Here is a 54,705-nt window from a genome sequence, read left to right on the forward strand (position 1 = left end):
GCAGCTGGTCGTCGAGCTCGATGGTCTCGTCGTCCCAGGCGCGGGTGGCGTCGAGCGCGTCGCGCAGGTTGAAGTCAGGTGCGTTCGTCATATGCCTCCAAGGGTAGGTCGCGCCGCGCCCCTGTGCGAATGACATAGGCGCGGCCCGGGTCGGCGACCGCCCGTCTCAGGCCCGGTGCCGGCCCTCGGCGGTCCGCCGGACGCCGTCGACCACGGCGAGGTCGATGAACTCGTGGCACGCGGCGCGCACGTCGTGCGGGGTGTCCGCGGCCCCGACCGCCACGACGCGGACGCCCGCGGCGTGCAGCCGGTGGACCAGCGGCAGCGCCGACGTGAGGTCGCCGGCGATGACCACCTCGTCGACGGCGGCGTCGCGCGCGATGTCGACCGCGTCGATCGTCATCGCCACCAGCGCCTGCTCGTCCTGGGAGAAGTGGTGGAACGAGTGCAGTCCCTCGCGCCGCAGCCGACCGACCCAGTCGCCGAGGTCGGCCCGGCCCCAGTCGGCGTAGGCACGGCACACGTTGACCGAGCCCCGCTCCCCCAGCCGGGCCAGCAGCCCGGTCGCGACGTCGGCCGACACCCGGCGCGCGTCGATGAGCAGTGCGACGCGCGAGGCCTGCTCGGGCTCGTCACCGGTCGGGCGCTGCGCGAGCGGCGCGGGTGCGGGCGCAGCCTCCTCGGCCGGGCGGCGTACCCGCTCCTGCTTGCTGCCCGCCGCCATCCAGCGGCGCACGAGCGAGGTGAGCTCGCCCTCCGGGCCGGGCGCGGTCGCGTGGTCCTCCACCGCTCGGCGCGGCTCCACCATGCTGGTCATCGTTGCCCCCCACAGGCTGGATGAGTGCTGTCCTTCCAGCCACCCTCCACCCGCGCCACGGCGCGCGTCGGCCGATTGACCGAAATGAGGACGTTCGGCCTAGACCACGGGGCTCGTGGGGCTCAGGTGATCAGTCGGACATCACTTGGGTGGCATCCGGATGCCGCCGTCGACGCGGATGGTCTCGCCGTTCATGTAGGAGTTGGTCAGGCACTCCACGACCATGCTGGCCAGCTCCTCGGCGCGGCCGAGGCGCTTGGGGAACAGCACGTTCTGGCCGAGGTTGGCCTTGAAGGCGTCGGGGTCGGGGAACGCGTCGTAGATCGGGGTGTCGATGAGACCGGGCGCGATGGTGTTGAGGCGGATGCCGGCGGCGGAGAGGTCGCGCGCGACCGGGAGGGTCATCCCGACGACGCCGCCCTTGGACGCGGAGTAGGACGCCTGGCCGATCTGGCCGTCGAACGCGGCGACGGAGGCGAGGTTAACGATCGCACCGCGCTGGCCGTCGGCGTCGGGCTCGTTGCGGCTCATCACCGTCGCCGCCTGGCGGGTCATGTCGAAGGTGCCGATGAGGTTGATCTCGACGACCTTGCGGAACGCGTCGAGGTCGTGGGCCGACTCCAGCATCCCGTCGCGACCGATGGTGCGCTGGGCCCACCCGATGCCGGCGGAGTTCACGCAGGCGCGCAGCGGCGCGATCTCGCCGGCGGCCTCCACGGCGGCGGCGACCTGGTCGGTCCTGGTGACGTCGACGGCCGCGAAGACACCGCTGATCTCGTCGGCGAGGGCCTCGCCCTTCTCGGCGTTCAGGTCGGCGACGACGACGGTCGCACCCCTCGCGGCGAGGGCGCGGGCGACCGCGGCACCGATGCCGCTGGCGCCGCCGGTGACGATGGCGGAGGATCCGGTGATGTCCATGTCGCCGGATGCTATGCCAGCCGGGTCCGGGCTCCCGCGGCGGCCACGACGGTGCACGGGCGTGCCCTGCCTCGGTCGACGCAGCTCGCCTCAGAGGTCCGTGGTGCCCTCGGCCACCAGCACCGCGGGGCCGGTGAGCAGCACGCGGTCGTCCTCGGTCCACTCCACGTGCAGCGTGCCGCCGGGCACGTCGACGCGGTACGACGTACCGCGGGGTGCGCCGTCCGCGAGCGAGGCGGCGACCGCCACCGCGCAGGCGCCGGTCCCGCACGACCGGGTCTCGCCGGACCCGCGCTCGTGGACGCGCATGGCGACGTGGTGCTCGCCGCGGCGCACGACGAACTCGACGTTGACGCCGTCGGGGTAGACCGAGGAGTCGTGGCCGGGCGGCTCGAGGAGGTGCCCGGCGTCGGCGAGGTCGTCGACGAAGGCCACCGCGTGGGGGTTGCCCATCGAGACGTGCTGCGCCGGCCACGCGCGGTCGCCCACCGACACCTTCGTGTCGCCCCGCACCTCGGGGGCACCCATGTCGGCGGTCAGGTCGCGCCCGTCGCCGTGGGCGCTGCAGTCGAGCACCTTGACGCCGTCGCGGGTCTGGATCCTCATCGGGAAGGCCTCGCCCTGGTGGTCGTGGAGGTAGCGGGCGAAGACCCGGATGCCGTTGCCGCACATCTCGCTGACCGAGCCGTCGGCGTTGCGGTAGTCCATGAACCAGCCCGCCTCGCGACGCACCGCGCGCAGCACGCCGTCGCCGCCCAGCCCGGCCCGGCGGTCGCACAGCGCGCGGACCCGCTCGGCCGGCATCTCCCCGTCGACGTAGCCGTGCAGGGAGCCGTCGGGGTCGGGCAGGACCACGAAGTCGTTCTCGGTGCCGTGGCCCTTGAGGAAGGGATAGCTCACCCGTCCAGTGTGGCAGCCCGGCCGCAGACGCAGCGAACGGCCGCGGGGCGCTGGACCGGAGTCCGCCCCGCGACCGTCCGGCGGCGCGTCAGCGGGGGTCGACCACCTTGGCCGAGCCCTTGCCGCGGCGGCTCGGCTCGGCGACCGCGGTCATCTGCTTCTTCGGCCCGAGCTCGATCGCCGTCGCGGCGCCGATCTCGGCCGCGCTGGTGAAGGCGTCACCCGCCGGCACCAGGGTGTGGCCGAGGGCCGTGAGCGCCGTGCCGTAGGCGCTGATGAACGCGGGCTCGGCGGTGACGCTGGCGGTGTTGCGCTGGGTGGCGCGCGGGGCCGCGATCGCCTCCTCGATGCTCATCCCGAGGTCGATGCGGTTGACGAGCATCTGCAGGACCGTGGTGATGATCGTCGAGCCGCCGGGCGAGCCGAGGGCCAGGAACGGCTTGCCGTCCTTGAGCACGATCGTCGGCGACATGGAGCTGCGCGGGCGCTTGCCGGGCTGGATCCGGTTGGGGTCGGCGGCGTCGTAGACGGTCGAGAAGTCGGTGAGCTCGTTGTTGAGCAGGAAGCCGTGGCCCGGCACGACCATGCCGGAGCCGCCGGTCTGCTCGATGGTGAGGGTGTACTCGACGACGTTGCCGAACTGGTCGGCGACGGTGAGGTTGGTGGTCGAGATGTTCTCGGTGTCGGCGTCCTCGGTGCCCTTGGCGGTGGCGGGCGTGCACACGCCGTCGTAGGACGTCACGTCGCCGGCTGCGACCGGCTTGGTCGCTGCCTTGGTCGGGTCGAGGCGGCACGCGCGCTCGGCGGCGAACCGGTCGTCGAGCAGCCGCTTGACCGGGACGTCGACGAAGGCCGGGTCACCGACGTACTTGCCGCGGTCGGCGAACGCCAGGGCGCTGGCCTCGAGGTAGTGGTGCAGCGCCTGCTCGGGCGTCATCGCCGACAGGTCGTAGCGCTCGAGGATGTTGAGCGCCTCGCCGACGGTGGTGCCGCCGGACGACGACGGCGCCATGCCGTAGACGTCGTGGCCGCGGTAGGTCGTGCGGGTGGCCTTCTGCGAGCGGACCTTGTAGTCGCGCAGGTCGCGGGCGGTGAGCCAGCCGGGCGGCACGGGCAGGTCGGTGTTCTTCGTCGTCCGCGGCTTGCGGACCACCTCCGACATCAGCCGGGCCAGCGCGCCGCGGTAGAAGGCCCGGGTGCCGCGCTGGGCGATGAGGTTGTAGGTCTCGGCGAGGTCGGGGTTGCGGAAGACCGAGCCGACCTTCGGGGCGTCACCCTGGGGCAGGAACAGCTTGCGGCTGTCCTTGAAGGCGGCGAAGCGGACCTCGTTGTCGAGGGTCTGCTGGCGGAACGTCTCGTCGACCTTGAAGCCGCGGCGCGCGACCTTGGTGGCCGGGGCGAGCGCGTCGGCCAGCGACAGGGTGCCCCAGTTGGCCAGCGCCTTGTCCCAGGTCGCCAGCGTGCCGGGGGTGCCGACGCTGGCGCCGCTGGTGACGAGGTCGGGGGTGAACGTGTAGGGCTTGCCGGTCGCGGGGTCGATGAAGGCGTCCTGCGGTATCTTCATCGGCGCGGTCTCGCGGCCGTCGAGCGTGCGGACCTTGCCCGACTTGGCGTTGTAGTAGACGAAGTAGCCGCCACCGCCGATGCCGGCGCTGTAGGGCTCGGTGACGCCGAGGGTCGCGGCCGCGGCGACGGCCGCGTCGACCGCGTTGCCCCCGGCCTTGAGCACCTTGAGGCCGGCCGCGCTGGCCTCGGGGTCGACGGTGCTGATCGCGCCGCCCTTGCCCACGGCCGTGGGGTCCTTGACGGTCGGGCGCTCGAGGGCGCTGCCGGGCTGGGTGGCGGCGGGCGCGGCGGTGGACACGGCCGTCGAGGCGCTGGGCGCGACGAGGAGGCCGGCCGCCAGCGCGAGGCCGCTGGTGGTGGACAGGACGGCGGTGAGCCGACGGGCGTGGCTGTGCATGGGGACCTCCCGAGTGACGAGTCCTCCCACCCTTGCGCCGCGAGGGGCGGTTGTCCACGACCGCCGGGGTGGGTCGGCCGACGCCCTCGTCACCACGCGCCGGCGATCAGCGCACGACGGCGTAGCGACCGCACATGAAGTCACGGTTGCGGGCGATCTCCTCCAGCCGCAGCTCGACGTGGCGCGGCAGCACCGGCGCGCCGCTGCCGAGGGTGACGGGGGCGTACTGGAGCCAGACCTCGTCGAGCAGCCCGGCGTCGTGGAGCTGCCCGACCAGATCGCCGCCGCCGACGACCCAGATGTCCTTGCCCTGCGCGGCCTCGGTCATCTCGGCGTGCACCCGGCGCACGTCGTCGCGGTCGAACCGCACGCTGTCGGGCGCCGCCGGGAAGGTGCGGTGCGTCATCACCCATGTGGGCAGCGGCCCCCACGGCTCCTCGTCGTGGTCGAGGATCCACTGCCAGGTCGTGGCCCCCATGACGCACGCACCCAGCTGCTCGCGGAAGCGGGGATAGGCCATGGGGCCGTCCATGTCGATGTCGCGCGACGTCAGCCAGTCGAGCGAGTGGTCGTCGGTCGCGATGAAGCCGTCGAGCGTGCAGCCGGTGTAGTAGATCGTCGCCATCCCACCACCATGGCACCGCTCACCGACAGCGCGCTCGACCTGCGTCGGCGACCGACGCAGGGCTACTGGACGAGCGCCTGGAGCGCCGGCTCGGCAGCCTCCAGCGGCAGGTGCCCGAGCATGATGAGCTGCGCCATCCCGTGCACCGTGGACCAGAGCGCGGCCGACAGCGCCAACGGGTCGCGGCCCTCGTAGCCCGGCTCCCGCACCAGCTCGCCGACCAGGCCGCCGAGCAGCTCCTCGTTGCGCCGGATGAGCGGCGCCATCTCGGCGCTCGGCTCGTCCGCGGCGCAGTAGTCCGGGTCGAAGACGAGCGAGAAGGCCTGCGGGTGCGAGGCGGCGTAGCGCACGTAGGCCAGTCCGAGCGCCCGCACCCTGGCGACGGTGCCGTCGACCCCGGCGACCGCCTCCTCCTGGGCCGCGAGCAGCGCCGCCATCCCGCGGACGCCGAGCGCCCCGAGCAGCGCGGCCCGGTCGCCGAAGTGGTGGTAGGGCGCGTTGTGGCTCACGCCGGCGCGGCGCGCCACCTCGCGGAGGCTGATCTTCGCCGCCGACGTGGTCTCGAGCAGGTCGAGCGCAGCGTCCTCGAGCGCGGCCTGGAGATTGCCGTGGTGGTAGCCGCCCGCAGATCTTGACATGAGCAACATCCTACTCCAATGTGGACGTTGTCCACATTCTTGACATCGTCCAAATCGATCGGAGCACTCCCATGGCCACCGTCCTCGTCATCGACGCCCACCCCGACCCGTCCTCGCTCACCGCCCAGCTCGCGGCGTCGTACGCCGCCGGGGCCGGCGACACCGCCGTCACGCTGGTGCTGCGCGACCTCGACTTCGACCTCACCCTGCGCACCGGCTACCGCACCCCGCAGGACCTCGAGCCCGACCTCGCGCGCGCCCAGGAGCTCCTCGAGTGGGCCGACCACGTCGCCGTCTTCACGCCGGTGTGGTGGGGCTCGGTGCCCGCGCTGCTCAAGGGGTTCTTCGACCGCACGCTCGAGCGCGGGTGGGCCTTCCGCTACAGGGAGAACGGCATGCCCGAGGGCCTCCTCGCCGGGCGCACCGGTCGGCTCGCGGTCACCTCGGACTCGCCGCGGTGGTACCTCCCGCTCGTCGGCGACACCACCGTCAAGCAGGTCCGCGGCCGGACGATGGAGTTCTGCGGGATCAAGCCGACGAGGCTCACCCGCTACGCCGACGTGCGCAACCGCACCGAGGACCAGCTCGCGACGTGGATCCGCGACGCCGCCGACCTGGGCGCGCTCGACGCGGCCCGTCCCGCCCGACCCGCCGCCGCACGCCCGGAGCTCGCCGCCGCCGGGTGAGCCCCGTTCAGCCGAGCGCCTCGACCGCCTCGACCGCCCCGATCGCCTTCTCCACCCGGTCGGGGTCGTCGTGCGAGACCCACACGATGCGCGGGTCCTTGCGGAACCACGAGTCCTGGCGCCGGGCGAAGCGCCGGGTCGCGGCCTTCGTCTGCTCCACTGCCTCGGCCAGCGTCCGGTCGCCGGCGAGGAACCCCACGACCTCGCGGTAGCCGATCGCCCGCGGGGCGGTGCGGCCCTCGGCCAGCCCGCGCGCCAGCAGGGCCTCGACCTCCTCCACGAAGCCCCCTGCGAACATCTCGTCCACGCGCCGCGCGATCCGCTCGTCGAGCGTGGGCCGGTCGATGTCGACACCGACCTGGACGGTCAACGGGTCGTCGTACTCCAGGCGCGGGAGGCTGGCGGTGTAGGGGCGGCCGGTCAGCGCGACCACCTCCAGCGCGCGGACGACACGGCGGCCGTTGACGGGCTCGATCTGCGCGGCTGCCTCGGGGTCCACGCCGGCCAGCCGCTCGTGCAGCGCCGCGCTCCCGACGCGCTCGAGCTCGACCTCGAGCTCGCGGCGCAACGACTCGTCGGTGCCCGGGAACTCGAACCTGTCGACGATGGCGCGGGTGTAGAGCGCCGAGCCGCCGACCAGGACCGGGGTGGCGTCGCGGCCGCGGATGTCCGTGATCGCCTCGCGCGCCCACGCCTGGAAGAGCGCGACAGTGGCGGGCTCGATCACCTCCAGCACGTCGAGGAGGTGGTGCGGGATGCCGCGGCGCTCGGCCACGGGCAGCTTGGCGGTGCCGATGTCCATGCCGCGGTAGACCTGCATGGCGTCGGTGTTGACGACCTCTCCCCCGAGCCGCTCGGCGAGGTCGAGGCTCAGACCGGTCTTGCCCGACGCCGTGGCCCCGACGAGGGCGACGACCGGACGAGGCATGGGGCCATTGTCCCAGCCCGGCTACGCTCCGAGGAGCCGGAGTGCTCGCCCGTCGGGGTGGGCCGGCGCTCCCCGAGGAGGAACCATGGGTTTCCTGGACAAGGCGAAGGCCAAGCTCACCGAGACGGTCGACCAGCACGGCGACAAGATCGCCCAGGGCATCGACAAGGCCGGCACGATGGTCAACGAGAAGACCGGCGGCAAGCACGCCGACAAGATCGACAAGGCCACCGGCAAGGCCCGAGACGCGCTCGACTCGCTCGACGGCAGGAACGACGACATCCCGCCGGCCGGGCCGACGACCACCACCCCCTGACCGGACCCTAGGTTGGGGCGGTGACCGAACGCTTCACCCTCGTCCCGGCGTCCTACGTCTACCTCCTGCGCGAGCGCGAGGGCGGCACGGAGGTGCTGCTGCAGCTGCGCCAGGGGACGCCCTACATGGACGGGCACTGGGCAGCAGCCGCAGCCGGCCACGTCGAGCGGGGCGAGACGGCGTACGACGCCGCGCGCCGCGAGGCGGTCGAGGAGCTCGGCATCACCGACGTCGACCTCGCGTTCGCCTTCACCATGCAGCGCAGCCAGCACGCGGACGCGATCGACGAGCGGGTCGACTGGTTCTTCACCGCCCGGTCGTGGAGCGGCGAGCCGCGCGTCGTCGAGCCGGAGAAGGCGGCGGAGGTGCGGTGGTGGCCGCTCGACGCGCTGCCGGAGCCGACGGTCCCGCACGAGGCGCACGCCCTGGCCCACCTCTTCTCCGGGGTCGGCTACCTCACCTTCGGGTGGGACGCGACGCCCGCGTGACGCCCGACCCGCCCCACGGGGGTGGCCGCCCGATGGCGACCGTGGGCAGTATCGAACGACAGCACACCCAGGGAGGGAATGGATGAGCAAGGACGAGCTGAGCCCGATGCCGACGCCGTACACGGAGGACCCCCAGCTGGTGCCGGGCGGCGTGGACGCGCTCAAGGACGACCCGGCCGACAACGGGCTGGGCCGCGACCTCGACCCCGACGACAACCCGGCCGTCGACGACGTGCTGCCCGAGGAGGTCGCCGAGCCGGACGACAAGCACCAGGAGCCCGACGGGGACAGCGACGAGGAGCCGGACACCACCGACAAGGCCTCGGCCGAGGACACCCCCGACGCCGGGCAGGAGGCCGAGGACGGGTCGCCGGAGCCGCCGGCCTGAGCGGGGGCTGTCGGCCGGCTGCTCGATCTCTGGAGTCCCCGGATATCCGGGGACTCCCGGCGGATCGCGGAAGATCCGAGCCATCCAGTGACTCGGATCTTCCGCGATCCTCACCTCACGCGACGGCGGCCACGGCGCAGCCCGGCCCGCACGGCCGGGCGCCCGGCCAGCCGGCGTCGCCGAGGATCCGCCCGACCTTGGCCGCCGTGGAGCAGGGGCGGTCGTAGACCTGCCCCCACGTGAGGCGCACGGTCCCCTGCCCGGCGACCGCGGCGTCGAGGTCCCGCTCGAAGTCGCGGTCGCGCTGGTCCGCGGTGTCGTGCCACAGCCGGCCGTCGAGCTCGAAGAGCCGCTCGCCGTAGCGGATGTCGCGGTAGACGATCCCCGTCGCCGTCGCCACCCGGTGCTGCCTCTGCCCCTCGGGCAGCCGGTGCGGTCGTTGGACCAGGACGAGGAAGCCGTGCTCGAGCACCGAGCAGGTGCCGGCGGCGACGTCGCGCAGCACGTCCTCGAGGAAGTAGCGCCGCGGCGCCCGGCTGCGGGTCGCCAGGGCATCGAGCATCTGCACCGCCGTCGTGTGCCGGCTCTGCACGGCTCGCGAGACCGCGGCGATCGCCCCGAACTCACCTCGCGCGGCCAGCGCGACGTCGAGCGCCGCCTCCTCGTAGCGCATCCGGGGCGGGCCGAGGTTCCACCGCACGCGGTCGTCGAGGTGGGACGTGCGGACGACGACGATGCCCGGAGGTGCCACCACCCGACGCTCCGCGGCGATGGCGACGGTGATCGGACCGAGGTCAGCGCCCGGCCGGCCCGGCCCGTCGGCCGCGCGCATGGCCGACTCCCCCGCCAGCGCCGCCCCGACGACGTGGCCGGCCCGGTCTGCCGGCCCGGAGCACGCGAGCACCGCGCCCCAGGCGCGCTCGAGCCAGGCCGGCGGCCCGGTGTGGTCGACGTACACCCCTGGGAGGAGCGTGGCGAGCTCGCGGCGCCTCACCAGCCGGCGTACGTCGTGCGGCTGCAGGCCCGCCTGCAGCGCCTGCGCGCGGGAGATGACGCCGTGCTGGCTCTGCAGGATCTCCGCGATGTGCTCCACACCGTCCACGATCGGTGGCCGGCGGCACGGCCCGCGACCCCTCCGCGGTCATCTGTGGAGGAGCAGATCGCGGAAGGTCCGGGTCAGCCGGTGGCTCGGACCCTCCGCGTTGTTGCGGGAGTCCCCGGATATCCGGGGACTCCAGAGGCAGCGGCAGCCAGAGCCAGCAGAGCCAGCGCCCTCAGAGGTGCTCCCGCGCGATCCGCTCCCCGAGGTCCGCGAGCAGGCGGGCCGGCTCAGCCAGGCACACGGACACGTCGGGCTCGATGTCGGTGAGGGCGTACGCCGCGACGATGCCCGCCGCGTCCAGCTGCTGCCCGGTGAGCAGGTTGCGGCCGCACACGGCGACGACGGGGGCGCCGGCCCGGGCGGCGGCGGACGAGACGCCGACGGGCGCCTTGCCGCGCAGGCTCTGCTCGTCGAGCGAGCCCTCGCCGGTCACTACGAGCCTGCTGCCGGCCACCCGGTCGGCGAAGCCCAGCAGGTCGAGCATCAGCGCGATGCCGGGGCGCAGCTCGGCGCCCAGGACGGCCACGAGGCCGAAGCCGACGCCGCCCGCCGCGCCCGCGCCCGGCTCGTCGCGCCGGTCGGCCCCGGTGGCGGCGGCGACCAGCTCGGCCCAGCGGGCGAGCCGTTCGTCGAGGACGACGACCTGCGCGGGGTCGGCGCCCTTCTGCGGTCCGTAGACCGCGGCAGCGCCGTCCGGGCCGGTGAGCGGGTTGTCGACGTCGCAGGCGGCCACCACCCGCGCCTCGGCCAGGGCCGGGTGCAGCCCGGTGAGGTCGAGGCGGTCCCCGTCCACGGACGCACCGAGGGCGGTCAGCATCGCGACGCCGCCGTCGGTGCTCGCGCTCCCGCCGATGCCGACCACGAGGTCGCGGCACCCGGCGTCGAGGGCGGCCGCGACCACCTGGCCGAGGCCGCGGCTGGAGGCGGTCATCGGCGCGAGCACCCCGCCGGGCAGGCGTACGAGCCCGCACGCGTCGGCCATCTCGACGACCGCGGTCGAGCCGCGGCGCGCGTACGACGTCGCCACCCGCTCGCCGGTCGGTCCGTCAACGACCACCTCGACCCGCTCGAACCCGCTCGCGACGGCCGCGTCGAGCGTGCCGTCGCCCCCGTCCGCCACGGGCAGGGAGTCGAGCACCGCGTCGGGACGCACCCGGCGTACGCCCTCGGCGAGCGCCCGCGCCACCTCGTGGGCGGGCAGGGAGCCCTTGAACTTGTCGGGCGCGAGGAGCACCCGCGGCCCGGTCACGCCCGCCCCGCTCATAACGGCGGCCGTCCGGACGACCCGCGGACCACCAGCTCCGCGCCCACCTGGCGGCGACGCGGCCGGGCCCCGGGGTCCTTCAGCGCGAGCAGGAGGGCCTGCTCGCCCATCTCCGACATCGGCAGGCGGACCGTGGTGAGCGACGGGGCGAGGTCACCGGCGACGGCGACGTCGTCGAAGCCCGTCACCGACACCTGCCCGGGCACGGACACGCCGCGGGCGCGCAGGGCGGAGAGGACGCCGATGGCCATGTCGTCGTTGAGCGCCAGCACGGCGGTGACGCCGGGGTGGGCGCTGAGCACCTCGTCGGCGGCGACCTTGCCGCCGGCTCGGGTGAAGTCGGCCTCCACGACCGGGACGTCGCCGACGTCGAGGCCCGCGGCTGCGAAGGCCTCCTCCACGCCGGAGATCCGGTCGGCGACGGTCGTGAGCTGGCGGGACCCGGCCGCCACGGCGATCCGCCGGTGGCCGAGGTCGAGCAGGTGCTGGGCGACGGACCGGGCGCCCTCGGTGTTGTCGGGCAGGACGGCGTCGACGCCGAGGTGGTGGCGGCCGATCACGGCGACGCGGCCGCCCGAGCGCCGGAACGCCTGCAGCTCGACCTTGGCCGGTGCCTGCAGGGCGGGGTCGACCATCCCCGAGCCCGCGATGATGATCGCGCCGACCCGGTTGGCGATGAGCATCCGGAGCTGGGCGAGCTCGCGCTCGGGGTCGCGACCGGTGTGGCAGATCTGCACGGTGAGGCCCTCGCGAGCGCCCACGCCGAGCACGCCGCTGGCGATCTCGGAGAAGTAGGGGTCGCCGATCTCGTGCACCAGCAGGCCCACCGAGCGGGTGGAGCCGCCGGCCAGGCTGCGCGCGTGGAGGTTGACGACGTAGCCCATCGTCCGGGCGGTCTCGCGGACCCGCTCGGCGACCGGTGCGCTGACCCCGGTGGCCCCGGACAGGCTGCGCGAGGCGGTCGCGATGGAGACCCCGGCCGCCTCCGCCACGTCCTGCAGCCGCGGACTCGTCACCGGCCCCTTCGGCATCCAGCCCTCCTCGCGTCCACTTCCGGACGTTCCCGGATGTGACCCTTGCCACATCCTGCCACTCGTGAATACAGTAGCCGAAAGCGCTTACGAAAGCGCTTACGCATTGGACACGAGGAGTGACATGAAGGTCAAGACCCCCTACCGCACGGCCGGGCTCGCCATCGCCTCCTGCCTCGCGCTGACCGCCTGCATGAGCTCGGGCGCCGACAGCGACTCCGGCGAGGACGGCACCGGTCCGATCAAGATCGGCATCTCGCTCCCGCTCACCGGCGACTTCTCCGAGCCGGGCAAGGGCGTGCAGCGTGGCTACGAGGCGTGGGCCGACTACGTCAACGAGAACGGCGGCCTGCTGGGCCGCGACGTCGAGCTCACCATCCTCGACGACCAGTCCAACGCCGACCGCGTCGCCGCCGACTACGAGAAGCTCATCAACTCCGACGGCGTCGACCTCGTCTTCGGACCGTTCTCCACCCGCCTCGTCGTCCCCGCCGCGCAGGTCGCGCAGGACTACGGCTTCCTCTTCGTCGAGCCGGCCGGCGCCGCCGAGGAGGTCTTCACGCAGGGCTTCGACAACCTCTTCTACGCCGCCCCGGCCATCGCCGACGACCACTACAACTACCTCGCCGACGCGATCGAGGCCATGCCCGAGGACCAGCGGCCCAAGACCGCGGCCTACGCCGCCATGGACGACCCGTTCGCCATGGGCACCGCCTACGGGCTCAAGACCCGCCTCGAGGAGATGGGCGTCGAGACCGTGGTCGACGAGGTCTACCCGCCCAACACCACCGACTTCGGGTCCATCGCGGCCAAGATCGCCGACAGCGACGCCGACGTCGTCGTCGGCGGCACGCAGTACCAGGACGCGGTCAACATGATCGTGGCCCTCCAGCAGCTCGGCTACCAGCCGACGATGGCCGCCTTCTCCACGGCGCCGACGAACCCCGAGTTCCCCGAGGCGATCGGCGAGGAGACCGAGGGCATCCTGTCCCCCACCGGCTACACGCCCGAGGCGGACTTCCCCACCAACAAGGAGTTCGTCGACTTCTACACCGAGCAGAACGGCACCCCGCCGGCCGAGGACGAGGCCAACGCCTGGACCACGGGCCAGGTCGTCGCCGCGGCGGTCGAGGCCGTCGGCTGCGCCGACCCCGACCCGGAGTGCCAGGCCCAGCTCATCGACTGGCTGCGAGAGAACGAGGTCGACACGGTCGTCGGCCCGCTCACGTGGGACGCCGAGGGACGGCCGCAGGGTGCCCACCTGATCCAGCAGTACGTCGACGGCGAGATCCGCATCGTCCTGCCCGAGGAGGCCAAGGAGGCCGACCTCATCGTCGAGAAGCCCGAGTGGTGACGGACCCCGTCCCCTCGACTGCCGTCCCCTCGACTGCCGTCCCCTCGACGACCGACCCCCGACACGTTTCCTACCGTTAGGCGACCTCGATGTCCCTGTTCGTGCAGAGCCTGGTGCTGGGCATCCTGCTGGGTGGGCTCTACGCCCTCCTGGCAGCCGGCCTCACCCTCTACTTCGGCGTGATGCGCGTGGTGATGATCGCCCACTCGGCGTTCCTCATCCTCGCGGCCTACCTCGCCTGGTGGTTCACCGACCAGACCGGTCTCGACCCGCTCCTGTCCCTGCTGGTGACCGTCCCCCTCTTCTTCGGGATGGGCGTCTTCATGCAGCGGGCGCTGATCAGCCGGCTGCGCCCGGCGACGCTGACGATGATGTCGGTGCTGCTCACCTTCTCGATCGCTCTGGTGATCGAGGGCACCCTCGGCTTCGTCTTCAGCGGCACCCAGCGCCGCATCCGCCTGGACTACGGCGGGGCGAACTTCGAGATCGCCGGCGCCAACGTCGCGGTCGTCAAGCTGATCGCCTTCGGCCTCGCGGTCGTCTCGCTGGCGGCGCTGTTCCTGCTGATGAAGAAGACGCAGTTCGGCCAGGCCCTGCGGGCCACCATCCAGCACCCCGAGGCCGCCCGGCTGATCGGGATCAACACCGAGCGGGTCGCCGGCTACGGCTTCGGGCTCGGCCTCGCGACCGCCGCCATCGGCGGCACCGCGCTCGCCCTGGACTCCACGTTCTACCCCTCGCTCCACTGGCACTGGATCGGTCCCCTGATGGCGATCATCGTCGTCGGCGGGCTGGGCAGCATCCCGGGAGCGGCCATCGCCGCGATGGTGCTCGGCATGGGGCAGGCGCTCCTGCAGATCCCGCTCGGGACGACGTGGGCCCAGACGTTCTTCTACATCGCGTTGTTCGCCACCTTGATGGTGCGACCGCAGGGATTCTTCGGAGGTCGTCTTGCCCAGCGCTTCTGACACCACGACGGTGTCCACCCCTGACCAGCAGCCCACTCCGCAGCCCGTGACGGACTCCCGCAGCCGCGGGTCGATGGTCCTCAAGGCCGTCGCGCTGGTCGTGCTCGCCGCCGCCGTGCTGTCCTTCCCGTCGATGGCGGCCAACCCGTTCATCCTCTCGGTGGGCGTGGTGATCATGAGCTACGCCGTGCTCGCCACCTCGTGGAACTTCGTCGGCGGCTTCACCGGCTACATCTCGCTCGGCCACGCGGCGTACTCCGGCCTCGGGGCCTACGCCACCGGGCTGCTGATCATCCACACCGACGTCAACCCGTGGATCGGCATGCTGCTCGCCGGCCTGCTCGTCGCCGCCATGGCCGTGCCCATCGGCATCGCCAGCCTCCGCGTCCGCGGTGCGTCCTTCGTGATCGTCTCGATCGCGCTGGTGCTGATCCTGCTGCTCGTCTTCCAGTCGTGGGGCTCCTTCACCGGCGGCTCCAACGGCCTGCGCGTGCCGCGTCCGTTCGGCCCCGAGGTGCTCCGTCCCGAGCAGCACGAGCGCTTCTTCTACCTCCACGCCGCCCTGCTCGCGGTGGCGCTGCTGGTGTGGTGGCTCATCGACCGCTCCCGCTTCGGCATGGGCCTCAAGGCGATCCGCGAGGACGAGGACAAGGCGCAGGCCCTCGGCGTGCCGACCTTCACCTACAAGCTCATCGCGTTCGTCGTCTCGGCGTTCTTCACCGCGCTCGGTGGCGGGATGTACGCCCTGTGGTTCGGCTTCCTCGACCCGATCTTCCAGTTCTCGATCCTGGTCGGCTCCTACATGGTGCTGATGAGCCTGCTCGGCGGCATCCGCAGCCTGTTCGGCCCGTTCCTCGGCGCGGTGATCGTGGGATACGCCGTCGAGTACTTCAAGAACCAGTACGGCGACAGCCAGTTCCACCTCGTCGCCATGGGCATCCTCCTCGGCCTGGTCGTGCTCTTCATGCCCGACGGCATCATCCCGGCGGCCACCAGCCTCGTCGACCGCTTCCGGCCGCAGCGCACCTCGATCCGCGAGGTCAGCGCCGCCGACCTCGCCGAGCAGCGGCGTACGTCGGACCCGGTGGCGGCGCGAGCCGACCAGCAGTCCCGGACCGACGACGGCACCGACGTGCCCGACGCGACCGCGGGGACCGGCACCGGAGCAGCCACCGACACCGACAGCCCCACCGTCACGGAAGGAGCCCGCCGATGACCGCCACCAGCGAGGCCACCGGCCCGGCCGCCGCCACCCCGACGACGCCCAACCTGGCGACCGTCGACCTCAAGAAGTCCTTCGGCGGCGTGCACGCGGTCGACGGCGCGAGCGTGACCTTCCACCACGGCAAGGTCAACGCGCTCATCGGGCCCAACGGCTCGGGCAAGACGACGTTCTTCAACTGCGTCACCGGGATGATCAAGCCCGACTCCGGCTCGGTGAGCTACCTCGGCTCCGACATCACCGGCAAGGCGCCGCACCGGATCGCGCGGGCCGGCATCGGGCGCAGCTTCCAGCTGTGCCGGGTCTTCCCCCGGATGACGGTGATGGAGAACATGCTCGTCGCCGTCCGGTCGACGTCGCTGCGCCGTCAGCTCGCGTCGTCCCGCGACCCCGAGGAGCTCGACCGCGCCCGCGGCCTGCTGGCCCGGGTGGGCATCGAGCACCTCGAGCACTCCCTGGCCCGTGACATCTCCTACGGCCAGCAGAAGCTGCTCGAGCTCGCCGGCGTGCTGATGGGCGACCCCGACACGATCATGCTCGACGAGCCCGCCGGCGGCGTGAACCCGGCGCTCATCGACCGGATCGCCAACCTGGTCCGCTCGCTCAACGCCGAGGGCAAGACGTTCATCGTCGTCGAGCACAACATGGAGCTGGTGATGAGCCTCTCCGACCACGTCGTGGTCTTCGACCGCGGCCGCCCGATCTGCGAGGGCACCCCGACGGTCGTGCAGAGCGACCCCCGAGTCCTGGAGGCCTACCTTGGCATCTGAACCGGCCCACCGAGCAGCACCTGCCGACGCCCCCGGCGCCCCGGAGCAGGAGTACCTCCTCGAGCTCACCGACATCGAGGCCGGCTACGGCCGCGCCGCGCTCGTCCTGCGCGGCCTCACCGTGAAGGTCCCGCCGGCCACGGTCGTGTGCCTCGTCGGACCCAACGGCGCCGGCAAGTCCACGGTCCTCAAGGTCGCGAGCGGCATGCTCACCCCGCGCTCCGGCACGATCAAGGTCGCCGGCAAGGACGTCACGAAGAACTCGCCGCAGCAGATGCTGACCGCCGGGCTCTCCCACGTCCTGCAGGGGCACAGCGTCTTCAAGGAGATGACGGTCGAGGAGAACGTCCGCCTCGGCGCCTACTCGGTCAAGGACAAGAGCGAGGTCGCCGACCGCATCGACTTCGTCAAGTCGCTCTTCCCGGTGGTCGCCGACCGCTGGAACGCCCTCGCCGGGGCGCTGTCCGGCGGCCAGCAGAAGCAGGTCGAGTTCGCCCGCTCGCTGATGGTGAGCCCGCGGGTCGTGCTGCTCGACGAGCCGTCGATGGGGCTGGACCCCAAGGCCACGGGCACCGTCTTCGAGCAGGTCGTGCGGATGCGCGACGCCGGCACCGCGGTGCTCCTCGTGGAGCAGAACGCGCGCCGGGCGCTGGAGACCGCCGACCTCGGCTGCGTGCTCGACCTGGGCCGGGTGCACATCTCCGGCCCGGCCGACGAGCTGCTGCGCGACCCGCAGCTGGCCGCGCTCTACCTGGGTGGCCGTCCTGCGGCCGCGCCCACCACCTGACCAGCACCACCGACCAGTCGACCGCACGACGTGAGGACCCGCCATGCCTGACCGCACCTCCGACCCGACCTACCGCATCCTCATGAACGGCGTCACCGGCCGCATGGGCTACCGCCAGCACCTGCTGCGCTCGATCCTCGCCATCCGCGACGACGGCGGCATCGCGCTGCCGGACGGCACCCGCCTGCAGGTCGAGCCGGTCCTGCTCGGCCGCAACGCCGACAAGCTGGCCCGGCTCGCCGACCAGCACCAGATCACCGACTGGTCGACCGACCTCGACACCGCGCTGGCCGAGGACCCGGCCCCGATCTACTTCGACTCGCAGGTCACCAGCGAGCGCAAGAAGGCCATCCTCAAGGCCGCCGCCGCCGGCAAGCACGTCTTCACCGAGAAGCCGATCGCCGAGACCGTCGCCGAGGGCCAGGAGCTCGTCGACGCCGCCGAGCGCCACGGCATCATCAACGGGGTCGTGCACGACAAGCTCTACCTGCCCGGCCTGATGAAGCTCAAGCGGTTGGTCGACTCCGGCTACTTCGGCCGGATCCTCTCGGTCCGCGGCGAGTTCGGCTACTGGGTCTTCGAGGGCGACTACCTCCCCGCCCAGCGGCCCAGCTGGAACTACCGCGCCCAGGACGGCGGCGGGATGGTCCTCGACATGTTCTGCCACTGGAACTACGTGCTGGAGAACCTCTTCGGAGCCGTCGAGGCCGTCACCGCCAAGGCGGTCACCCACATCCCCGAGCGGTGGGACGAGAACGGCGAGCGCTACGACGCCACGGCCGACGACGCGGCGTACGCCATCTTCGAGCTGGCCGGCGGCATCATCGCCCAGGTCAACTCGTCGTGGGCCGTGCGCGTCGAGCGCAAGGAGCTCGTGGAGTTCCAGGTCGACGGCACCCATGGCTCGGCGGTCGCCGGGCTGTTCAACTGCCGCATCCAGCCGCGCGAGTCGACCCCGATGCCGGTGTGGAACCCCGACCTGCCCACCACGGAGGACTTCCGCGGCCAGTGGCGCGAGATCCCCGACAACCAGGTGTTCCGCAACGGGTTCCGGGCGCAGTGGGAGCAGTTCCTGCTCGACGTGCACGCGGGTCGGCCGCACGCCTACGACTTCTCCGCCGGCGTGCGCGGGCTCGAGCTCGTCGACGCCGGCCTGACGTCGTCGGCCGAGGGCCGGCGGGTGGCGCTGCGATGAGCCCTGCGAGCGTCGACGTCCCGCTCGCCGACGGCGGGTGGCACACCGTCACCCTCAGCGAGCCGCGTCAGTGGAAGGACCACCCGGGCCCCTACGCCGAGCGCGTCGCGTTCGCGGCCGCCCACGTCGTCGCCGACCCGCGCGGCGAGAACGTCCCGGGCGCCGCCGCGGTCGTCGACTGGGACTCCACCCTGGCCTTCCGCCGCGAGCTGTTCCGCTACGGCTTCGGCGTCGCCGAGGCGATGGACACCGCACAGCGCAACATGGGGCTGGACTGGCGCGCGGTGCAGGAGCTCGTGCGCCGCAGCGCCGAGCAGGCCCGCGAGTACGACGCGCGGATCGCCTCGGGCGCCGGCACCGACCACGTCGGCGCGGTCACCACGGTCGACGAGGTGCGGGCGGCGTACGCCGAGCAGGTCGAGTTCGTCCAGTCGACCGGCTCCCAGGTCATCCTCATGGCCTCGCGCCAGCTGGCCGCCGTGGCAGCAGGTCCCGACGACTACCTGTCGGTCTACGCCGAGCTGCTCGAGCAGGTCCGCGAGCCAGTGGTCCTGCACTGGCTGGGCGAGGCGTTCGACCCGCAGCTGCGGGGCTACTGGGGCTCGGCCGACGTCGAGGCGGCCACCGCGACGTTCCTCGACCTGGTCCGCGCCCACGCGGACAAGGTCGACGGCGTCAAGGTGTCGCTGCTCTCGGCGGACCACGAGACGGGCCTGCGCGCCGCGCTACCCGCGGGCGTCCGGCTCTACACCGGCGACGACTTCAACTACCCCGAGCTCATCCGCGGCGACGGCACCCACCACTCCGACGCGCTGCTCGGCGCCTTCGCCGCGATCGCCCCCGCCGCGTCGGCGGCGCTGACGGCGCTCGACGACGGCGACCTGGCGACGTACGACGCCGAGATGGCGCCGACGCTGCCGCTCTCACGGCACGTCTTCGAGGCCCCCACCTACTACTACAAGACGGGGATCGCGTTCCTGTCGTGGCTCTGCGGGCACCAGCCCGGGTTCACCATGGTGGGCGGCCTGCAGTCGGCACGCAGCGCGGTGCACCTAGGCCGGCTGTTCACGCTGGCCGACGAGGCGCGGCTGCTGCCGGACCCGGAGCTGGCGGCGCACCGGATGCGCGTGTGGCTCGAGGGCGCGGGGCTGGCGCGATGACGACGGACGAGGCGGTCGGCCAGCGGATCGACGCGGCGCTCGACGTCCCGTCGGGCTCGCCCGCCCGCGTGGACACGCCCCGCCCGGGCGACCCGCGCCTGGCCCGGCTCTCCCTGAACCAGAAGACGGTGGACGGCTGGAGCCTGCGCGAGGCGGTCGACGGCTGCGTCGCCGCCGGGCTCCCGGCGATCGGCACCTGGCGCGAGCCGGTCGCCGAGGTCGGCGTCGAGACGGCAGGGCGCTGGATCCGCGACGCCGGCCTGCGGGTGTCGTCGGTGTGCCGGGGCGGCTTCTTCACCGGGGCCGGCGACCTGTCACGCTCCGAGCGCCACGACGACAACCGCCGCGCGCTGGACGAGGCGGCCACCCTCGGCGCGCCCTGCCTGGTGCTGGTGCCCGGTGGGCTGCCGGCCGGCGACCGCGACCTGCGTGCCGCGCGCGACCGCGCGGCGGCCGCGGTCGAGGCGCTGGTGCCGCACGCCCTCGAGGTCGGCGTCCGGCTGGCGATCGAGCCGATGCACCCGATCTTCGCCGCCGACCGCGGCGTCGTCTCGACGCTGGCACAGGCGCTCGACATCGCCGAGCCGCTGCCCGCCGAGGCCGTCGGCGTCGTGGTCGACACCTTCCACGTGTGGTGGGAGCCCGGCGTGGAGGACCAGATCGCCCGCGCGGGCGGGCGCATCGCGTCCTACCAGGTCTGCGAGTGGATCACCCCGCTGCCGCCGGACGCCCTCCTGTCACGCGGGATGATGGGCGACGGACACATCGACTTCGCGCACCTCACCTCCCTCGTCACGGCCGCCGGCTACAGCGGCGACGTCGAGGTCGAGATCTTCAACGCCGACGTGTGGGCCGCCCCCGGCCGCGACGTCGTCGAGACGCTCGCGCGTCGCTACGTCGAGCTCGTGGAGCCGCACCTGTAGGCACCGCCCGCACGTCCCCTGCACTCACTCGGAACAGGAAAGGGAGCACATGCACATGCGAAGAAGCACCACCGCCCTGCTCGCGGGCGCGCTCGCCCTCTGGCCGGCCACGGCCTCGGCCGCGCCCGACGACGACCCCGGCGGGCCGGCGTACCACCACGTCACCGCCCCGGCCACGCCCCAGCACTGGGACCCGCTGACCGACGAGCTCTGGGACTACCGGGGCAACCAGCTGGTCCTCACCCGTGCGGGCACCAACCCCAACGACGGCGCCCGGCGGCCGTTCGAGTACGCCATTGTCACCAAGGGTCCCGAGCTCGCCGACGTGAGCATCACCGCCGAGGTGCGCCTCGACGAGTCGGTCACGGTCAGCAACCGCGACGTCGTGGTGATCTGGAACTACCAAGGCCCCAAGCGCTTCTACTACGCGCACTTCTCGCAGGACAACACGATCTATCCCCACAACGGGATCTTCGTCGTGGACAACGCCGACCGCCGCCGCATCGACGACCAGTGGACCGGCTCCGTGGGCGCACCGCCCGCGGTGACCGACGCCGACTGGCACGACGTACGCGTCGACTACTCCGCGACGACCGGCGCGATCGCCGTCTTCGTCGACGGCGCCGACGAGCCGCTCATGACCGCCACCGACCGCACCTTCAGCGGTGGTCGCGTCGGCTTCGGCTCGTTCGACAACTTCGGCCGCACCCGCCACTTCCGCGCGGTCGGCACGGCAGCGAGCAGCGCCACGCCGTGACCGCCCCCTGATCCCCGTCGGTCCCCGGTCTGATCCCGGGGACCGACGAGGGCTGCCACGGTCCCGGCCAAGGAAGCCGCGGCAGCAGTTGTCTCCAACCACCTCAACAGTAGGGACACCCCATGCGAAGCACCCGCTGGCGGGTCGTCGTGTCGACGCTCGCCGTCGCCGCCGCGACCCTGGCACCACTCACCGCACCGTCCACGTCGACCGCGACCGGTGGCGGCGCACCCGCGATCCCGCCCGACCCCTCCCCCTCGACGCTCGGCCTCGTGCTCGAGGAGTACGCCCAGCTGCCGGCGTCGACCCCCAACGGCCCGTGGACCGACGTCCGCATCGGCACCCGGCACAACCGGATCAACCACATCGGCGAGCTGCCCGACGGCTCGGGCCGGCTCTACGTCCCCGACCTCAACGGCAACCTCTACTTCCTCGAGGACCGCCAGCCCTCGGTCTACCTCGACGTCAAGGCGCGGTTCCCCGAGTTCCTCGCCTGGCGCGGCCTCGGCTCCGGCTTCGGCTTCGTGGCCTTCCACCCGGAGTTCGCCGAGAACGGGAAGTTCTACACGACGCACACCGAGAACCCGACGGCTCCCGGCGCACAGACCTACCCGGGCCAGCCGCTCCGCTCCAACGGCGTGCAGAGCGTCGTCACCGAGTGGACCGCGACCGACCCGTCGGCGGACACCTTCGCCGGCACCAGCCGCGAGCTCTTCCGCTACCGGTTCGCCGGCCAGATCCACGCCATCCAGCAGATCGACTTCAACCCCACCGCCGAGCCCGGTGACGACGACTACGGCCTGCTCTACCTCGCCGTCGGCGACGGCGGCTACGGCGTGGAGACCGACATCCCGCAGCAGCTCGGCGACCCGTCCGGCAAGATCCTGCGCATCGACCCCGCCGGCACCGACGCGCCCAACGGCGCGTACGGCATCCCCGACACCAACCCCTGGGTCGGCGAGCCGGGAGCGCTCGGCGAGATCTGGGCGATCGGCATGCGCGACCCCCACCGCTTCAGCTGGGACGCGGAGGGCAAGCACGACATGTTCGTCGGCCACATCGGCCAGCGCGCCATCGAGGCCGTCTACGAGGTCGACGCCGGCGACGACTTCGGCTGGCCCGACGTCGAGTCCCGCCTCGACTACCAGAACGACACGCAGTGCCGTCTCGACCCGATGACCGCCGAGCAGGCCGCCAAGGGCTACGACTTCCCGGTCGCGTCCTACGCGCACGAGACGCCGGCCAACTGGAGCTGCAACGCCGACTCCGGCCACGCCATCTCCGGCGGGCACGTCCACCGCGGCGACCTGCACAGCCTCAAGGGCAAGTACGTCTTCGGCGACCTGGTCAAGGGCGAGGTCTACTACGCCACCGCCAGCGAGCTGCGCGACGAGTCCGACCGCGAGGCGACGGTCCACGAGCTCCAGCTCTACGACACCTCGGGCACCCGCATGCGGATGTCGGACTTCGTCGGCGACGGCCGCGTCGACCTCCGCTTCGGCACCGACTCCGACCGCAGCCTCTACCTGCTGGCCAAGGCCAACGGGAAGATCTGGAAGGTGGTCGACACCCGGCGCGCGCCGGTCGAGAAGGACGTCGAGCCCGCCCTCGCCGACGACCTCGTGGCGTCGTACGACTTCGAGCACCCCTTCGCCGCCGACGACTCCTACGAGCAGGACCAGGGCCCGAGCCGGACGCTGATCCGCCTCGTGAACGGTCGCGACCAGATGCGCGTCAACGACGGGGCCTACCCGGGCTCCAACAACGCGCTGCAGCTGCACAGCGCCGCGGAGTCGCCCACGGGCGCCCCGTGGAAGGCCGGCATCTACGAGGCCGACGCCGACGGCATGGCCTCGCTGTCCCGCTTCGCCGGCGCCGAGGGCATCACCGTCATGGGCTGGTTCAAGATGGACGGCACCAACCCCACGCCCGGCTACAACGCCATTGGCCTCGCCGGGATCCTCTCCGGCAACTCCGACGGGCACGGTGTGCGCGCGCTGCTCGAGCTGATCCAGGTCAACGGCGAGCTCAAGCTCGTCGCGCTGGGACGCCGCCTCGACACCGGCGCGTCGCAGACCTTCGCGGCCTCGGCGCCGTGGCAGCAGCTGCTGCCCGACGGTGAGTGGGTCCACCTCGCGGCGACGTTCGACTACGCCAGGGGCAGGATGGCGCTCTACCGCAACGGGCGCGCGGTCGACGGGTTCTACACCAACCCCAACGACCCGTGGGCCGTCGACGGGACGGGCACCTCGCCCACCAACCCGCGCGGCATCAAGATCGGTGGCTCGTTCCCGCAGGACGGCACCGAGCGCAACCCCTGCAACTGCCGAATGGACGGCCTGATGTTCCTCGACGACGCGGCCTCCGCGTCCGAGGTGGCCCGGCAGTACCGCCGCCTGCTCCGCTGACGCGGAGCCGGCTCGCACGACCGAGGGCCCCGACCACCTGCTGGTGGTCGGGGTCTTCGGGGTCTTCGGGGTCTTCGGGGTGTGGGGGCGGGGGGCGGGCGGGCGACGGCGGGGCGGGCGGCCGGCAGGCGGCGTACGGGCGACGGCGTACGAGCGACGGCGTACGGCTGCCCCGGAGGAGCGCGGAAGATCGAAATCACGTGGTGGCTCGGATCTTCCGCGTTGTCACGGGAGTCACCGGATATCCGGTGACTCCAGACGGTCCGGGGCTCGGCCTGGCCCGCCAAGGCCTCGCCAGCCGTCGCGGCGGTGCTTTGCACCCGAGTTCCGTACTGAGAGGTGGAGATCTCTACCTGTAGGCACGGCGGTCACCGGATATCCGGGGACTCCAGCCACCGCCACCCCGTGGGCGAGGGCCCGACCCCCACCCTCACCCGCAGGCAGGAGCGGGAGGCAGGGGCGCGGGTACGCCGATCGCCGGCATCCCGAGCCCCACAGAGGCCGGGGCGGCGGGCGGGGCGGACGTACGCCGCTCCCAGGCGTCGCCGGCGCGCGTGCGGCGTACGGACCGGACCGGGCCGTCGGCGACGAGGTGGTGGGGCGCGGCGTAGGTGACGTCGACGCTCACCATGTCACCGGGACGCACGGAGTCGGCGTCGACCTCGGAGAAGTCGGCGGCGAAGTGCACCAACCGGTTGTCGCGGGCACGGCCCGAGAGGCGGTGGGTCGCGGCGTCCTTGCGGCCCTCGCCCTCGGCGACCATCAGCTCGAGCGTCCGGCCGACGAGGCGCTTGCTCTCCGCCCACGCGATCTCGTCGACGACCTCGACGAGGCGCAGGTAGCGGTCCTTGACGACGTCCGGGGGCACCCGGTCCTCGAGGACCGCGGCGGGGGTGCCGGGGCGCTTGGAGTACTGGAAGGTGAAGGCGGCGGAGAAGCGGGCCGCGCGGACGACGTCGAGGGTGGCCTGGAAGTCCTCCTCGGTCTCGCCGGGGAACCCCACGATGATGTCGGTGGTGATCGCGGCGTCGGGGATGGCGGCGCGGACGCGCTCGATGATGCCGAGGTACTTCGAGCGGCGGTAGGACCGGCGCATGTCGCGCAGCACCTTGTCCGAGCCCGACTGCAGCGGCATGTGCAGCGACGGCATCACGTTGGGCGTCTCGGCCATCGCCTCGATGACGTCGTCGGTGAACTCAGCCGGGTGCGGGGAGGTGAAGCGCACCCGCTCCAGGCCCTCGACCGACCCGCAGGCGCGCAGCAGCTTGGAGAACGCCTGGCGGTCGCCGAACTCGACGCCGTAGGCGTTGACGTTCTGGCCGAGCAGGGTGATCTCGGTGACGCCCTCGGCGACCAGCGCCTCGACCTCGGCGAGGATCTCGCCGGGGCGGCGGTCCTTCTCCTTGCCGCGCAGCGCGGGGACGATGCAGAACGTGCAGGTGTTGTTGCACCCGACGGAGATCGACACCCAGGCGGCGTACGCCGACTCGCGCTTGGTCGGCAGCGTCGAGGGGAACACCGACAGCGACTCCAGGATCTCGACCTGGGCCTCCTCCTGCACGCGCGCGCGCTCGAGCAGGACCGGCAGCGAGCCGATGTTGTGGGTGCCGAAGACGACGTCGACCCACGGGGCCTTCGTCGTGATCGTCTCGCGGTCCTTCTGCGCCAGGCAGCCGCCGACGGCGATCTGCATGCCGGGCGTCACCGCCTTGACCGACGCCAGCTGGCCGAGGTTGCCGTAGAGCTTGTTGTCGGCGTTCTCCCGCACCGCGCACGTGTTGAAGACGACCACGTCGGCCTGCTGGTCGGTGCCCGCGCGGACGTAGCCCGCGTCCTCCAGCAGCCCGCTCAGCCGCTCGGAGTCGTGGACGTTCATCTGGCAGCCGTGCGTCTTCACCTGGTAGGTGCGCTTGGAGGCCTCGGTGGCGGTGCTCATGACGGGTCAAGGGTACGGCGGCGGGCCGGGGCCGCCCGAATCGCACGCCCGGCCTCCACGTCGCTGGAGGTCCGGGCTCAGCCTCGCGGGCCACCTCGGACAAACCTCCCCCTAGCCCGTCCGGGCCATTTCTGTGGACCGATCGAGTGGTTCACCGCCGCAGCCGATGTTCTTGCCACGCGACTGCTCCAAGATCGCCCACGTCATCCACAAATCGGTAACACTGGGGTTCCTCCGCTCGACTCGGCATCGCGGGAGCCAGCTCAGTCACGGAGGGGAAGTCATGCAGATCGGCAGCGCACTTGATCGTTCCAAGTCCGTCCGCACCCTCGGCCGGGGGTTGTCCGCGCTGATTGTTACCGTCCTATTCCTCGGCCTCGTGCCGGCCACCGCTCAGGCCACCACCCAGGCCACCACTCAGGCCACCGCCCAGGGCGCGGCCCAGGCCAAGCGGGCGGGCACCGTCCGCGGCACCCTCGCGTCCCTCCCGCCGATCGTGCAGCCCGGCGCCTCCGCCGCGGCCCCGCAGGACACCGGCAGCCTGATCGCCACCTTCGCACCGCCCCACCCCGGCGGCAGGGTCACGCTCGAGCGGAAGACCTCCCGTGGCTGGAAGGTCGAGGCCACCGCCGTCGAGGACGCCTGGGGCTCCGCGGCCTTCTCCCCCCGCCGCGGCACCTACCGCGCCCGCACCACCTCCTCGGGCCGCACGTGGACCACCGGCACGGTCACCACCGACCGGTGGACCCCCGAGTTCGAGGACACGTTCTCGGGCGCCTCGCTCGACTCCTCGGTGTGGAACGACCAGCGTCGCGAGCACGAGAGCGTCTACGCCCCGCGCACCTGCGCCCGCGTCGACGCCGCGGCCCGCCGGGTGCAGGGCGGCGTGCTCCACCTCGGTGTCGCCGATGATCCCGCCCGGGCCGGCATGCCGTGCCCGTACACGAGCAACGGCGTGGCCGGCACCAGCCGCTACCTGCTCAACAGCCAGGTCGCCACCGAGCACACCCGCTCGTTCCGCCACGGCATCGTCGCCGCCCGCATCAAGCCGCAGCGCGCGAAGGGGATGCACTCCGGCTTCTGGCTCCTCCCCAGCGGCACGACGTACGTCGACGGCGCACCCGCGCAGGGCACCGAGATCGACGTGATGGAGTTCTTCGGCGAGAACGGCCGCGGCACCGAGGCCATCGGCTCGCACGTCCACTACTACGAGGCCAACTGGGAGAAGGTCAGCCTCGGCGACTACTTCCCCAGCACGCGTCGCTCGCTCGGCAAGGGCCGCAGCTGGTGGGACGAGTTCCACGTCTTCTCGGTCGAGTGGACCGATCGCGAGTACGTCTTCCGCATCGACGGCCGCGAGTACTACCGCGAGGCCAAGGCCGTCTCCCAGGTCCCGCAGTACCTGGTCCTGTCCAACCTCACCTCCGACTACGAGCTCGACGAGCTCACCGCCGACGAGCTGGGCGACACCGCCCAGGTCGACTGGGTCCGCGTCTTCGACGCCACCTCGCATGAGGCGTCCAAGGTGTCGGTGGGCCGCACGGCTCACTGAGCCGGGTGCGGCCGGGCGCCTAGGCTCCAGCCCATGCCTCGCCTGCACGCGCTGGAGCTGCTGCCCGACGACGCCGGCCACGACGTCGTACGCCGCGACTGGCAGGCGCTGCGCGACGCCGGGCTGCCCTCGCAGCTCGACCACCGCGGTGCGACCAACAGCCCGCACGTGACGGTGGTGGCCGCGCCGGTGCTGCGGGCAGAGGACCAGCAGGAGGCGTACGACCTCCTCGGCCCGCTGCTCCCGACGGGGGCACGGGCGGCGGGGATCGCCCTGCTCGGCGGCAGGCGGGTGACGCTCGTGCGGCTGGTCGAGGTGCCGGACACCGTCGCGCGAGCCGTGCTCGAGCTGCGCGCACGGGTCGCCGACGTGCAGCACCCGGGATGGCTGCCCCACGTCACCCTGGCCCGCCGGATGGACCGCTCCGACGTGTCGCGCGCCCTCGAGGTGCTGGGCCACGACGACGTGGTGATCACCCTCACGACGCTGCGCCGGTGGGACCCGGACGCCGGAATCGTCACCACTTCGTGATGGCCCGTCCGGGCCGGGCCGCATGGCCCGAACGGTCCACCTGTGGATAGGTTGCGCCTATGACCGCGCAGGAAACGGCCCCCGTCAGCGCCGGCAGGGGCGAGCCGCTCGTCGTGCTCGACGGTGTGCAGAAGCACTTCGGACAGCTCCACGCACTCAAGGACATCGAGCTCACCGTGAAGCGGGGCGAGGTCGTCGTCGTCATCGGGCCGTCCGGCTCGGGCAAGTCGACGCTGTGCCGCACCATCAACCGGCTCGAGACCGTCGACGAGGGCACCATCACCCTCGACGGCAAGCCGCTACCGCAGGAGGGCAAGGCGCTCGCCGCCCTGCGTGCCGAGGTCGGCATGGTCTTCCAGAGCTTCAACCTGTTCGCCCACAAGACGATCCTCGAGAACGTCACCCTCGGCCCCATCAAGGTCCGGGGCATCAAGAAGGACGAGGCCGAGCGGAAGGCCCGCGAGCTGCTGGACCGGGTCGGCGTCGGGCACCAGGCCGAGAAGTACCCCGCCCAGCTCTCCGGCGGCCAGCAGCAGCGCGTCGCGATCGCCCGCGCGCTGGCGATGGACCCCAAGGTGATGCTCTTCGACGAGCCCACCTCGGCGCTCGACCCGGAGATGATCAAGGAGGTCCTCGACGTCATGGTCGACCTCGCGCAGCAGGGCATGACGATGGTCGTGGTGACCCACGAGATGGGCTTCGCCCGCACCGCGGCCGACCGCGTGGTCTTCATGGCCGACGGCGCCATCGTCGAGGAGGGCACCCCCGAGGAGTTCTTCACCAACCCGCGCTCGGACCGCGCCAAGGACTTCCTCGGCAAGATCCTCAAGCACTAGAGCCGTCCGAGACACGATTCCCGCACCACAGACAAGGGAGATGCAGATGCGATTCATCCGAACCAAGGCCGTCGTCGCGACGGCCGGACTGGCGCTCGCGCTGGCGGCCTGCGGCGACGCCGGTGATGACGGCGGCGAGGCCCCCGAGGTCGAGGTCGCCGACAACGCCGCCGACGAGTTCGACGACGGCACGGCGATGAAGGAGTTCGCCGAGTCCGGCGAGATCACCATCGGCGTCAAGTACGACCAGCCCGGCATCGGGTTCAAGGGCGCGACCGACGACATGCCGGTGGGCTTCGACCCCGAGATCGGCAAGATCCTCGCGGCCGACCTCGGCATCGCGCCGGAGGACATCACGTGGAAGGAGACGATCTCCGACAACCGCGAGCCGTTCCTCCAGGAGGGCGAGGTCGACCTCGTCATCGCCTCCTACTCGATCACCGACGAGCGTCGCCAGGTCGTCGGCCAGGCCGGCCCCTACTACGTCACGGGCCAGCAGCTCCTCGTCGCCGCGGACAGTGACATCGAGTCCCTCGAGGACGTCGCCGGCACCGAGGTCTGCTCCGTGACCGGCTCGACCTCGCTGGAGAACATCAAGGCCGAGGGCGCGAAGCCCCGCGGGTTCGACACCTACTCCGAGTGCGTCGACCAGGTGCTCAGCGGCACGGTGGACGCCATGACGACCGACGGCGCGATCCTGCTCGGCTACGCCGCCGAGAACCCCGACGAGCTCAAGGTCGTCGTAGAGCCGTTCTCCGAGGAGCGCTACGGCGTCGGCTACAGCCTCGACAAGCCGGAGATGTGCGAGTGGATCGTCGACACGCTGACCGAGGCGCAGGAGGAGGGCACCTGGGACGACGCCTTCGCGGCCACCCTGGGGCAGTCGGGCGTGGAGACGCCCGAGCCCCCGGCCATGGACGAGTGCCCGGCCGCCTGACCTCGCTCCACCACCCCACCTGATCGGGACGCCGGCGGGCCCTTCGGCCCGCCGGCTTCTCGCAGAGAGGAGTCCTCCGCCCATGGATGCGGTGTTCTCGAGCTTCGACGAGTACCTCGCGGCGTTCGGCCTGACGATCGGGCTGTTCGTCGTCTCCGGCATCGCCTCACTGGTGTGGGGGACGATCCTCGCCGTCCTCCGGGTCGGCCCCGTCTCGGTCCTCAACAAGGCGGCAGCCGTCTACGTCGCCCTGTTCCGCAACACGCCCCTGCTGATGATCTTCATCTTCGTCTTCATCGCGATGCCGGTGCTGGGCTACAACTTCAAGTTCGTCGAGGGCTTCGAGATCGCCGGCTGGAACGTCTCCGCCTTCTTCTTCCGCGCCTGCCTGGCGCTGACCCTCTACACCTCGGCCTTCGTCTGCGAGGCGATGCGGTCGGGCGTCAACGCCGTACCCCTCGGCCAGGCCGAGGCCGGCCGCGCGATCGGGTTCACCTTCGCGCAGTCGATGTCCCTCGTCATCCTGCCCCAGGCGGCGCGGGCCGTGATCCCGCCGATGACCAGCGTGCTGATCGCCCTGGCCAAGAACACCTCGGTGGCGGCGGCCTTCGGCCTCGCCGAGGCCACGGCCACGATGCGCGGCTTCACCAACGACAACGCCGACCAGCGGATCGGCATCTTCCTCGCGTTCGCGATCGGCTACATCGTCGTCGTCGAGGTCATCTCGCTGTCGTCCTACCTCGTCGAGCGCAAGGTCAAGGTGGCGCGATGAGCGCATCGGTCCTCTTCGACGCTCCGGGCCCCCGGACGATCGCCCGGCACCGCGTCTACTCCGTCGTCAGCGTCGTGGCGCTGCTCGCGCTGGTCGCCCTCGCCTTGTGGAAGCTCTACGACGCGGGCCAGCTGGAGTACGAGCTCTGGGAGCCCTTCGTCACGCCCGACTACGTCGAGTACCTGCTCGTCGACGGCCTCCTCGAGACGCTCAAGATGGCGTTCTTCTCGATCATCTTCGCCGTCGTCTTCGGCCTGGTGTTCGGCGTGGCCAAGCTGTCCGACCGCGCCTGGGTGCGGTGGCCGGCCTGGCTCGTCGTGGAGTTCTTCCGTGCCGTGCCCGTCCTGCTGCTGATGGTGTTCGCGTTCTTCCTGCTCGCCATCGGCAACGGACCGCTGTCGTCGTTCTGGTGCGTCGTCATCGCCCTGACCCTCTACAACGGCTCCGTGCTGGCGGAGGTGTTCCGCGCCGGCGTCAACGCCGTGCCGCGCGGCCAGGCCGAGGCGGCGTACGCCATCGGCATGCGGAAGTCGCAGGTGATGAACGCCGTGCTCCTCCCGCAGGCGGTCAAGATCATGCTGCCGGCGATCATCAGCCAGATGGTGGTGGCGCTGAAGGACACCAGCCTCGGCTACTACATCCTCGCGCCGGGCCTCACGGCGGTGGCCAAGCCGATCTACCTCGAGTTCAACAACCAGGTGCCGGCCGCCATTGTGATCACGTCGCTCTACGTCGTCGTCAACCTGATCCTCACCTGGATCGCCACGCTCGTGCAGAAGCGGCTGGTGGGTGAGAAGAGCCCGCTCGAGCTGAGCCGGGTCGGCAACCTGCAGGGCGGCGACAACACGGCCTAGGAGGTCCGCGGCGCGTCGCTACGCTCCGCGCTTCTCGGTCACCCACAGCCGGATGGTGCCCTCGATGACGACCGTGCCGTCGGCGCGCACGCCGCGCACGCGGACGGGGAGGTCGTACCCGTCGCAGACCTCGGCGGTCCACTGCTCTGGGTCCGTCTCGGCGATGCAGGTGACGTCGGAGTCGGCCTTGGCGGTGTAGGACACCTCCATCCCCTTCGGGATCCACCGGCGCTCGCGCGGGATGCTCGCCTCGGCCATGGCGCCCATGGCGGCCTCGAGGCCGTTGCACAGGGCGATCGCGTGGAGGGTGCCGATGTGGTTGTGCACGCGGCGCCGCTTGCGGATCACCAGCTCGGCGCGGTGCGGCTCGAGCACGGTGAACCGCGGCCGGATCGAGGCGAAGTAGGGGGCCTTCTGGCTGAAGGCGAGCGAGAAGAGCCGGTCGCCCAGGGGCAGCGCGGAGGTCTTCTTCCAGAGGTCGAGGACGGCAGGCATGGCGTCACATTACCAGTCGGTAACTTCGGCGATCAGGACGTCGCCGCCAGCACCTCGACCCGGTTGCCGTGGGCGTCGGAGGTGTGCAGGCGCACGTGCCCCGGGAAGGAGTCGCGCTGGCTCTCGTCCACCCCGAACCCGAGGCCGCGCAGCCGGTCGGCCACCTCGTCGAGGTCCGCGACCACGAACGCCGGGTGCGCCTTGCGCGCCGGGGTGAAGGGCTCCTCGACACCCACGTGCAGCTCGGCGGTGACGGCGCCGGCGTCGTCGTACGCCCTGAACCAGCAGCCGCCGCGCGCCGCCAGGTCGGCCGGCTTGTCCACCTCCGTCATCCCGAGGCCCTCGGCCCAGAAGCGGCGGGCGTCGTCCTCGCCCCCGGCCGGGCAGGCGACCTGCACGTGGTGCAGGCGCATCAGACCCCGACCGCCGTGGTCGTCGCGGGCTTGCGCGCCACCACGAAGATGCGCCGGAACGGCAGGACGACGCGTCCGGACGCGTCGGCGGGGTAGGCCTCGCGCAGCAGCGCACGGAACTCCTCCTCGAAGAGCGGGCGCAGGTCGTCGGGCAGCGCCTGGAGGGTCGGCCGCGCGCCGGTGCCGGACACCCACGTGAACACCGGGTCGGGCCCGGTCAGGACGTGGAGGTACGTCGTCTCCCACGCGTCGACCTCGCAGCCGAGGTCGAGGAGCAGGCGGGCGTAGTCGTGCGAGCTGTGGCTGGTCGGCACGCGGGCGCCGCGGACGTGCTCGGCGTACGGCGCCTGGCCGGCGAGGTCGGTGCGGATCGTGTGGCTCGGCTCGTCGAAGTTGCCGGGGACCTGGAAGGCGAACCAGCCGCCGGGCGCGACCCGGTCGACCAGCCCGGGCAGCAGCTCGAAGTGCTCGGGCACCCACTGCAGCGTCGCGTTGGAGACGAGGACGTCGACGGGCGCCCGCAGCGCCGCGGGGTCCGGCCGCGCCCAGTCGCGCAGGTCGCCGACCTCCCAGGTGACGCCCTCGACCTCGCGCGCCGCGGCGATCATCTCGGGACTGCTGTCGATGCCGACGACCGACGCACCCGACCACCGGTCGGCCAGCAGGGCGGTGAGGTTGCCGGGCCCGCAGCCGAGGTCGACCACCACGTGCGGCGTCTCGGCGGGGACCCGCGCGAGCAGGTCGACGAACGGCCGGCCGCGCTCGTCGGCGTAGGCCAGGTAGCGGTCGGGGTCCCAGCTGTCGCTCATGTCGGCTCCTTCGCTGCAGGGGGTGTGCCAGTGCTCCGGGGGGTAGTCCAGTGGGCTTCGGCTGCGGATCGGTCCCCCGAGCCACCAATTCTCACTGGACTACCCCCACGAGTGTCTTGACGTCGAGATACACCTCACCCTCCGGGACATCTCTCTCGATGTCAAGATTCTCGACCGATCTGGCAGGATGGCGCCATGCGCGACGAGGTGGACGACCTGGTCGAGGCCTGGGGCCGCGAACGCGGGGACCTCGACCTCGCGCCCGTCGAGGTGTTCTCGCGCATCAGCCGCCTGGCCCGCCACCTCGACCTCGCTCGGCGCGACGCCTTCACGGCCCACGGCATCGAGTCGTGGGAGTTCGACGTGCTGGCCGCCCTCCGTCGGGCCGGGGAGCCCTACGAGCTCTCCCCCGGCCGGCTCCTGCGCGAGACGCTCGTGACCAGCGGCACCATGACCAACCGCGTCGACCGGCTCACCGGGCGTGGGCTCGTCGAGCGGCTGCCCGACCCGCACGACCGGCGCGGCGTGCTGGTCCGGCTCACCGCGGAGGGCAAGGCCGCGGTCGACGGCGCCTTCGAGGCACTGCTGGCCGCCGAGGCCGACCTGCTCGCCGACCTGCCCGACAAGGAGCGCACCAGGCTGGCCGCCCTCCTGCGCTCGCTGCTCGCGCCGTTCAGCTGACCCGCGCGCCATCCGGTTCCGGTCGTCAGCGCCCGCCGGGCCGCACCAGCCCGTGGTCGAACGCCCACACCACGGCCGCGGCCCGGTCGCGGAGGTCGAGCTTGGCGAAGACGTGGCCGATGTGGGTCTTCACGGTGCCCTCCCCCAGCACGAGCCGCTCGGCGATCTCGGTGTTGCTCAGGCCCGCGCCGACCAGCGCGAGCACCTCGCGCTCGCGCGGGGTCAGCACGTCCGCCTCGGGAGCGGGCGCGGCCGCGGGAGCGCCGTCGCGGTAGGCCCGCAGCACGCGGGCGGTCACGGCCGGGTCGAGCCAGGCGCCTCCCCCGGCGACCTCCCGCACGGCGCGCTGCAGGTCCTCGGCGGGCACCCCCTTGAGCAGGAAGCCCGCCGCACCGGCCCGGAGCGCCCCGGCCAGCACCTCCTCGTCCTCGAACGTCGTCAGGACCAGCACCGGCGGCGCACCCGGCTCCTCCCGCAGCCGCCGGGTGGCGGTGACGCCGTCCACGCCGGGCATCCGCACGTCCATCAGCACGACGTCGGGGCGGGTCGTGGCGACGGCCTCGACGACGCCGGCGCCGTCGGTCAGCTCGCCGACGATCTCGAAGCCGAACCGCGACCGCAGGATGCCGCGCAGCCCCGTCCGGATCAGCTCCTGGTCGTCCACGAGCAGCACGCGCACGACGTCGCTCATCCGGGCAGCACCGCCTCGACGCGCCAGCCGGTGCCGGCAGGCCCGGCCGCGAGCCGGCCGCCCACCGCCTCGGCGCGCTCGCGCATGCTCGCCAGCCCCACCCCGTCCGGCGTACGCCGCCCCGGCGGGCCGTCGCTGTCGACCGTCAGCCGCGTGGCGTCGCCCTCGACGCGGAGCTCGACCTCGGTCCGGGCGCCGGGCGCGTGGCGCACCGCGTTGGTGAGTGCCTCCTGCGCGATGCGGTAGGTCGCCAGCGAGGCGGTCGCGTGCAGGGCACCCGGGTCGCCGACCACCCGCAGCGACACCGGCGCGCCGGCTCGGCGGTAGGACTCGACGAGCTCCGAGAGGTCACCGGCACCGGGCAGCGGCGCGGCGTCGGCGGGTCCCGAGCGCATGAGGCCGACGGACGCGCGTACCTCCTCGAGGCTCCGGCGGGCCAGCCGCTCGGCCTCCTCCAGGGACGCCCGGGCCTCCGCCGGCTCCTCGTCCATGGCGAGCCGGGCGCTGCTGACGTGCAGCAGCGAGACGGTCAGGGCGTGCCCGATGACGTCGTGCATCTCGGCCGCGATCCGGTTGCGCTCCTCGGCACGGGTACGGTCCGCCAGCCCGGCCTGTGCCTCGCGCAGCTGGTCGAGCAGCACCCGCTGCCGACGCGCGAAGATGCAGGCGACGGCGGTGAAGGCCGTGCCTGCGATCCACGCCCCCCACCCCGACTCGTCGCTGTAGACGAGCCACTGGCCGACGAAGCCGAGCATCAGCACACCGCCGAAGGTCAGCGCGATCGCGGCCGGGGCGGCGAACGCGCACCAGCCCACCAGGACGCAGATGGTGAACCAGCCGAGGTTGGCGGGATGGTCGTGGCACACGACGGCCACGCCGGCGGCCGCCACCGAGAGGCCCAGGGCGAGCGTCCAGCCGCTCGCCGCGCGGACGGCCAGCGCGACCGTGACCAGGATGGCCACGGTCGCTCCGGCGAGCGCGACGGCGGGACGCTGCGAGCTCAGGATGGCGCCGATGACGACGAGCACCGTGACGACCAGCGGCGCCGCTCGCCGCGCCGCCTCGTCCATCACGGGCGGGCCCCGACGTGCGTCATGGCGTCGACCCTACGGTCACAGCGCCGTACGTCGCGCGGCGAGCGCCGTGGTGACCAGGGCGAGCCCCACCACGACGGCGAGCGTGCCGGTCGCGTTGCCGAGGCCGAGCCACGGCTGGCGGATCGCCTCGTTGGCCAGGGCCAGCGGCAGCCAGTCCGACAGCGAGCGCAGCGCCGGGCTCATCACCGCCGGCGGCGGACCGCCCACGCCGAGCAGGAAGGAGGGGAAGAACAGCAGCAGGCCGATCGCCTGCGCGGCGCGGGCCGAGGGCAGCAGGGTCCCGAGCAGCACGCCGAGGCTGACGAAGGCCACCGACCCGGCCAGCACCCCGAGCGCCGCCCGCACCGGCTGCTCGACGTCCGGCACGCCGTACACGGGTGCCGCGACGGCCAGCAGCAGCGCGCCGGCGACGGCGATCGCGACGAGCCCGACGACGAGCTGGGCCAGCGCGAAGGACCACCGGGGGAAGCCAGAGGCGGCCAGGCGGCGCAGCACGCCGCGCTCGCGGTAGGAGGCGATGTGGACCGGCAGCATGATGAGCCCGGTCGCGCCGATGACGACGGTGAGGTACGACGCGACGTACCAGTGCGACGGGTTGACCGGGAAGGCGTCGTCGGGCTCGGTGCCGAACGAGCCGCCGATGATCAGCATCGTCACCACCGGGAAGACGAGCACGAAGGTGAGGGTCATCGGGTCGCGCAGCAGGAGCCGGAGCTCCGCGGTCACCAGGCGCCGGGTCGCCGAGCGGTGCCGGCGGGCCGGTGCGGCAGCGGCGGCGGGCGGGGCGTCGTGGGCAAGGGTGGGCGTGGACATCAGGCGGCTCCGGTGAGGTCGTGGGGTGCATCGAGGCGGGCATCGACGGGGGGATCGACGGGGGCATCGAGGAGGGCGAGCAGGGCGGTCTCGAGGTCGGGGACCTCGACCCGCAGGTCGTCGGGGACCCGGCCCCGGCCGAGCAGCCACGCCCCGGTGTGGGCGATCACGGCCCGGTCGCCGTGCACGGTGACCTGGTCGCCGTGGCGCGCAACGGCCGTGACGCCGGGGAGCGCCCGCAGCGTCGCCATCGCGTCGGCGGCCGTGCCGGCGGGCAGCGCGAACCGCACCGTGGCCCAGCTCGCGTGCCGCGCCACCAGCTCGGCGGGCGTGCCGGCGTCGAGGACCTGGCCCGCACGCATGGCGACGACGCGCTCGCACAGCTCCTCGGCCTCGTCGAGCTCGTGGGTCACCAGCAGCACCGTGGTGCCCGCGTCGCGCAGCTGCGACACGGCGCTCCAGACCTCCCGGCGGGCGGCCGGGTCGAGACCCTGGGTCAGCTCGTCGAGGATGAGGAGCCGCGGCTGGTTGAGCAGGGCCAGCACGAGGAAGAGTCGCTGTCGCTCGCCGCCGCTCATGGTGCCGAAGGCGTAGCGGCGGCGGTGGCCGAGGCCGAACCGCTCGAGGAGGGCGTCGCCGTCGCGTGCGCGACGGCCGGAGAACAGCTCGACGGCCTCGGCGACGCGCAGGCGGTCGGGAAGCCCGGAGCTCTGCAGCTGGCTGCCGATCAGCGGGCGCAGCGTGCCGGCGTCCCGGACCGGGTCGAGCCCGAGCACCCGGATGGTGCCGCCGTCGGGGCGGCGCAGGCCCTGGATGCACTCGACGGCCGTGGTCTTGCCGGCGCCGTTGGCGCCGATCAGCCCGACCACCTCGCCGGGGCGGACGTCGAGGTCGAGGTGGTCGACGACGACCCGGCCGTCGTAGGACTTGGTGAGGCCGCGCACGGCGACCACGGGATCGGTGGAGGTCATGCCCCCATGCTTCGCGTCCCGCCGCCCGGACGCATCGGCCCACGGACAGATCTGCGTCTCTGCCCGGGGGTGGAGACGGACCGGCGTCGGCCCCTACTCGACGACCTCGGAGGCCTCGAGCCACTCCAGCTCGAGCTCCTCCTTCTCCGCCGCCAGCTCGGAGAGCTGACCGCCGACACGCGCCAGCAGGTCGTAGTCGGTGAGGTTGGCCTCCATCTCGGCCTGCAGCTCCGCCTCGCGTACGGCGATCCGCTCGAGCTGCTTCTCCACCCGCGCCAGGATCTTGCGGGCGGCGCGGTCCTCCGCGCTGCCGGGACGCGCCTTGCCCGGGGGTGGCGGCACATCGCCCGTGGAGGCGCTCGGCGACGACGAGGTGCCGCCACCACCCGCGTCGGCGGCGGCCTGCATCGCGGACCGCCGCTCGAGGTACTCGTCCACCCCGCGCGGGAGCATCGAGACCTGCCCGTCGCCGAGCAGGGCCCACACCGAGTCGGTGACCCGCTCGAGGAAGTAGCGGTCGTGGGAGACCACGACGAGCGTGCCGGGCCACGAGTCGAGGAAGTCCTCGAGGACGTTGAGCGTGTCGATGTCGAGGTCGTTGGTCGGCTCGTCGAGCAGCAGCACGTTGGGCTCGGTGAGCAGCAGCTTGAGCAGCTGGAAGCGGCGGCGCTCGCCACCGGACAGGTCACCGAGCCGCGCGGTCAACCGGTCGCCGGTGAACCCGAAGCGCTCGAGCATCGACGTCGCGGTGAGCTCCTGCCCGTCGAGCGTCTTCGTCACCCGCCGGATCGACTCCACGGTCGGCAGCACCCGGGCCTCGGGGTCGATCTCGTCGAGCGCCTGGGTCAGGTACTGCATCGCGATGGTGCGGCCGTGCTTCACGCGACCGACGTCGGGCGGCAGCGCACCCGAGATCAACGAGAGGAGCGAGGTCTTGCCGGCGCCGTTGATGCCGACGATGCCGACCCGGTCACCGGGACCGATGCGCCACGTGGCGTGCTCGAGCAGCACCTTCTCCCCGCGCGCGAGGTCGACGTCCTCGATGTCGACGACGTCCTTGCCGAGCCGCTGGCTCGCGAAGCGCTGGAGCTCCATCCGGTCGCGCGGAGGAGGTACGTCGTCGATGAGGGCGTTGGCCGCGTCGATGCGGAACTTCGGCTTCGACGTACGCGCCGGCGGGCCGCGCCGCAGCCAGGCGAGCTCCTTGCGGGCCAGGTTCATCCGCCGGGTCTCGGACGCGGCGGCCTGGCGCTGGCGCTCGGCCTTGGCCAGCACGTACGCCGCGTAGCCGCCCTCGTAGGAGTCGACCGCGCCGTCGTGGACCTCCCACGTGGTCTGGCAGACCTCGTCGAGGAACCACCGGTCGTGGGTGACGACGATCAGCGCGCTGGGCAGGCTGACGAGGTGCGAGGCGAGCCACGCGACGGCCTCGACGTCGAGGTGGTTGGTCGGCTCGTCGAGCACGACCAGGTCGTGGCGGGACAGCAGCAGGGCGGCCAGGGCGCACCGGCGGCGCTCACCGCCCGACAGCCCGACGACCTCCCGGTCGAGGGCGACGCCGGCGAGCAGCTCCTCGACCACCTGCCGGGTGGTCGTGTCGGCCGCCCACTCGTGGTCGGCGCGACCGCCCAGCACCGCCTCGCGGACGGTGTGGGTGTCGACGAGCTCGTCGCCCTGGTGGAGGTAGCCGATCTCGACGCCGCGCGTACGCGAGACCCGACCCGAGTCGGGCTCCTCGAGCCCGGTCATCACCTCGAGGAGCGTGGTCTTGCCGTCACCGTTGCGGCCGACGACGCCGACCCGCTCCCCCACCGAGATGCCGAGCGAGACGTTGTCGAGGAGGGGCCGGACGCCGTAGGACTTCGAGACCCGCTCGAGGTTGATGAGGTTCGCCATGTCGGGGCGATCCTCTCAGGCGAACCCCCGGCGGGCCGCACCGGCGACGCCGTCAGTCGGCGGCGGGACCCACCGGACCGGCGGGCGGCGCCGCGGCCAGGCTCGCCGTCGAGCCGTTGGTGCCGGAGTACTTCTTGATGAGCGACTCCACGTCGAGCCCGGTGGTGGTCTTGAGCAGCTCCATCGTCTGGACCAGGTTGGTGGTCACCTGCTTGGGCAGCTCGCCGGCCCCGTCGGAGGAGATCACGGTCAGCTTGTCGATCTGGCCCATCGGGCGGGCCAGCTCGGCGGCCACCTTGGGCATGACCTCGATCAGCATCTGCAGCACGGCGGCCTCGTTGTAGCCGGCGAAGGCGGCTGCCTTCTTGTCCATGGCCTCCGCCTCGGCCTGCCCGGCGGCCAGGATCGCGGCGCCCTGGGCCTCACCCTCGGCGCGGAGGGCGTCGGCCTCGGCGACACGGCGGGCCTTCTCGGCCTCACCGCGCTTGGCGCCCTCGATGGCCTCCGCCTCGGCGAGGGCGGACCGGCGGGACTTCTCGCCCTCACCGGTGAGCCGCGCCTTCTCGGCCTCGGCCTCCGCGTTGGCGATGGACGCGGCCTTGCGGGCCTCGGCCTCGAGGATCGCCGAGCTGCGGCGACCCTGGGCCTCGGTCTCGACGCGGTAGCGCTCGGCGTCGGCCGGCTTGCGGACCTCGGTGTCGAGCTGGCGCTCCTTGAGGGCGGCCTGGCGCACGGCGACCTTCTCCTGCTCGAGGAGGATGGCCTGGTCGCGGTCGGCCTGGGCGAGCGGTCCGGCGGCGGCCGCCTGCGCGTTGGCGGCGTCGGTCTCGGCCTTGATCTCGGCGCTCTTGAGCGCAAGCGCCCGCTGGGTGACGGCGATCTCCTGCTCGGCGGCGATGCGGGCCTGCTCGGCGGCCTGGCGGGCGTTGGCCTCGGCGATCGACGCGAGCTGGTTGAGCTTGGCGGCCTCGGGGCGGCCGAGGTCGGCGAGGTAGGAGCCGTCGTCGGTGATGTCCTGGATCTGGAACGTGTCGAGCACGAGGCCCTGGCCGGTCAGCGAGGACTCGGACTCCTCGGCGACGCGCTGGGCGAAGGCCGCGCGGTCGCGGATGATCTGCTCGACCGACATGGAGCCGACGATGGAGCGCAGCGCACCGGCGAGGACCTCCTGCGTGAAGGTCTCGATGTCGGCCTGCTGGCTGAGGAAGCGCTGCCCGGCCGCGCGGATCGAGTCCTCGTTGCCGCCCACCTTGACCAGCGCGACGCCGTCGAGGTTGAGCTTGATGCCCTGGCCCGAGACGGCGCCGCGGATCTGCACCGAGATCCGCCGCGAGGACAGGTCGAGCGTGGCCAGCCGCTGCACGAACGGGATGACGAACACGCCGCCGCCCATGACGACCTTCTGGCCGGACAGGTCGGTGGAGATCTCGCCGGTCTCCGGGTTGCGCACCTCGCCCTTGCCCTTGCGTCCGGTGATGATGAACGCCTCGTTGGGCCCGGCCACCTTGTAGCGCGTCGTCACCAGCAGCGCGAGCAGCGCCAGGAGGACGACGAGGCCGATCACGGCGGTGACGATCGGGGACAGTCCGAACATGTGCGGTGCTCCTTGGGGGCGCAGTGGGTGGGGCGGCTGGGGCGGGTCAGGGCAGGAAGAGCGGTTCGACCTGCACGGCCGTGGGCGAGATGACCTGGGTGACGCTGATCTGGGTGCCGGCGGGCACGGCGGTGCTCGAGCGGGCGTTGAGGCGGGTGATGTGGCCGCCGACGCTGATCGAGACGACACCGAAGCCGCCGTCGGGGATCGCGCTGACGACCGAGCCGATCTTCTCGACCATGTCGGAGGTGCGGACGGTGTCGGTCTCGCCGCTGCCGTGCAGGAACCTCGACGCCTTCGTCGCGGCCACGGCGAGCAGCACGCCCAGCACGACGCCGACGACCACGGCGAGCGACGCGGAGCCGGTGACCTCGAGCGCGATGGCGCCGCCGAAGCCGAGGGCGCCGAGGAAGCCGGCGAGCGCCTCGGTCGAGAAGAACCCGGCGCCCAGGCCCTCCAGCGCACCGTCGAGGACGTCACCGACGAGGAGCGCGACGAGCAGCAGCACGACGCCGAGCGCGCCGACCACCAGGAACACGGTCACGTTGCCTCCCCCCGGTCACTGCGACGTGAGTGTCGCGGACAACATAGCGGCATGCTTCCCCGTTGACCGGAGTTCATGCCAACCGGGCTCCGATCACTCGACGAGGTGGGCGCCGGCGACCGGTCCGGTGGCCGTCAGCACGACCTCGTGGCCCGCACCCGACAGGCCTGCGGCCGTGGCGCGGGCCCCGTCAGCGGAGTCGCAGAGGAAGACCACCGTGGGCCCCGAGCCACTGACCATCCCGCGCAGCGCACCCTCCGCCTCGCCGAGGGCGATGAGGTCGCCGAGCTCGGGGCGCAGGTCGATCGCCGGCTCCTGCAGGTCGTTGTGCAGCGCCCGGGCGAGCCGCAGCGGCTCGCCCGTCGCGAGCGCGGCGAGCACCGGCTCGGCCGAGGCCGGTACGACGGGCGCGTCCGGCCGGAGCCGGTCGAAGTGCGCGTAGACGGCCGGCGTGGACAGCCCCTCGGTCGTCGGCACCGCCACCCACCACCAGGAGTGCAGGTCCTCGACCGGCGTCACCTGCTCGCCGCGTCCCGTCCCGCGCGCCGTACCGCCGACCAGCGAGAAGGGGATGTCGCTGCCGAGCTCGGCGGCCAGTGCGAGCAGGTCGTCGTCGGAGGTGCGCAGGTCACGGAGCCGGTCGTACGCCACGAGCGCAGCCGCGGCGTCGGCGGAGCCGCCAGCCATCCCGCCGGCGACGGGGATGTCCTTGCGCACCTCGAACGCGCCGGTCGCGGGGACTCCGGCGTGCCCGGCGAGCAGCCGGGCCGCCCGGAGCACGATGTTGTCGGGGCCGTCCGGCACGGCGGCCGGGTCGATGTGGGCGGCCACGTGGGTCGTGACACCGAGGTCGTCCGCCGCGGTCAGGGTGAGGTCGTCGTGGATGCCGATCGCCTGGTAGACCGTGTCGAGCGGGTGGAACCCGTCCTTCCGGGCGCGGCCGACCCCGAGGTGGAGGTTGATCTTCGCGGCCGCCCGGACCGTGATGCTCACGCGACGCCCACGGCGGAGAGCCCCTCGGCGATGCGCGCGAAGTCGCCGACATCGAGCACCTCGCCCCGCGCCGTGGGGTCGACGCCGGCGATCCCGAGCGCAGCGGTGGCCGCCTCCGCCGAGCCGGCGAGGCCGCGCAGGGCGGCGCGGACCTGCTTGCGCCGCTGCGCGAACGCCGCGTCGACGACGGCGAAGACCTGTTCGCGCGTCGCGGTCGTCACCGGCGGCTCCCGGCGGGTCCAGGCGACCAGGCCGGAGTCGACGTTGGGCGCCGGCCAGAACACGTTGCGCCCGATCGCGCCGGCACGGCGTACGTCGGCGAACCACGCCGCCTTCACGCTCGGCACGCCGTAGGTCTTCGACCCGGGACCGGCGGCGAGCCGGTCGGCGACCTCGGCCTGCACCATGACGAGCCCGCGCTCGAGGGACGGCAGCAGGGTGAGCAGGTGGATCAGCACCGGCACCGACACGTTGTAGGGCAGGTTGGCCACCAGCGCGGTGGGCGGCGGGCCGGGCACCGACTCGACCCGCATGGCGTCGGCCAGCACGACCTCGAAGCGGTCGGCCTGCGCCGGGGCGTACGACGCGATGGTGGCCGGCAGCCGCTCGGCGAGCAGCGGGTCGACCTCGATGGCGATCACGCGCCGGGCCACCTCGAGCAGCGCCAGTGTCAGCGAGCCGAGGCCGGGGCCGACCTCGACGACGACGTCGTCGCCGGTGATGCCCGACTCACGGACGATCCGGCGCACCGTGTTGGCGTCGATCACGAAGTTCTGCCCGCGCTGCTTGGTGGGCCGCAGGTCGAGCTCGGCGGCGAGGTTGCGCACCTCGGCCGGCCCGAGGAGCCTCGGGCCAGCCGGGTCGGTCGTCATGGCTGAACCCTAGGGGCTGGGGCGTGCCGGCAGGACCGTCGGCTCAGCGGGGCAGGCCGAGCTTGGCCGAGCAGCCAGGCCACGATCCGTAGCCGCCGGTCGCGTCGCGCAGTCGCGTCGCCACGGCGATCTGGGTCTCGCGGGAGGCCTGGTGGGGGTAGCCCGTGCCGCCGTAGGCACGCCAGGTGCCGAGGCTGAACTGGAGGCCGCCGTAGTAGCCGTTGCCGGTGTTGATGGCCCAGTTGCCGCCCGACTCGCACCGCGCGAGGGCGTCCCACACCGTGTCGCCGCCGGCAAAGTTCGAGCTCGGCTCCTCCGGCTCCTCCTTGGTGCCGATGGCGACGATCGTCGGGACGGCCTTGACCTTGAGGTCGGCGCGGACGACCTTGCGGGCGACGAGGTCGCCGTTGACCCAGCGCAGCCGGTAGGTGACGGAGCGGACGCCGTCGCGGCCCTCGCGGACGACCTCCTCCTCGCCCTCGAGCATCGAGGCGTCCTCGCGCTCGATGACCGGTGCGTCGAGGACCTCGCGGCCCACCTTCTTCGTGGCGATGCGGATGTCGGTGACGACGACCTTGTCGCCGTCGGCGACCTCGGTGCCGAGCGAGGGGGTGACCTTGTCGTGCCGGTCGAGGTCGTAGCGCATGGACTCCAGCACCTCGCCGACGGTCAGCGCGGTGACCTTGCGCTGGCGCAGCTGCTTGCCGCCGAGCTTGAGGCGCACGACCTTGGGGGTGACGACGGCGAGCGAGAGCCCGCTGCGACCGATGGACGAGCTGCGGCTGGCGGAGAGGTCGGCGCCCTCGAAGCGGCGGCCGATCTCGCCGAGCGCGGTGGCCACGTCGGTGCTGTTGACCCAGTAGGTCCGGGACTCACCGTCCACGGAGAGCTCGACCGGGCGCCCGAACTGCACGGCGATCGCCGAGCCGTCGCGGACGGCCTCGTCGACCGCCGGGGCGACCAGGTCCTTGTCGGTGACCTCGATGCCCTCGGCGGCGAGCACGTCACCGACGGTGTCGCCGAAGGCGCTCACCTCGAGGGTGCGCCCGTCGAGGCTGAGGGTCACGTCCTTGCTGAGGGCCGAGTAGCCGACCGTCGTGCCGACGACGGCTGCGGCGACGACCGCCACGAGGGTCGCCAGGACGGTCCTGGACCTGCTGAGCTGCGCGAGACGAGAGCGCACGATTCTCCGAACGTCGTTCTTCCCGGGCCTCGGTGGCAGCACGCCCCCACCTGGGCGTGTGCGGCAGCCGGGTGGCGCCGTACGACGTGCGAGCGGGGGTCTCGCAGGACCGGCCCGATCCGGTCCTCGTGCTGCCGGACATCAGTCCCGATCCCGGCCAACAATCACAAGACGATAACGACCGGACCCCCTGACGCAAACTCGAACGGCGAAAATCGGGCGAGATCCGGGTCACCCGGGCGGGCGCAGGAGGGGCGCTCGTCCGTCACCAGGAGCCGCCGAAGGCGGCCTCGGTGTTGGTGTCGATCGCCCGGCAAAGCTCCTCCAGGTCGGCGTGCAGCACCTCGGCCATGGCCCGCACGGTGTGCGGCACGAGGTAGGACGCGTTGGGCCGCCCCCGCCACGGCGTCGGCGTCAGGAAGGGGGCGTCGGTCTCCACGAGCACCCGGTCGCGCGGGGTGACGGCGAGGGCGTTGCGCAGCGGTGCGGCGTTCTTGAAGGTGACGGTGCCGGCGAAGCTGAGGTGGGCGCCCCGGTCCAGGCACCGGCGCGCGAACGCGTCGTCGCCGGAGAAGCAGTGCATCACCCAGCGCTCCGGGGCGCCCTCCTCGTCGAGGAGGCGCAGCACGTCGTCGTGGGCGTCGCGGTCGTGGATCACCAGCGTCTTGCCGAGCCGCTTGGCGAGGTCGATGTGGCGGCGGAAGCTCTCCTCCTGTGCGGCCCGGCCGTCCTCGCCGGTGCGGAAGTGGTCGAGGCCCGTCTCGCCGATGGCGCGCACCTTGTCGTGCGCCGTGGCGAGCCGCTCGATCTCCTCGAGCGCCGCGTCGAGGTCGCCGGTCGCGGCCAGTCGGGGCGCCTCGTTGGGGTGCAGCGCGACGCCGGCGACGAGCGCGTCGTGCTCGGCCGCCGCGGCGACCGCCCACCGCGCGCCCGGCAGGTCGCAGCCGATCTGCACGATCCGGGGCACGCCGACGGCGGTCGCGGCGGCGAGGGCGTCCTCGACGCCGAGCCAGTCGCCGTCGGCGATGTCGAGGTGGCAGTGGTTGTCGACGACCGGGTGCGGCAGCGGCTCGGGCGCCGGCGGGCGCTCCCGGTCGCGGCGGGCGCCCGATCCCTCCTCGGTGGCGGCGCGGCTGCGCGTCGGGCCCCCGGGCTCGGCCGGGTCAGCGGTGGACAACGTCGTAGACCTCTCGCTTGGGGAGCCCGGCGCGCTTGGCGACCTCGGCGATGGCCTCCTTGCGGGTGGAGCCGGCGGCCTCGAGGTCGGCGACCGCGGCGCGCAGCGAGCCGGGGTCGCCCGCCACGGCCGGCGCTCCGCTCGATCCCCCGACCACGACGGTCACCTCGCCGCGCACGCCGTCGGCGGCCCAGCTGACGAGGTCGCCGAGCGGACCCCGCCGGACCTCCTCGTGGGTCTTGGTGAGCTCGCGGCACACCGCGGCGGCGCGGTCGTCGCCGAACGCCTCCGCCATCGCGGCGAGCGCGGCCTCGGTGCGGTGCGGCGCCTCGAAGAACACCATGGTCCGCTCCTCAGTAGCCAGTGCGGCGAGGCGGCGACCGCGCTCGCCGGCCTTGCGCGGCAGGAAGCCCTCGAAGCAGAACCGGTCGACCGGGAGGCCGCTGACGGCGAGGGCGGTGAGGACCGCGCTCGGGCCGGGGACCGCGGTCACGCGGACGTCGTGCTCGACCGCGGCGGCCACCAGCCGGTAGCCCGGGTCCGAGACGCTCGGCATGCCGGCGTCGGTGACGAGCACGACGCGGTCGCCGGCGAGCAGCGCGTCGAGCAGCGCCGGGGTGCGGGCCTGCTCGTTGCCCTCGAAGTAGGACACGACGCGCCCCGACAGCGTGATGTCGAGGTCGGTGCACAGGCGCTTGAGGCGGCGGGTGTCCTCGGCCGCGACGACGTCGGCGCCGGACAGCTCGGCGGCCAGCCGGGGCGGCGCGTCGCCGACCTGCCCGATCGGGGTGCCCGCGAGGACCAGGACGCCAGCCATGGGTCGATCATCGCAGGCGGACGACGAACCTCCACGTGGCGGTCGACCGGTTGCCGGCCCGGTCGTGGGCCACCAGCCGCAGGACGTGGCGCCCGGGGGCCAGCGCCCTCGCCGGCCGCCACCGCACCACGTGCCGCGCGGCGTCGTACGCCAGTCCGGCGACGGGTCGGCCGTCGAGCCGCAGCACGAGGTCGCGCCGACGCAGCTGCGACTCCCGGTCCAGGACCCGCACCCGGACGGTCGGCCGCGCGGAGCGGACCGTGCCGCGCGGGGTGGGCCGGGTGATGCGGGGGCCGGCCGCGTCGACGACCGGTGGGGTGGGCCCAGCCGGCGGGACCGGCGGGACCGGCGGGGTGGCGACGGGCGGGACGGGCGGCGTCACCGTCGGGGGCACGTCACCGGCCACGACGACCTGCACGCTGTCGCTCACCGACCCGTGCCCGGAGTGGGCGCCGGAGCCGTGGCCCACCGTCACGGTGGCCGTGTAGGTGCCGGGAGCCGCGTAGGTGTGGTCGGGGTCCGCACCGGTGCCCGTGGTGCCGTCTCCGAAGCTCCAGCTGTAGGTGAGGTCGGCGGTGCCGGGTGCGAGGTCCGCGCACCCGATGCGCCGCGCCGCGTTGTCGGGGTCGTGCACGACGAGCGACACCGCCGACGGCCCCGCGCGCAGCGACTTGGTGACCTCCACCAGGCCGCTCGCGCCCGCCGCGTCGGAGGTGAAGAGGGGCCAGATCTCGTTGGGCTCGGCGAACGGCTGGTCGGTGTCGAAGCGGAAGTGCGCGCCCCCGAGCTCGTCGGCGCAGGCCCGCTCGTGCACGTGCACCGCCGCGTGCCGGGCGCCCGGCTTGGTGCCGCTGACCTGCAGCGACGTGTGGGTCCTCCCCCGGCTCCGCACCATGACGGTCTCCCCGGTCAGCGCGGGGTAGGCCTCGAGACCTACCGAGTACGCGTGCAGGGCGCCGCGGGTGGTCACCTGCGTCGAGAAGGCCACCGCGAGCGGCGCGGCTCCCCGGGCCGGGGCGGCGAGGGCGTCGATCGTCGGCAGCGCACCGTCGCCCGGCGGCGGCTCGGGGTCGGTCGGGCCGCCCTCGCCGGTGACCGTGATCGGGAACGCCTCGACCCGCAGGCCACCTCGCCCGTCGCTCACGCGGAGGCGGGCGACGTACTGGCCCGGGGTGCGGTACTCGAACATCGCGTGGTCGGTGTGGGCCACCGGACCACCCGCGCCGAAGTCCCACGAGACGGTGGGGACGTCGCCGTCGGGGTCGGCTGCGTTCGCGGTCGCGTGCACGACCAGCGGTGCCTCCCCCGAGGTCGGCGAGACGACCGGGGCCGCCGTCGGCGACGCGTTGTCGCCGGCGGGCACCACGATCACCAGCCCGGACATCGACGAGCCGTGCATCGAGCAGATGTAGCGGTAGGTCCCGGGGTCGGTGAAGGTGCGACGCACCGGCTGCCCGCCGGGGTCGCGGTACTCCGCGAGGGGCTGGCTCCAGGAGGTCTCGGTCGTGCTCGCAGGAGGCTGCGAGGTGAGGTCGTGGCCCTGGGTGGCGCGGTCGAACTGCCACTCGACGGTGTCGCCGACCGCGATGGTGACGACCGACGTAGCGGTGTCGGCGGACTCCCAGCGGTTGAGGGTGCCGTCGTTGGGAAGCGGGTCGACCGCGTCCACCACCCACGTACGCCCGACGTCCGCCGACGTGCCCGCAGCCGTGACGAGGGCGGTGGAGGACGACGCGACGACGACCCCGGCCAGACCCGCCGACACCAGCGCCAGGGCGGCCAGGACCGCGCGCAGCGCGTGGCCCGGGCGGACGGCTGACCTGGCGGTGCGTGGCATGAGGACCTCCCGAGACGGTGCGCGATGTCGAACGCGGTTCGCACTCCTGAACCGGGATGAGTCTCCGAGGTGACCAGCGCCACGTCAAGGGGCCACGCTCCGGCGTGGACAGCTCGGCCCGCGCGCGGACGCGGTGGGCCGGGCGCCTCTGGCTAGAGTTCGAGTCGTGATGCCGAGCGCCGCCGAGCGGAACCGTCCGCGCTGGCGGTCCGAGGACCCGCTGCTCGGCTGGGTCGCCGCCATCTGCCTGGCGACCCTGGCGTTCTTCCTGCGTCGCTGGCACCTCGGCGTCCCGCACCAGTTCTCCTTCGACGAGACCTACTACGCCAAGGACGCCTGGTCGCTGCTCCGCTTCGGCTACGTCCGCACCTACGTCGAGGACGCCGACAAGACGATCCTCAACGGCAGCCCGATGGGACTGTGGGAGGACGGGCCCTCGATGGTCGTCCACCCCGAGGTCGGCAAGTGGCTCATCGCCGGGGGCATCAAGGCGTTCGGGATGGACCCGTCGGGGTGGCGCATGGCGTCGGCGGTCGTGGGCGCCCTGATGGTGCTCCTCATGTGCCGCTTCGTGCGGCGGGTGACGGGCTCCACCGTGCTGGGCCTCGTCGCCGGGCTGCTGCTGTCGATCGACGGCCTGCAGCTGGTGCTGTCCCGCCTGGCCCTGCTCGACATCTTCCTGGCCTTCTTCATCCTGTGCGGCGTGCACTGCGTGGTCGCCGACCGCCAGTGGCTGCGCGACCGGCTGGCGGCCGGCACGTCGCGTGGGTGGTGGCGGCCGTGGCTGCTCGCCGGCGGGGTCGCCTTCGGCCTCGCGTGCGGCACCAAGTGGTCGGCGGCCTATGCGCTCGCCGTCTTCGGCCTCCTGGCGTGGCTGTGGAGCGCTGGCGCGCGTCGCGCGTTCGGCGAGCGACGACCGCTGCTCCGCTCGGTGTTCCTCGACGGGGTCCCCGCCTTCCTCGCCCTCGTCGGCGTGGCACTGGCGACCTACGTCGCCTCCTGGACCGGCTGGCTCATGAACGCCGACGCCTACGAGCAGGCGCTCAGCAACACGCAGTACACGTCGTACGGCGGCGGCCAGGCGTGGCCGACGGCCGGCGAGCCGGACGCCGAGGGCCTCGGCGAGGTCACCCAGTCGCTCCGGTCGCTGTGGTCCTACCACCAGGACGTCTACACCTTCCACAGCCACTTCCTCGACGACTCCACCCACGTCTACGCGTCGAGGCCGTCGACGTGGCTCGTCATGGGGCGACCGGTCGGGGTCGACGCCCAGACCGACATCCAGCCCGGGTCCCAGGGGTGCGACGCACCGAGTGGCTCCAGCTGCATCCGGCAGGTCCTGCTCCTCGGCAACCCGGTGATCTGGTGGGGCGGCTGCCTGGCGATGGTCGCCTCGCTCCTGCTGTGGATCGGCGCCCGCGACTGGCGCCACGGCGTCGCCGTCATGGGCCTGGCGAGCACCTGGCTGCCCTGGTTCCTCTACGACGACCGGCCGATCTTCTTCTTCTACGCCATCACCTGCCTGCCGTTCCTCGTGCTGTCGGTCGCCCTGGCGATGGGCCACCTGATCGGCCGCTCGGACGTGCCCACCCCCCGCCGCACCTTCGGCGTGGTGGTCGCCGGGAGCTACACCGTGCTGGCTCTCATCGCCTTCGCCTGGTTCTGGCCCGTGTGGACCGACGTCCTGCTGACCAAGCCGGAGTGGGACGCCCGGATCTGGTTCCGGCGCTGGATCTGACGCCGGCAGCACCGGCCGTCCCGGGCGGCGGGGACCCACCGGGCCAGACCACCTAGTGCACCGCGAGCGCGATTTCCGAGTTTTCGTCAAGGTGGGCCGGAATTTTGCCGACGCCCATGGCCCTCCGGCCGGCGGGGGCGCACCATGGACAAACCCGAGCAGCTCGGGAGCGACGCCGGGAGGGGGCCGCGATGGAGTCCACGATCATCCACATCTGTCTGGAGACCGAGGGAGCACCGACCCGCGGCGTCGACCGCGAGGTCGGCGAGCGCTGGGTCTGCGCGTGCGGCGACCACTTCGTCTACCGCGAGGGCTTCAACCGCTCCGGCCACGCCAGCCTCGACTGGTGGCCCGCACCGGCCGTCCCGCGACCGCGCCGCAGCGTCGTGCGCGGCCTGCTCTTCGGTCCCCGCAAGGGCTGAGCCCAGCCCGGCCCAGGGTCACCAGGCGCCGGGGAACCGGTCCGACCCGGCGATGGCCAGCAGGGTGACGATCGCGGCCACGCCGGTCGCGATCAGCAGCGCGTACCCGAGGTGGCGCCGTCCCGGCACGACGAGCAGGACCAGCCCGGCGGCCACGACGAGGGCCGGCAGCAGCCAGACCGGGACGACGAGCCCCACGACGCCCGCGACCACGGCGAGCGCCACGCCGCCGGCAGCCGCCGGGCCCAGCGGCACGGGCCGAGGCCCGCGCGGGAGGCCGACCTCGGTGACCGGTCCGCCCTCGGCGAGCTGGTCGGGTGCGAGCGCGCGCAGCAGCAGGACGACCGTCGCGGGGTCGGCGACCACGACGACGTCGCGGAAGCGGTCCGCCACCGCATGGCGCCGGACGACGGCGTCGAGCCGGTGCCCGCGGTCGGCGTCGGGATAGCTCACCGGCGCCAGCACGACCTCGGGCACCGGAGCGCGGCCGAGTCCCTGCACCACCCGCTTCGCCTCGGCCGTCGGCGCCGTCAGCACCACGGCCGTCGAGCCCAGCCCGGCGCGCACCCGGTCGACGTCAGCAGTGCTCGCCCGCGTGCTGACCACGACGATGCGCTGGAAGTCGGCCACGACCCGACCGTAGCGCCGGGACGCGCGCGCCTCGACGCCGGTGGCCCCACGCGTACGACGACGGCGACGGGGTACGGGGCCACCGTCGACCGCGCCGGGGGAGGGCCCCACTCGACCCCGCCGGTCAAGCAGCCGGCCGGCGGGGTCCCCCCGGGCTCACCCCCACGAGCGCCGGCGTCCCTTCCTGCGGGTGGGCGGGCTTCATGTGCCCCGATGGCGCGGGTACCTGCGGAGGAATCCTCCTCCCGCGAAAGTTGATCCCGATGGCGAACGACATCAGCGCCGGCCTGCTCATGGTCTTCGGCGTGCTGGCCGGGCTGGCGGCCCTGCTGGTCCTCCTGACCGCGATCGACCCGCAGAACAAGGCACGGCAGGCGCCCTCCCACCGGGGGCAGCGCACCCGCACCCGCCCCTGACCATCGGCCCGGTCGCCGGCTCACCCCGGCAGGTATGGACGGGGGACCGCGGCGGGGGCACGATGGAGGTCCCCGCTACACCTCGGATGCGCGAGCCGGCACACCCCCTGCCACGGCCGCGCGGGGCCCGGCCGGCACCGTCCCCCACATGCGCCGGCCGGGTCCACCGGACCCGAGGCGGTCGCCGAGCGGGAACGGGACCGGCGGACGAGCCCGCGCCTTCATCCCAAAGTCGGGCATCGGACCACCTGCCGTCGGGTACGGCGCGGCAGGCCACCGGGTTCGGCAACAGGTGCCCGGAGGCCCAGGCCCGGGTGCTCAAGAAGCGGGCACCTGGGCCGCCCCCTCCACGCCTCCCGCCGGGCGTCTCCCCGCTCCAGGTGGTTCCTCGCGTTCGCCGGACAGGACGCCCGTCAGCCCGTAGGCTCTGCAGCGCAGGTGCCCAGGGTGCCCGCGAACGACCTGGCCCATCGGTGCGTCATCGCTGACCGTGGGGCGGTCACCCCCACATTGGGGCACCCGGTCAGGGGTACGGCACGCCATGAAGCCCATCCCCGAGACGCTCGAGGCCCTCGCCGAGCTGGACGCCCTCCACGACGACGGCACCCTCCTCGTGGGCCTCTGCCGCGCCACGGCGTCCGCCCAGCGCCTCGCGCCCGGTCTCGTCGGCGCCAGCGTCGCCTCCCGGGAGCACGGGCTCACCTTCACCCTCGTCGCGACCGACGACGAGATCGCCGCACTGGACGGCGTGCAATACCTCAGCAGCGGGCCGTGCGTCGACGTCGCCGACGCGGGCGAGGGGATCGCCACGACCTCCGAGGACCTCTTCAGCGAGCCGCGGTGGCGCTCCTTCGCCCAGGCCACGGCAGCGGCCGGAGTGCACAGCACGCTCACGTTCCCGATCATGGGAGGCGCAGGCCGCCTGACCGGGACCGTGAACCTCTACGGCAGCTCCGAGCACACCTTCGACGGCAAGCACGCCCGCCTCGCCGAGGTCTTCCGCGCGTGGGCACCGGGCGCGGTCACCAACGCCGACCTCGCTTTCTCCACCCGCCTCGTCGCCGAGCAGGCGCCGGCGCTGATGCGCGAGGAGGCGCTGGTCGAGACGGCCACCGGGATCCTCGCCGCCCACCGCCGGGTCTCGGTCGAGGTCGCGCGCGAGCAGCTCGAGGACTCGGCCACCCGGGCCGGCGTCCAGGTGGGCCGGCTCGCGCGGGTCATCATCGAGATCCACCACGACGACTGAGTCGCCCGGCCCGGGCAGCCCCTGAGCGCCCCCGAGCTGCTGGCGGGGCCGCGACGCAACACGCCCCTCGACCGGAGTCCCGGCGAGGGGCGTTGCCTTGCGTGGTGGAGCTGAGGGGATTCGAACCCCTGACCTTCTCATTGCGAACGAGACGCGCTACCAACTGCGCCACAGCCCCATGCGCCTCACGGCGCGACGCCAAGATACACGAGCCCTCGGGGGCTCACCGAATCGGCTCAGGCACCGCTCGCGCGGCGGGTCCCGTCGGCCTCGCGGGCCGCCCGGGCGGACTGCTCGGCCGAGCGCGCCAGGGCCGAGTCCTCGTCGTTGTGGCCGCTGGACCACACGCCGGTGGAGTCGAGGTCGATGGTCGAGACCGTACGCCGCTGGGCGACCGGCTTGCCGACGTAGGTCGGCAGCGTGGTGGGCACCATGTCCCAGCCGCCGACCACCTGGATCTCGCCGGTGGTCACCGCCGGGGACTCGGCTGCCGGGGTCTGCGCCGCCGGGGCCGGGACCTCCGACGGGCCCGCCTCGGCGGGCCGCGCGGGGGCGTCGGGCGTACGCGGCTGCGACGGGGTCGCCGGCAGCTCGCCGGTGACGTCGACGTCGTCCCCGGGCTCCTCGTCGACGCGCGGCCGGCCGACCTCGATGGCGGACTCGGTGTCGCGCCGGTGGCGCTCTGCCCGGACGGAGACGCGGCACGCCACCAGCCAGGCGACCAGGAGGGCGACCGGGGCGGCGACCCAGGGCCAGGCGACCACCGAGGCGGCGGCGAGGGCGATGACGACGAGGTTGACCAGGACGACCAGTCCCAGCACGGTGCGGCGCCGCCTGGCGGCGCGGCGCGCGGAGGCGCGCGTGACGGGCGAGGGCGTGCGGGCGACGGAGACGGTCGTGTCGACCGAGCGGGTCACGGAGGTGGTCACGGACGCGGCGACCACAGTGTCGGGCGCCACCCGGGCCTTGGTCTCGACCTGGGGGCGCGAGCCCGCGCGGGTGGGGGTGACCACGAGGCGGGCGTTGCGCCGGTCGACGGGCTCACGGCGCGCGAGGACCCGCATGGTGTGGGAGAACTTCTCGACCGACCGGCTGCGCACGACCTCGTCGTGGTGCTTGAGGGCCTTGGGGATCAGGTAGACGGCCCACGCCACGGCAAGGGCGACGAAGATGAGAGCGCTCAGGTCCACGCCCGAAGCGTAGGAGCGCGGGGCACGACCGGGACGGATGTCAAGTGGTGTGTCGCAGAACTACTGGTGTGACTGGTGTGTCGGGAGCCGGGCCAGCACACCCTCCGGTGCCTCCTCGGCCGTGACCGCGAAGATCCGGTGGTCGCGCCAGGCGCCGTCGATGTGCAGGAAGCGGGGTGCGTAGCCGACCTGCTCCAGGCCGAGCTTCTCGACCACCCGCAGCGAGCTGGTGTTCTCCGGGCGGACGCAGACCTCGAGGCGGTGCAGGCCGACCGGCCCGAGGCAGTGGTCGATGACCATCGCGACGGCGCGGGGCGCCACGCCCCGACCCGCGACCTCGGCGGACACCCAGTAGCCGATCGACCCCCACTGGGCCGAGCCGCGGGCGACGTTGCTCACCGTCACCTGGCCGGCGAACGCGCCGTCGACCTCGATGACGAACGGCAGGCACTGCCCGCGCCGGGCCTGGTGGAGCAGCGAGCGGGTGACGATCTTGTACGACGACGGGCGCGGGGCCGCGCCGGGCGGGACCGTCGCGTCCCACGGCCGCAGCCAGTCGTGGTTGCGGGCGCGGACGTCGCGCCACTCGTCGGCGTCGGCCCTGCGCAGCGACCGGACCACGACGCCCTGCGACTGGAGACGGGCGGGCCAGCCGGGAGCCGCGCTCAGTGGTCGCTCCCGACGACCTGCTCGACCGCATGGGCCAGCACGGGCTCCAGCACGCCCAGCGCGTCCTTGACGCCGCCGCGCGAGCCCGGCAGGTTGACCACGAGGCAGTCGCCCGCGATGCCGGCGAGGCCGCGCGAGAGCATCGCCGTGGGGACGCCCTTCGCGAGCCCGGCGGCCCGGACGGCCTCCGCGATGCCCGGCACCTGGCGGTCGAGCAGCGGCGCGGTGGCCTCGGGGGTGCGGTCGGTGGGGGTGAGGCCGGTGCCGCCGGTGGTGAGCACGACCCGGGCGCCGTCGGCGACGGCGGCGGAGATCGCGTCGCGCACCGGGTCGCCGTCGGGGACCACGGCCGGATCGTCGCACTGGAAGCCCTGCCCGCGGAGCCAGTCGGCGATCAGGGGTCCGGTCTCGTCGGCGTAGACGCCGGCAGCGGCTCGGTTGGACGCGACGACGACGCAGGCGCGCAGGCTCACCGGGACCAGTCC

General features: G+C 73.1%; 58 protein-coding genes and 1 tRNA gene (2 of these 59 only partly in view). 25 read left to right on the forward strand and 34 right to left on the reverse strand.

Going from position 1 to position 54,705, the window contains the following annotated elements; all coding sequences use genetic code 11:
• The 7 genes from hflX to SHK17_RS17570 form a co-directional block, all read right to left on the reverse strand.
• Positions 1-91, reverse strand: partial view of a GTPase HflX gene (gene hflX, locus SHK17_RS17540; protein WP_322423137.1) — the 5' portion only. The gene continues 1,436 nt to the left of window position 1, outside the view; only the first 91 of its 1,527 coding nucleotides appear in the window; its start codon is at positions 89-91; the stop codon falls past the left edge of the window.
• A gap of 75 nt (positions 92-166) precedes the next feature.
• On the reverse strand, positions 167-817 hold the full coding sequence (locus tag SHK17_RS17545) for an NYN domain-containing protein (RefSeq protein WP_322920164.1): 651 nt from the start codon (positions 815-817) through the stop codon (positions 167-169).
• Positions 818-958: 141 nt separating this feature from the next.
• Positions 959-1,735 carry an SDR family oxidoreductase gene (locus SHK17_RS17550; protein ID WP_172266559.1) on the reverse strand — a complete coding sequence of 259 codons (777 nt, stop codon included), beginning with the start codon at positions 1,733-1,735 and terminating at the stop codon, positions 959-961.
• A gap of 90 nt (positions 1,736-1,825) precedes the next feature.
• Positions 1,826-2,635, reverse strand: a complete 810-nt coding sequence (gene dapF, locus SHK17_RS17555; protein ID WP_322920165.1) for a diaminopimelate epimerase — start codon at positions 2,633-2,635, stop codon at positions 1,826-1,828.
• 88 nt (positions 2,636-2,723) lie between these two features.
• Positions 2,724-4,598: a gamma-glutamyltransferase gene (gene ggt, locus SHK17_RS17560; RefSeq protein WP_322920166.1), complete on the reverse strand. Its 1,875-nt coding sequence runs from the start codon at positions 4,596-4,598 to the stop codon at positions 2,724-2,726.
• 106 nt (positions 4,599-4,704) lie between these two features.
• Complete coding sequence (locus SHK17_RS17565; protein WP_322423142.1) at positions 4,705-5,223, reverse strand: dihydrofolate reductase family protein; 519 nt, start codon at positions 5,221-5,223, stop codon at positions 4,705-4,707.
• Between the two features lie 62 nt (positions 5,224-5,285).
• A complete protein-coding gene (locus SHK17_RS17570) occupies positions 5,286-5,861 on the reverse strand; it encodes a TetR/AcrR family transcriptional regulator (RefSeq protein WP_322423143.1) in 576 nt (191 codons plus the stop codon).
• 71 nt (positions 5,862-5,932) lie between these two features.
• Here SHK17_RS17570 and SHK17_RS17575 point away from each other — a divergent pair, with 71 nt between their 5' ends.
• Positions 5,933-6,547 (forward strand): NAD(P)H-dependent oxidoreductase, encoded by a 615-nt coding sequence (locus tag SHK17_RS17575; protein ID WP_322920167.1) that lies wholly within the window; start codon positions 5,933-5,935, stop codon positions 6,545-6,547.
• A gap of 7 nt (positions 6,548-6,554) precedes the next feature.
• On the opposite strand, the gene miaA is transcribed toward SHK17_RS17575, so the two are convergent.
• Positions 6,555-7,475, reverse strand: coding sequence for a tRNA (adenosine(37)-N6)-dimethylallyltransferase MiaA (miaA, locus tag SHK17_RS17580; RefSeq protein ID WP_322920168.1), 921 nt, complete (start codon positions 7,473-7,475; stop codon positions 6,555-6,557).
• 85 nt (positions 7,476-7,560) lie between these two features.
• Here miaA and SHK17_RS17585 point away from each other — a divergent pair, with 85 nt between their 5' ends.
• The 3 genes from SHK17_RS17585 (at position 7,561) to SHK17_RS17595 (ending at position 8,667) form a co-directional block, all read left to right on the forward strand.
• Positions 7,561-7,791 carry an antitoxin gene (locus SHK17_RS17585; protein WP_322920169.1) on the forward strand — a complete coding sequence of 77 codons (231 nt, stop codon included), beginning with the start codon at positions 7,561-7,563 and terminating at the stop codon, positions 7,789-7,791.
• Between the two features lie 20 nt (positions 7,792-7,811).
• On the forward strand, positions 7,812-8,279 hold the full coding sequence (locus SHK17_RS17590) for an NUDIX hydrolase (RefSeq protein ID WP_322920170.1): 468 nt from the start codon (positions 7,812-7,814) through the stop codon (positions 8,277-8,279).
• A gap of 82 nt (positions 8,280-8,361) precedes the next feature.
• Complete coding sequence (locus tag SHK17_RS17595) at positions 8,362-8,667, forward strand: hypothetical protein (protein WP_322920171.1); 306 nt, start codon at positions 8,362-8,364, stop codon at positions 8,665-8,667.
• A gap of 115 nt (positions 8,668-8,782) precedes the next feature.
• Here the strand turns inward: SHK17_RS17595 and SHK17_RS17600 are convergent, their stop codons facing one another.
• The 3 genes from SHK17_RS17600 to SHK17_RS17610 all read right to left on the reverse strand — a co-directional run bounded on the left by SHK17_RS17600 (position 8,783) and on the right by SHK17_RS17610 (position 12,064).
• Complete coding sequence (locus SHK17_RS17600; RefSeq protein ID WP_322920172.1) at positions 8,783-9,760, reverse strand: type IV toxin-antitoxin system AbiEi family antitoxin domain-containing protein; 978 nt, start codon at positions 9,758-9,760, stop codon at positions 8,783-8,785.
• Positions 9,761-9,941: 181 nt separating this feature from the next.
• Entirely contained in the window at positions 9,942-11,018 is a 1,077-nt protein-coding gene (locus tag SHK17_RS17605) for a glycerate kinase (protein WP_322920173.1), read from the reverse strand.
• Positions 11,019-11,029: 11 nt separating this feature from the next.
• On the reverse strand, positions 11,030-12,064 hold the full coding sequence (locus SHK17_RS17610) for a LacI family DNA-binding transcriptional regulator (RefSeq protein WP_322920174.1): 1,035 nt from the start codon (positions 12,062-12,064) through the stop codon (positions 11,030-11,032).
• Positions 12,065-12,188: 124 nt separating this feature from the next.
• On the opposite strand from SHK17_RS17610, the gene SHK17_RS17615 reads away from it, so the two are divergent.
• From SHK17_RS17615 to SHK17_RS17660, 10 genes are all read left to right on the forward strand, one after another.
• Positions 12,189-13,418 (forward strand): amino acid ABC transporter substrate-binding protein, encoded by a 1,230-nt coding sequence (locus tag SHK17_RS17615; RefSeq protein WP_322920175.1) that lies wholly within the window; start codon positions 12,189-12,191, stop codon positions 13,416-13,418.
• A gap of 89 nt (positions 13,419-13,507) precedes the next feature.
• Positions 13,508-14,386 (forward strand): branched-chain amino acid ABC transporter permease, encoded by an 879-nt coding sequence (locus SHK17_RS17620; RefSeq protein ID WP_172266595.1) that lies wholly within the window; start codon positions 13,508-13,510, stop codon positions 14,384-14,386.
• Between the two features lie 10 nt (positions 14,387-14,396).
• Entirely contained in the window at positions 14,397-15,602 is a 1,206-nt protein-coding gene (locus SHK17_RS17625; RefSeq protein ID WP_322920176.1) for a branched-chain amino acid ABC transporter permease, read from the forward strand.
• The gene (locus SHK17_RS17630) at positions 15,599-16,378 is read left to right on the forward strand and encodes an ABC transporter ATP-binding protein (protein WP_172266598.1); all 780 of its coding nucleotides are present in this window, start codon (positions 15,599-15,601) and stop codon (positions 16,376-16,378) included. Before SHK17_RS17625 ends, SHK17_RS17630 begins: the two co-directional genes overlap by 4 nt.
• Positions 16,368-17,165, forward strand: coding sequence for an ABC transporter ATP-binding protein (locus SHK17_RS17635; RefSeq protein ID WP_172266601.1), 798 nt, complete (start codon positions 16,368-16,370; stop codon positions 17,163-17,165). Before SHK17_RS17630 ends, SHK17_RS17635 begins: the two co-directional genes overlap by 11 nt.
• Positions 17,166-17,208: 43 nt before the next feature.
• Positions 17,209-18,360, forward strand: coding sequence for a Gfo/Idh/MocA family protein (locus tag SHK17_RS17640; RefSeq protein WP_322920177.1), 1,152 nt, complete (start codon positions 17,209-17,211; stop codon positions 18,358-18,360).
• A complete protein-coding gene (locus SHK17_RS17645) occupies positions 18,357-19,520 on the forward strand; it encodes a dihydrodipicolinate synthase family protein (RefSeq protein WP_322920178.1) in 1,164 nt (387 codons plus the stop codon). Before SHK17_RS17640 ends, SHK17_RS17645 begins: the two co-directional genes overlap by 4 nt.
• Positions 19,517-20,443 (forward strand): sugar phosphate isomerase/epimerase family protein, encoded by a 927-nt coding sequence (locus SHK17_RS17650; protein WP_322920179.1) that lies wholly within the window; start codon positions 19,517-19,519, stop codon positions 20,441-20,443. Before SHK17_RS17645 ends, SHK17_RS17650 begins: the two co-directional genes overlap by 4 nt.
• A 55-nt stretch (positions 20,444-20,498) precedes the next feature.
• Positions 20,499-21,200 (forward strand): hypothetical protein, encoded by a 702-nt coding sequence (locus SHK17_RS17655; protein WP_322423156.1) that lies wholly within the window; start codon positions 20,499-20,501, stop codon positions 21,198-21,200.
• Positions 21,201-21,322: 122 nt separating this feature from the next.
• A complete protein-coding gene (locus SHK17_RS17660) occupies positions 21,323-23,608 on the forward strand; it encodes a PQQ-dependent sugar dehydrogenase (RefSeq protein WP_322920180.1) in 2,286 nt (761 codons plus the stop codon).
• A 430-nt stretch (positions 23,609-24,038) separates the two neighbouring features.
• On the opposite strand, the gene miaB is transcribed toward SHK17_RS17660, so the two are convergent.
• The gene (gene miaB, locus SHK17_RS17665; RefSeq protein WP_322920181.1) at positions 24,039-25,544 is read right to left on the reverse strand and encodes a tRNA (N6-isopentenyl adenosine(37)-C2)-methylthiotransferase MiaB; all 1,506 of its coding nucleotides are present in this window, start codon (positions 25,542-25,544) and stop codon (positions 24,039-24,041) included.
• Between the two features lie 283 nt (positions 25,545-25,827).
• Between miaB and SHK17_RS17670 the strand changes: the two genes are divergently transcribed.
• The 6 genes from SHK17_RS17670 to SHK17_RS17695 all read left to right on the forward strand — a co-directional run bounded on the left by SHK17_RS17670 (position 25,828) and on the right by SHK17_RS17695 (position 31,026).
• On the forward strand, positions 25,828-27,096 hold the full coding sequence (locus tag SHK17_RS17670; protein WP_322920182.1) for a glycoside hydrolase family 16 protein: 1,269 nt from the start codon (positions 25,828-25,830) through the stop codon (positions 27,094-27,096).
• 33 nt (positions 27,097-27,129) lie between these two features.
• A complete protein-coding gene (locus SHK17_RS17675) occupies positions 27,130-27,627 on the forward strand; it encodes a 2'-5' RNA ligase family protein (protein ID WP_322920183.1) in 498 nt (165 codons plus the stop codon).
• 59 nt (positions 27,628-27,686) lie between these two features.
• Positions 27,687-28,463: an amino acid ABC transporter ATP-binding protein gene (locus SHK17_RS17680; RefSeq protein WP_172266629.1), complete on the forward strand. Its 777-nt coding sequence runs from the start codon at positions 27,687-27,689 to the stop codon at positions 28,461-28,463.
• 46 nt (positions 28,464-28,509) lie between these two features.
• Positions 28,510-29,400, forward strand: coding sequence for a glutamate ABC transporter substrate-binding protein (locus SHK17_RS17685; RefSeq protein WP_172266632.1), 891 nt, complete (start codon positions 28,510-28,512; stop codon positions 29,398-29,400).
• A gap of 82 nt (positions 29,401-29,482) precedes the next feature.
• The gene (locus SHK17_RS17690; protein WP_172266635.1) at positions 29,483-30,172 is read left to right on the forward strand and encodes an amino acid ABC transporter permease; all 690 of its coding nucleotides are present in this window, start codon (positions 29,483-29,485) and stop codon (positions 30,170-30,172) included.
• Positions 30,169-31,026 carry an amino acid ABC transporter permease gene (locus SHK17_RS17695; RefSeq protein WP_322920184.1) on the forward strand — a complete coding sequence of 286 codons (858 nt, stop codon included), beginning with the start codon at positions 30,169-30,171 and terminating at the stop codon, positions 31,024-31,026. The genes SHK17_RS17690 and SHK17_RS17695 overlap by 4 nt, the downstream gene beginning before the upstream one ends.
• A gap of 18 nt (positions 31,027-31,044) precedes the next feature.
• Here the strand turns inward: SHK17_RS17695 and SHK17_RS17700 are convergent, their stop codons facing one another.
• From SHK17_RS17700 to SHK17_RS17710, 3 genes are read right to left on the reverse strand one after another with little or no spacing between them, the layout of a single operon-like run.
• Positions 31,045-31,521 (reverse strand): hotdog fold domain-containing protein, encoded by a 477-nt coding sequence (locus SHK17_RS17700; protein WP_322920185.1) that lies wholly within the window; start codon positions 31,519-31,521, stop codon positions 31,045-31,047.
• Between the two features lie 32 nt (positions 31,522-31,553).
• Complete coding sequence (locus SHK17_RS17705) at positions 31,554-31,934, reverse strand: VOC family protein (protein ID WP_322920186.1); 381 nt, start codon at positions 31,932-31,934, stop codon at positions 31,554-31,556.
• On the reverse strand, positions 31,934-32,743 hold the full coding sequence (locus SHK17_RS17710; protein ID WP_322920187.1) for a trans-aconitate 2-methyltransferase: 810 nt from the start codon (positions 32,741-32,743) through the stop codon (positions 31,934-31,936). The genes SHK17_RS17705 and SHK17_RS17710 overlap by 1 nt, the downstream gene beginning before the upstream one ends.
• 195 nt (positions 32,744-32,938) lie before the next feature.
• On the opposite strand from SHK17_RS17710, the gene SHK17_RS17715 reads away from it, so the two are divergent.
• On the forward strand, positions 32,939-33,424 hold the full coding sequence (locus tag SHK17_RS17715; RefSeq protein ID WP_172266651.1) for a MarR family winged helix-turn-helix transcriptional regulator: 486 nt from the start codon (positions 32,939-32,941) through the stop codon (positions 33,422-33,424).
• 25 nt (positions 33,425-33,449) lie between these two features.
• On the opposite strand, the gene SHK17_RS17720 is transcribed toward SHK17_RS17715, so the two are convergent.
• The 13 genes from SHK17_RS17720 to SHK17_RS17780 form a co-directional block, all read right to left on the reverse strand.
• Positions 33,450-34,115 (reverse strand): response regulator transcription factor, encoded by a 666-nt coding sequence (locus SHK17_RS17720; protein ID WP_322920188.1) that lies wholly within the window; start codon positions 34,113-34,115, stop codon positions 33,450-33,452.
• Positions 34,112-35,185, reverse strand: coding sequence for a sensor histidine kinase (locus tag SHK17_RS17725; protein WP_322922050.1), 1,074 nt, complete (start codon positions 35,183-35,185; stop codon positions 34,112-34,114). Before SHK17_RS17725 ends, SHK17_RS17720 begins: the two co-directional genes overlap by 4 nt.
• A 42-nt stretch (positions 35,186-35,227) precedes the next feature.
• Entirely contained in the window at positions 35,228-36,025 is a 798-nt protein-coding gene (locus SHK17_RS17730) for an ABC transporter permease (protein WP_322920189.1), read from the reverse strand.
• Positions 36,025-36,996, reverse strand: a complete 972-nt coding sequence (locus SHK17_RS17735) for an ABC transporter ATP-binding protein (RefSeq protein WP_322920190.1) — start codon at positions 36,994-36,996, stop codon at positions 36,025-36,027. The genes SHK17_RS17730 and SHK17_RS17735 overlap by 1 nt, the downstream gene beginning before the upstream one ends.
• A 93-nt stretch (positions 36,997-37,089) precedes the next feature.
• Positions 37,090-38,892 (reverse strand): ABC-F family ATP-binding cassette domain-containing protein, encoded by a 1,803-nt coding sequence (locus SHK17_RS17740; protein ID WP_322920191.1) that lies wholly within the window; start codon positions 38,890-38,892, stop codon positions 37,090-37,092.
• A 52-nt stretch (positions 38,893-38,944) separates the two neighbouring features.
• Positions 38,945-40,486 (reverse strand): flotillin family protein, encoded by a 1,542-nt coding sequence (locus SHK17_RS17745; RefSeq protein WP_322423168.1) that lies wholly within the window; start codon positions 40,484-40,486, stop codon positions 38,945-38,947.
• Between the two features lie 46 nt (positions 40,487-40,532).
• Positions 40,533-41,030 carry a hypothetical protein gene (locus SHK17_RS17750; protein WP_322920192.1) on the reverse strand — a complete coding sequence of 166 codons (498 nt, stop codon included), beginning with the start codon at positions 41,028-41,030 and terminating at the stop codon, positions 40,533-40,535.
• Between the two features lie 93 nt (positions 41,031-41,123).
• Positions 41,124-42,023: a 4-(cytidine 5'-diphospho)-2-C-methyl-D-erythritol kinase gene (locus tag SHK17_RS17755; protein WP_322920193.1), complete on the reverse strand. Its 900-nt coding sequence runs from the start codon at positions 42,021-42,023 to the stop codon at positions 41,124-41,126.
• Positions 42,020-42,895 carry a 16S rRNA (adenine(1518)-N(6)/adenine(1519)-N(6))-dimethyltransferase RsmA gene (gene rsmA, locus SHK17_RS17760; protein ID WP_322423170.1) on the reverse strand — a complete coding sequence of 292 codons (876 nt, stop codon included), beginning with the start codon at positions 42,893-42,895 and terminating at the stop codon, positions 42,020-42,022. Before rsmA ends, SHK17_RS17755 begins: the two co-directional genes overlap by 4 nt.
• A gap of 43 nt (positions 42,896-42,938) precedes the next feature.
• The gene (locus SHK17_RS17765; protein WP_322920194.1) at positions 42,939-44,078 is read right to left on the reverse strand and encodes a transglycosylase family protein; all 1,140 of its coding nucleotides are present in this window, start codon (positions 44,076-44,078) and stop codon (positions 42,939-42,941) included.
• Positions 44,079-44,343: 265 nt separating this feature from the next.
• Positions 44,344-45,255 (reverse strand): TatD family hydrolase, encoded by a 912-nt coding sequence (locus SHK17_RS17770; protein WP_322920195.1) that lies wholly within the window; start codon positions 45,253-45,255, stop codon positions 44,344-44,346.
• On the reverse strand, positions 45,242-46,072 hold the full coding sequence (gene rsmI, locus SHK17_RS17775; protein WP_322920196.1) for a 16S rRNA (cytidine(1402)-2'-O)-methyltransferase: 831 nt from the start codon (positions 46,070-46,072) through the stop codon (positions 45,242-45,244). The genes SHK17_RS17770 and rsmI overlap by 14 nt, the downstream gene beginning before the upstream one ends.
• A gap of 7 nt (positions 46,073-46,079) precedes the next feature.
• Positions 46,080-47,909 (reverse strand): PKD domain-containing protein, encoded by a 1,830-nt coding sequence (locus SHK17_RS17780; protein ID WP_322920197.1) that lies wholly within the window; start codon positions 47,907-47,909, stop codon positions 46,080-46,082.
• A 169-nt stretch (positions 47,910-48,078) separates the two neighbouring features.
• On the opposite strand from SHK17_RS17780, the gene SHK17_RS17785 reads away from it, so the two are divergent.
• Together SHK17_RS17785 and SHK17_RS17790 are read left to right on the forward strand one after the other, a co-directional pair.
• Positions 48,079-49,647 (forward strand): dolichyl-phosphate-mannose--protein mannosyltransferase, encoded by a 1,569-nt coding sequence (locus tag SHK17_RS17785; protein ID WP_322922051.1) that lies wholly within the window; start codon positions 48,079-48,081, stop codon positions 49,645-49,647.
• Positions 49,648-49,838: 191 nt separating this feature from the next.
• A complete protein-coding gene (locus SHK17_RS17790) occupies positions 49,839-50,069 on the forward strand; it encodes a hypothetical protein (protein WP_172266690.1) in 231 nt (76 codons plus the stop codon).
• 18 nt (positions 50,070-50,087) lie between these two features.
• Here SHK17_RS17790 and SHK17_RS17795 read toward each other — a convergent pair whose 3' ends face one another.
• The gene (locus SHK17_RS17795) at positions 50,088-50,699 is read right to left on the reverse strand and encodes a hypothetical protein (protein WP_322920198.1); all 612 of its coding nucleotides are present in this window, start codon (positions 50,697-50,699) and stop codon (positions 50,088-50,090) included.
• Positions 50,700-50,962: 263 nt separating this feature from the next.
• Here SHK17_RS17795 and SHK17_RS17800 point away from each other — a divergent pair, with 263 nt between their 5' ends.
• Positions 50,963-51,115: a hypothetical protein gene (locus SHK17_RS17800; protein ID WP_172266696.1), complete on the forward strand. Its 153-nt coding sequence runs from the start codon at positions 50,963-50,965 to the stop codon at positions 51,113-51,115.
• 541 nt (positions 51,116-51,656) lie between these two features.
• Positions 51,657-52,361, forward strand: a complete 705-nt coding sequence (locus SHK17_RS17805; RefSeq protein ID WP_322423177.1) for a GAF domain-containing protein — start codon at positions 51,657-51,659, stop codon at positions 52,359-52,361.
• Between the two features lie 102 nt (positions 52,362-52,463).
• Here SHK17_RS17805 and SHK17_RS17810 read toward each other — a convergent pair.
• From SHK17_RS17810 to moaC, 5 genes are all read right to left on the reverse strand, one after another.
• Positions 52,464-52,539, reverse strand: a tRNA-Ala gene (locus tag SHK17_RS17810).
• 58 nt (positions 52,540-52,597) lie between these two features.
• Positions 52,598-53,551, reverse strand: a complete 954-nt coding sequence (sepX, locus tag SHK17_RS17815) for a divisome protein SepX/GlpR (protein WP_322920199.1) — start codon at positions 53,549-53,551, stop codon at positions 52,598-52,600.
• Positions 53,552-53,611: 60 nt separating this feature from the next.
• Complete coding sequence (locus tag SHK17_RS17820; RefSeq protein WP_322423179.1) at positions 53,612-54,172, reverse strand: GNAT family N-acetyltransferase; 561 nt, start codon at positions 54,170-54,172, stop codon at positions 53,612-53,614.
• Positions 54,173-54,216: 44 nt separating this feature from the next.
• Entirely contained in the window at positions 54,217-54,693 is a 477-nt protein-coding gene (locus SHK17_RS17825) for a molybdenum cofactor synthesis domain-containing protein (protein WP_172266705.1), read from the reverse strand.
• Positions 54,690-54,705, reverse strand: partial view of a cyclic pyranopterin monophosphate synthase MoaC gene (gene moaC, locus SHK17_RS17830; protein ID WP_172266708.1) — the 3' portion only. It continues 467 nt past the right edge of the window; only the last 16 of its 483 coding nucleotides appear in the window; its start codon lies beyond the right edge, outside the window — the gene reads right to left on this strand; the stop codon is at positions 54,690-54,692. The genes SHK17_RS17825 and moaC overlap by 4 nt, the downstream gene beginning before the upstream one ends.

This window comes from Nocardioides renjunii, assembly GCF_034661175.1.
Classification (GTDB): Bacteria; Actinomycetota; Actinomycetes; order Propionibacteriales; family Nocardioidaceae; genus Nocardioides; species Nocardioides renjunii.

What these genes read in the sequence shown, in the direction of transcription:
- SHK17_RS17545 (WP_322920164.1), bottom strand. Translation starts at nt 817, where the DNA reads ATGACCAGCATGGTGGAGCCGCGCCGAGCGGTGGAGGACCACGCGACC.
- SHK17_RS17550 (WP_172266559.1), bottom strand. Translation starts at nt 1,735, where the DNA reads ATGGACATCACCGGATCCTCCGCCATCGTCACCGGCGGCGCCAGCGGC.
- ggt (WP_322920166.1), bottom strand. Translation starts at nt 4,598, where the DNA reads ATGCACAGCCACGCCCGTCGGCTCACCGCCGTCCTGTCCACCACCAGC.
- SHK17_RS17565 (WP_322423142.1), bottom strand. Translation starts at nt 5,223, where the DNA reads ATGGCGACGATCTACTACACCGGCTGCACGCTCGACGGCTTCATCGCG.
- SHK17_RS17570 (WP_322423143.1), bottom strand. Translation starts at nt 5,861, where the DNA reads ATGTCAAGATCTGCGGGCGGCTACCACCACGGCAATCTCCAGGCCGCG.
- SHK17_RS17575 (WP_322920167.1), top strand. Translation starts at nt 5,933, where the DNA reads ATGGCCACCGTCCTCGTCATCGACGCCCACCCCGACCCGTCCTCGCTC.
- miaA (WP_322920168.1), bottom strand. Translation starts at nt 7,475, where the DNA reads ATGCCTCGTCCGGTCGTCGCCCTCGTCGGGGCCACGGCGTCGGGCAAG.
- SHK17_RS17585 (WP_322920169.1), top strand. Translation starts at nt 7,561, where the DNA reads ATGGGTTTCCTGGACAAGGCGAAGGCCAAGCTCACCGAGACGGTCGAC.
- SHK17_RS17595 (WP_322920171.1), top strand. Translation starts at nt 8,362, where the DNA reads ATGAGCAAGGACGAGCTGAGCCCGATGCCGACGCCGTACACGGAGGAC.
- SHK17_RS17610 (WP_322920174.1), bottom strand. Translation starts at nt 12,064, where the DNA reads ATGCCGAAGGGGCCGGTGACGAGTCCGCGGCTGCAGGACGTGGCGGAG.
- SHK17_RS17615 (WP_322920175.1), top strand. Translation starts at nt 12,189, where the DNA reads ATGAAGGTCAAGACCCCCTACCGCACGGCCGGGCTCGCCATCGCCTCC.
- SHK17_RS17620 (WP_172266595.1), top strand. Translation starts at nt 13,508, where the DNA reads ATGTCCCTGTTCGTGCAGAGCCTGGTGCTGGGCATCCTGCTGGGTGGG.
- SHK17_RS17630 (WP_172266598.1), top strand. Translation starts at nt 15,599, where the DNA reads ATGACCGCCACCAGCGAGGCCACCGGCCCGGCCGCCGCCACCCCGACG.
- SHK17_RS17640 (WP_322920177.1), top strand. Translation starts at nt 17,209, where the DNA reads ATGCCTGACCGCACCTCCGACCCGACCTACCGCATCCTCATGAACGGC.
- SHK17_RS17645 (WP_322920178.1), top strand. Translation starts at nt 18,357, where the DNA reads ATGAGCCCTGCGAGCGTCGACGTCCCGCTCGCCGACGGCGGGTGGCAC.
- SHK17_RS17650 (WP_322920179.1), top strand. Translation starts at nt 19,517, where the DNA reads ATGACGACGGACGAGGCGGTCGGCCAGCGGATCGACGCGGCGCTCGAC.
- SHK17_RS17655 (WP_322423156.1), top strand. Translation starts at nt 20,499, where the DNA reads ATGCGAAGAAGCACCACCGCCCTGCTCGCGGGCGCGCTCGCCCTCTGG.
- SHK17_RS17660 (WP_322920180.1), top strand. Translation starts at nt 21,323, where the DNA reads ATGCGAAGCACCCGCTGGCGGGTCGTCGTGTCGACGCTCGCCGTCGCC.
- miaB (WP_322920181.1), bottom strand. Translation starts at nt 25,544, where the DNA reads ATGAGCACCGCCACCGAGGCCTCCAAGCGCACCTACCAGGTGAAGACG.
- SHK17_RS17670 (WP_322920182.1), top strand. Translation starts at nt 25,828, where the DNA reads ATGCAGATCGGCAGCGCACTTGATCGTTCCAAGTCCGTCCGCACCCTC.
- SHK17_RS17675 (WP_322920183.1), top strand. Translation starts at nt 27,130, where the DNA reads ATGCCTCGCCTGCACGCGCTGGAGCTGCTGCCCGACGACGCCGGCCAC.
- SHK17_RS17680 (WP_172266629.1), top strand. Translation starts at nt 27,687, where the DNA reads ATGACCGCGCAGGAAACGGCCCCCGTCAGCGCCGGCAGGGGCGAGCCG.
- SHK17_RS17685 (WP_172266632.1), top strand. Translation starts at nt 28,510, where the DNA reads ATGCGATTCATCCGAACCAAGGCCGTCGTCGCGACGGCCGGACTGGCG.
- SHK17_RS17690 (WP_172266635.1), top strand. Translation starts at nt 29,483, where the DNA reads ATGGATGCGGTGTTCTCGAGCTTCGACGAGTACCTCGCGGCGTTCGGC.
- SHK17_RS17695 (WP_322920184.1), top strand. Translation starts at nt 30,169, where the DNA reads ATGAGCGCATCGGTCCTCTTCGACGCTCCGGGCCCCCGGACGATCGCC.
- SHK17_RS17700 (WP_322920185.1), bottom strand. Translation starts at nt 31,521, where the DNA reads ATGCCTGCCGTCCTCGACCTCTGGAAGAAGACCTCCGCGCTGCCCCTG.
- SHK17_RS17705 (WP_322920186.1), bottom strand. Translation starts at nt 31,934, where the DNA reads ATGCGCCTGCACCACGTGCAGGTCGCCTGCCCGGCCGGGGGCGAGGAC.
- SHK17_RS17710 (WP_322920187.1), bottom strand. Translation starts at nt 32,743, where the DNA reads ATGAGCGACAGCTGGGACCCCGACCGCTACCTGGCCTACGCCGACGAG.
- SHK17_RS17715 (WP_172266651.1), top strand. Translation starts at nt 32,939, where the DNA reads ATGCGCGACGAGGTGGACGACCTGGTCGAGGCCTGGGGCCGCGAACGC.
- SHK17_RS17720 (WP_322920188.1), bottom strand. Translation starts at nt 34,115, where the DNA reads ATGAGCGACGTCGTGCGCGTGCTGCTCGTGGACGACCAGGAGCTGATC.
- SHK17_RS17725 (WP_322922050.1), bottom strand. Translation starts at nt 35,185, where the DNA reads ATGGACGAGGCGGCGCGGCGAGCGGCGCCGCTGGTCGTCACGGTGCTC.
- SHK17_RS17730 (WP_322920189.1), bottom strand. Translation starts at nt 36,025, where the DNA reads ATGTCCACGCCCACCCTTGCCCACGACGCCCCGCCCGCCGCCGCTGCC.
- SHK17_RS17735 (WP_322920190.1), bottom strand. Translation starts at nt 36,996, where the DNA reads ATGACCTCCACCGATCCCGTGGTCGCCGTGCGCGGCCTCACCAAGTCC.
- SHK17_RS17740 (WP_322920191.1), bottom strand. Translation starts at nt 38,892, where the DNA reads ATGGCGAACCTCATCAACCTCGAGCGGGTCTCGAAGTCCTACGGCGTC.
- SHK17_RS17745 (WP_322423168.1), bottom strand. Translation starts at nt 40,486, where the DNA reads ATGTTCGGACTGTCCCCGATCGTCACCGCCGTGATCGGCCTCGTCGTC.
- rsmA (WP_322423170.1), bottom strand. Translation starts at nt 42,895, where the DNA reads ATGACGACCGACCCGGCTGGCCCGAGGCTCCTCGGGCCGGCCGAGGTG.
- rsmI (WP_322920196.1), bottom strand. Translation starts at nt 46,072, where the DNA reads ATGGCTGGCGTCCTGGTCCTCGCGGGCACCCCGATCGGGCAGGTCGGC.
- SHK17_RS17780 (WP_322920197.1), bottom strand. Translation starts at nt 47,909, where the DNA reads ATGCCACGCACCGCCAGGTCAGCCGTCCGCCCGGGCCACGCGCTGCGC.
- SHK17_RS17785 (WP_322922051.1), top strand. Translation starts at nt 48,079, where the DNA reads ATGCCGAGCGCCGCCGAGCGGAACCGTCCGCGCTGGCGGTCCGAGGAC.
- SHK17_RS17790 (WP_172266690.1), top strand. Translation starts at nt 49,839, where the DNA reads ATGGAGTCCACGATCATCCACATCTGTCTGGAGACCGAGGGAGCACCG.
- SHK17_RS17800 (WP_172266696.1), top strand. Translation starts at nt 50,963, where the DNA reads ATGGCGAACGACATCAGCGCCGGCCTGCTCATGGTCTTCGGCGTGCTG.
- SHK17_RS17805 (WP_322423177.1), top strand. Translation starts at nt 51,657, where the DNA reads ATGAAGCCCATCCCCGAGACGCTCGAGGCCCTCGCCGAGCTGGACGCC.